The 55,075-nt window shown below is 68.2% G+C and carries 55 protein-coding genes (2 of these 55 cut by a window edge); 19 read left to right on the top strand and 36 right to left on the bottom strand.

Annotated elements, in window-relative coordinates; all coding sequences use genetic code 11:
- Positions 1–1,214: the 5' portion of a DNA primase gene (gene dnaG / locus ACP7AZ_RS04260; protein ID WP_426036394.1), read on the bottom strand. It extends 658 nt beyond the left edge of the window; only the first 1,214 of its 1,872 coding nucleotides appear in the window; it begins with the start codon at positions 1,212–1,214; the stop codon falls past the left edge of the window.
- A 199-nt stretch (positions 1,215–1,413) separates the two neighbouring features.
- Between dnaG and ACP7AZ_RS04255 the strand changes: the two genes are divergently transcribed.
- The gene (locus ACP7AZ_RS04255; RefSeq protein ID WP_426036392.1) at positions 1,414–1,680 is read left to right on the top strand and encodes a hypothetical protein; all 267 of its coding nucleotides are present in this window, start codon (positions 1,414–1,416) and stop codon (positions 1,678–1,680) included.
- 3 nt (positions 1,681–1,683) lie between these two features.
- Here the strand turns inward: ACP7AZ_RS04255 and ACP7AZ_RS04250 are convergent, their stop codons facing one another.
- The 6 genes from ACP7AZ_RS04250 to ACP7AZ_RS04225 all read right to left on the bottom strand — a co-directional run bounded on the left by ACP7AZ_RS04250 (position 1,684) and on the right by ACP7AZ_RS04225 (position 8,125).
- The gene (locus ACP7AZ_RS04250) at positions 1,684–2,817 is read right to left on the bottom strand and encodes a patatin-like phospholipase family protein (protein ID WP_426036390.1); all 1,134 of its coding nucleotides are present in this window, start codon (positions 2,815–2,817) and stop codon (positions 1,684–1,686) included.
- Between the two features lie 17 nt (positions 2,818–2,834).
- Positions 2,835–3,791, bottom strand: coding sequence for a hypothetical protein (locus tag ACP7AZ_RS04245; protein WP_426036388.1), 957 nt, complete (start codon positions 3,789–3,791; stop codon positions 2,835–2,837).
- 1 nt (position 3,792) lies between these two features.
- Positions 3,793–4,950 (bottom strand): glutamine-hydrolyzing carbamoyl-phosphate synthase small subunit, encoded by a 1,158-nt coding sequence (gene carA / locus ACP7AZ_RS04240; RefSeq protein ID WP_426036386.1) that lies wholly within the window; start codon positions 4,948–4,950, stop codon positions 3,793–3,795.
- 89 nt (positions 4,951–5,039) lie between these two features.
- On the bottom strand, positions 5,040–6,341 hold the full coding sequence (locus tag ACP7AZ_RS04235; protein WP_426036384.1) for an amino acid permease: 1,302 nt from the start codon (positions 6,339–6,341) through the stop codon (positions 5,040–5,042).
- A gap of 25 nt (positions 6,342–6,366) precedes the next feature.
- Positions 6,367–7,365, bottom strand: coding sequence for an aromatic ring-hydroxylating oxygenase subunit alpha (locus tag ACP7AZ_RS04230; RefSeq protein ID WP_426036382.1), 999 nt, complete (start codon positions 7,363–7,365; stop codon positions 6,367–6,369).
- Between the two features lie 55 nt (positions 7,366–7,420).
- Positions 7,421–8,125, bottom strand: a complete 705-nt coding sequence (locus ACP7AZ_RS04225; protein ID WP_426036380.1) for an SDR family NAD(P)-dependent oxidoreductase — start codon at positions 8,123–8,125, stop codon at positions 7,421–7,423.
- 178 nt (positions 8,126–8,303) lie between these two features.
- On the opposite strand from ACP7AZ_RS04225, the gene ACP7AZ_RS04220 reads away from it, so the two are divergent.
- Positions 8,304–9,194, top strand: coding sequence for an acyl-CoA thioester hydrolase/BAAT C-terminal domain-containing protein (locus ACP7AZ_RS04220; RefSeq protein ID WP_426036378.1), 891 nt, complete (start codon positions 8,304–8,306; stop codon positions 9,192–9,194).
- Positions 9,195–9,248: 54 nt separating this feature from the next.
- Entirely contained in the window at positions 9,249–9,947 is a 699-nt protein-coding gene (locus tag ACP7AZ_RS04215; protein ID WP_426036376.1) for an HAD family hydrolase, read from the top strand.
- On the opposite strand, the gene ACP7AZ_RS04210 is transcribed toward ACP7AZ_RS04215, so the two are convergent.
- On the bottom strand, positions 9,938–10,732 hold the full coding sequence (locus tag ACP7AZ_RS04210; protein ID WP_426036374.1) for a hypothetical protein: 795 nt from the start codon (positions 10,730–10,732) through the stop codon (positions 9,938–9,940). The two genes, ACP7AZ_RS04215 and ACP7AZ_RS04210, sit on opposite strands and share 10 nt — an antisense overlap.
- Before the next feature lie 77 nt (positions 10,733–10,809).
- Complete coding sequence (locus ACP7AZ_RS04205) at positions 10,810–13,815, bottom strand: TonB-dependent receptor domain-containing protein (RefSeq protein ID WP_426036372.1); 3,006 nt, start codon at positions 13,813–13,815, stop codon at positions 10,810–10,812.
- A gap of 328 nt (positions 13,816–14,143) precedes the next feature.
- Here ACP7AZ_RS04205 and ACP7AZ_RS04200 point away from each other — a divergent pair, with 328 nt between their 5' ends.
- From ACP7AZ_RS04200 to ACP7AZ_RS04190, 3 genes are read left to right on the top strand one after another with little or no spacing between them, the layout of a single operon-like run.
- Positions 14,144–14,419 (top strand): hypothetical protein, encoded by a 276-nt coding sequence (locus tag ACP7AZ_RS04200; protein WP_426036370.1) that lies wholly within the window; start codon positions 14,144–14,146, stop codon positions 14,417–14,419.
- Positions 14,420–14,431: 12 nt separating this feature from the next.
- Positions 14,432–17,746: a carbamoyl-phosphate synthase large subunit gene (carB, locus tag ACP7AZ_RS04195; protein ID WP_426036368.1), complete on the top strand. Its 3,315-nt coding sequence runs from the start codon at positions 14,432–14,434 to the stop codon at positions 17,744–17,746.
- Positions 17,746–18,066 (top strand): DUF1294 domain-containing protein, encoded by a 321-nt coding sequence (locus tag ACP7AZ_RS04190; protein ID WP_426036366.1) that lies wholly within the window; start codon positions 17,746–17,748, stop codon positions 18,064–18,066. Before carB ends, ACP7AZ_RS04190 begins: the two co-directional genes overlap by 1 nt.
- Positions 18,067–18,190: 124 nt before the next feature.
- Here the strand turns inward: ACP7AZ_RS04190 and ACP7AZ_RS04185 are convergent, their stop codons facing one another.
- Positions 18,191–18,526 (bottom strand): GIY-YIG nuclease family protein, encoded by a 336-nt coding sequence (locus tag ACP7AZ_RS04185; protein WP_426036365.1) that lies wholly within the window; start codon positions 18,524–18,526, stop codon positions 18,191–18,193.
- A gap of 152 nt (positions 18,527–18,678) precedes the next feature.
- Between ACP7AZ_RS04185 and ACP7AZ_RS04180 the strand changes: the two genes are divergently transcribed.
- Entirely contained in the window at positions 18,679–19,104 is a 426-nt protein-coding gene (locus tag ACP7AZ_RS04180) for a hypothetical protein (protein ID WP_426036363.1), read from the top strand.
- Here the strand turns inward: ACP7AZ_RS04180 and ACP7AZ_RS04175 are convergent.
- Positions 19,101–20,402, bottom strand: a complete 1,302-nt coding sequence (locus ACP7AZ_RS04175; RefSeq protein ID WP_426036361.1) for a dicarboxylate/amino acid:cation symporter — start codon at positions 20,400–20,402, stop codon at positions 19,101–19,103. The two genes, ACP7AZ_RS04180 and ACP7AZ_RS04175, sit on opposite strands and share 4 nt — an antisense overlap.
- 70 nt (positions 20,403–20,472) lie before the next feature.
- Here ACP7AZ_RS04175 and ACP7AZ_RS04170 point away from each other — a divergent pair, with 70 nt between their 5' ends.
- Positions 20,473–21,753 carry a glycosyltransferase gene (locus tag ACP7AZ_RS04170; protein ID WP_426036359.1) on the top strand — a complete coding sequence of 427 codons (1,281 nt, stop codon included), beginning with the start codon at positions 20,473–20,475 and terminating at the stop codon, positions 21,751–21,753.
- A 68-nt stretch (positions 21,754–21,821) separates the two neighbouring features.
- Here ACP7AZ_RS04170 and mnmH read toward each other — a convergent pair whose 3' ends face one another.
- Together mnmH and selD are read right to left on the bottom strand one after the other, a co-directional pair.
- Entirely contained in the window at positions 21,822–22,877 is a 1,056-nt protein-coding gene (gene mnmH, locus ACP7AZ_RS04165) for a tRNA 2-selenouridine(34) synthase MnmH (RefSeq protein ID WP_426036357.1), read from the bottom strand.
- Entirely contained in the window at positions 22,874–23,917 is a 1,044-nt protein-coding gene (gene selD / locus ACP7AZ_RS04160; protein ID WP_426036355.1) for a selenide, water dikinase SelD, read from the bottom strand. The genes mnmH and selD overlap by 4 nt, the downstream gene beginning before the upstream one ends.
- A gap of 93 nt (positions 23,918–24,010) precedes the next feature.
- Here selD and ACP7AZ_RS04155 point away from each other — a divergent pair, with 93 nt between their 5' ends.
- The 5 genes from ACP7AZ_RS04155 to ACP7AZ_RS04135 all read left to right on the top strand — a co-directional run bounded on the left by ACP7AZ_RS04155 (position 24,011) and on the right by ACP7AZ_RS04135 (position 26,830).
- Positions 24,011–24,232, top strand: coding sequence for a cysteine protease (locus ACP7AZ_RS04155; protein WP_426036353.1), 222 nt, complete (start codon positions 24,011–24,013; stop codon positions 24,230–24,232).
- Between the two features lie 61 nt (positions 24,233–24,293).
- The gene (locus tag ACP7AZ_RS04150; protein WP_426036351.1) at positions 24,294–24,959 is read left to right on the top strand and encodes a glutathione S-transferase family protein; all 666 of its coding nucleotides are present in this window, start codon (positions 24,294–24,296) and stop codon (positions 24,957–24,959) included.
- A 49-nt stretch (positions 24,960–25,008) separates the two neighbouring features.
- A complete protein-coding gene (locus ACP7AZ_RS04145) occupies positions 25,009–25,224 on the top strand; it encodes a hypothetical protein (RefSeq protein ID WP_426036349.1) in 216 nt (71 codons plus the stop codon).
- A 158-nt stretch (positions 25,225–25,382) separates the two neighbouring features.
- The gene (greA, locus tag ACP7AZ_RS04140) at positions 25,383–25,856 is read left to right on the top strand and encodes a transcription elongation factor GreA (protein ID WP_303696479.1); all 474 of its coding nucleotides are present in this window, start codon (positions 25,383–25,385) and stop codon (positions 25,854–25,856) included.
- Positions 25,847–26,830 carry a mitochondrial fission ELM1 family protein gene (locus ACP7AZ_RS04135; RefSeq protein ID WP_426036347.1) on the top strand — a complete coding sequence of 328 codons (984 nt, stop codon included), beginning with the start codon at positions 25,847–25,849 and terminating at the stop codon, positions 26,828–26,830. The genes greA and ACP7AZ_RS04135 overlap by 10 nt, the downstream gene beginning before the upstream one ends.
- 3 nt (positions 26,831–26,833) lie before the next feature.
- Here the strand turns inward: ACP7AZ_RS04135 and ACP7AZ_RS04130 are convergent, their stop codons facing one another.
- Positions 26,834–27,127 carry a hypothetical protein gene (locus tag ACP7AZ_RS04130; RefSeq protein ID WP_426036345.1) on the bottom strand — a complete coding sequence of 98 codons (294 nt, stop codon included), beginning with the start codon at positions 27,125–27,127 and terminating at the stop codon, positions 26,834–26,836.
- A gap of 71 nt (positions 27,128–27,198) precedes the next feature.
- Here ACP7AZ_RS04130 and trxB point away from each other — a divergent pair, with 71 nt between their 5' ends.
- Positions 27,199–28,206 (top strand): thioredoxin-disulfide reductase, encoded by a 1,008-nt coding sequence (gene trxB, locus ACP7AZ_RS04125; protein ID WP_426036343.1) that lies wholly within the window; start codon positions 27,199–27,201, stop codon positions 28,204–28,206.
- A 15-nt stretch (positions 28,207–28,221) separates the two neighbouring features.
- Here the strand turns inward: trxB and ACP7AZ_RS04120 are convergent, their stop codons facing one another.
- The 5 genes from ACP7AZ_RS04120 to ACP7AZ_RS04100 all read right to left on the bottom strand — a co-directional run bounded on the left by ACP7AZ_RS04120 (position 28,222) and on the right by ACP7AZ_RS04100 (position 33,132).
- Positions 28,222–29,196, bottom strand: a complete 975-nt coding sequence (locus ACP7AZ_RS04120) for an aldo/keto reductase (RefSeq protein WP_426036341.1) — start codon at positions 29,194–29,196, stop codon at positions 28,222–28,224.
- Positions 29,197–29,260: 64 nt separating this feature from the next.
- A complete protein-coding gene (locus tag ACP7AZ_RS04115) occupies positions 29,261–29,668 on the bottom strand; it encodes a response regulator (RefSeq protein WP_426036339.1) in 408 nt (135 codons plus the stop codon).
- Positions 29,669–29,721: 53 nt separating this feature from the next.
- Positions 29,722–31,257, bottom strand: a complete 1,536-nt coding sequence (locus ACP7AZ_RS04110) for a sensor histidine kinase (RefSeq protein ID WP_426036337.1) — start codon at positions 31,255–31,257, stop codon at positions 29,722–29,724.
- An 86-nt stretch (positions 31,258–31,343) separates the two neighbouring features.
- A complete protein-coding gene (locus ACP7AZ_RS04105) occupies positions 31,344–32,552 on the bottom strand; it encodes a cell wall hydrolase (RefSeq protein ID WP_426036335.1) in 1,209 nt (402 codons plus the stop codon).
- Between the two features lie 100 nt (positions 32,553–32,652).
- On the bottom strand, positions 32,653–33,132 hold the full coding sequence (locus ACP7AZ_RS04100; RefSeq protein WP_426036333.1) for a Dps family protein: 480 nt from the start codon (positions 33,130–33,132) through the stop codon (positions 32,653–32,655).
- 163 nt (positions 33,133–33,295) lie between these two features.
- Here ACP7AZ_RS04100 and ACP7AZ_RS04095 point away from each other — a divergent pair, with 163 nt between their 5' ends.
- Entirely contained in the window at positions 33,296–36,616 is a 3,321-nt protein-coding gene (locus tag ACP7AZ_RS04095; protein WP_426036331.1) for a PAS domain S-box protein, read from the top strand.
- A gap of 77 nt (positions 36,617–36,693) precedes the next feature.
- On the opposite strand, the gene ACP7AZ_RS04090 is transcribed toward ACP7AZ_RS04095, so the two are convergent.
- Complete coding sequence (locus ACP7AZ_RS04090) at positions 36,694–37,053, bottom strand: DUF6481 family protein (protein WP_426036329.1); 360 nt, start codon at positions 37,051–37,053, stop codon at positions 36,694–36,696.
- A gap of 228 nt (positions 37,054–37,281) precedes the next feature.
- Positions 37,282–37,464, bottom strand: coding sequence for a hypothetical protein (locus tag ACP7AZ_RS04085; RefSeq protein WP_426036327.1), 183 nt, complete (start codon positions 37,462–37,464; stop codon positions 37,282–37,284).
- A gap of 534 nt (positions 37,465–37,998) precedes the next feature.
- Between ACP7AZ_RS04085 and ACP7AZ_RS04080 the strand changes: the two genes are divergently transcribed.
- Positions 37,999–39,057 (top strand): cell wall hydrolase, encoded by a 1,059-nt coding sequence (locus ACP7AZ_RS04080; protein WP_426036325.1) that lies wholly within the window; start codon positions 37,999–38,001, stop codon positions 39,055–39,057.
- Here the strand turns inward: ACP7AZ_RS04080 and ACP7AZ_RS04075 are convergent.
- The 5 genes from ACP7AZ_RS04075 to nadA form a co-directional block, all read right to left on the bottom strand.
- The gene (locus ACP7AZ_RS04075; protein ID WP_426036323.1) at positions 39,048–39,203 is read right to left on the bottom strand and encodes a hypothetical protein; all 156 of its coding nucleotides are present in this window, start codon (positions 39,201–39,203) and stop codon (positions 39,048–39,050) included. The two genes, ACP7AZ_RS04080 and ACP7AZ_RS04075, sit on opposite strands and share 10 nt — an antisense overlap.
- A 131-nt stretch (positions 39,204–39,334) precedes the next feature.
- On the bottom strand, positions 39,335–40,201 hold the full coding sequence (gene nadC, locus ACP7AZ_RS04070) for a carboxylating nicotinate-nucleotide diphosphorylase (protein ID WP_426036321.1): 867 nt from the start codon (positions 40,199–40,201) through the stop codon (positions 39,335–39,337).
- Positions 40,198–41,706: an L-aspartate oxidase gene (locus ACP7AZ_RS04065; protein ID WP_426036319.1), complete on the bottom strand. Its 1,509-nt coding sequence runs from the start codon at positions 41,704–41,706 to the stop codon at positions 40,198–40,200. The genes nadC and ACP7AZ_RS04065 overlap by 4 nt, the downstream gene beginning before the upstream one ends.
- Positions 41,703–42,545: a metalloprotease gene (locus tag ACP7AZ_RS04060; protein ID WP_426036317.1), complete on the bottom strand. Its 843-nt coding sequence runs from the start codon at positions 42,543–42,545 to the stop codon at positions 41,703–41,705. The genes ACP7AZ_RS04065 and ACP7AZ_RS04060 overlap by 4 nt, the downstream gene beginning before the upstream one ends.
- On the bottom strand, positions 42,542–43,642 hold the full coding sequence (nadA, locus tag ACP7AZ_RS04055; protein WP_426036315.1) for a quinolinate synthase NadA: 1,101 nt from the start codon (positions 43,640–43,642) through the stop codon (positions 42,542–42,544). The genes ACP7AZ_RS04060 and nadA overlap by 4 nt, the downstream gene beginning before the upstream one ends.
- Positions 43,643–43,914: 272 nt before the next feature.
- Here nadA and ilvA point away from each other — a divergent pair, with 272 nt between their 5' ends.
- The gene (ilvA, locus tag ACP7AZ_RS04050) at positions 43,915–45,438 is read left to right on the top strand and encodes a threonine ammonia-lyase, biosynthetic (RefSeq protein WP_426036313.1); all 1,524 of its coding nucleotides are present in this window, start codon (positions 43,915–43,917) and stop codon (positions 45,436–45,438) included.
- A 76-nt stretch (positions 45,439–45,514) separates the two neighbouring features.
- Positions 45,515–48,025: an ATP-binding protein gene (locus ACP7AZ_RS04045; RefSeq protein ID WP_426036311.1), complete on the top strand. Its 2,511-nt coding sequence runs from the start codon at positions 45,515–45,517 to the stop codon at positions 48,023–48,025.
- Here ACP7AZ_RS04045 and ACP7AZ_RS04040 read toward each other — a convergent pair.
- From ACP7AZ_RS04040 to ACP7AZ_RS04000, 9 genes are all read right to left on the bottom strand, one after another.
- Positions 48,012–48,563 carry a methylated-DNA--[protein]-cysteine S-methyltransferase gene (locus tag ACP7AZ_RS04040; protein WP_426036309.1) on the bottom strand — a complete coding sequence of 184 codons (552 nt, stop codon included), beginning with the start codon at positions 48,561–48,563 and terminating at the stop codon, positions 48,012–48,014. The genes ACP7AZ_RS04045 and ACP7AZ_RS04040 overlap by 14 nt on opposite strands.
- On the bottom strand, positions 48,532–49,650 hold the full coding sequence (locus ACP7AZ_RS04035; protein ID WP_426036307.1) for a bifunctional transcriptional activator/DNA repair enzyme AdaA: 1,119 nt from the start codon (positions 49,648–49,650) through the stop codon (positions 48,532–48,534). The genes ACP7AZ_RS04040 and ACP7AZ_RS04035 overlap by 32 nt, the downstream gene beginning before the upstream one ends.
- A gap of 54 nt (positions 49,651–49,704) precedes the next feature.
- A complete protein-coding gene (locus ACP7AZ_RS04030) occupies positions 49,705–50,835 on the bottom strand; it encodes a hypothetical protein (protein ID WP_426036305.1) in 1,131 nt (376 codons plus the stop codon).
- Between the two features lie 25 nt (positions 50,836–50,860).
- Complete coding sequence (locus ACP7AZ_RS04025; RefSeq protein WP_426036303.1) at positions 50,861–51,190, bottom strand: PadR family transcriptional regulator; 330 nt, start codon at positions 51,188–51,190, stop codon at positions 50,861–50,863.
- A 141-nt stretch (positions 51,191–51,331) separates the two neighbouring features.
- Positions 51,332–51,541 (bottom strand): helix-turn-helix transcriptional regulator, encoded by a 210-nt coding sequence (locus ACP7AZ_RS04020; protein WP_426036301.1) that lies wholly within the window; start codon positions 51,539–51,541, stop codon positions 51,332–51,334.
- Positions 51,534–52,217, bottom strand: coding sequence for a hypothetical protein (locus ACP7AZ_RS04015; protein ID WP_426036299.1), 684 nt, complete (start codon positions 52,215–52,217; stop codon positions 51,534–51,536). Before ACP7AZ_RS04015 ends, ACP7AZ_RS04020 begins: the two co-directional genes overlap by 8 nt.
- Before the next feature lie 74 nt (positions 52,218–52,291).
- A complete protein-coding gene (locus tag ACP7AZ_RS04010) occupies positions 52,292–52,801 on the bottom strand; it encodes a methylated-DNA--[protein]-cysteine S-methyltransferase (RefSeq protein ID WP_426036297.1) in 510 nt (169 codons plus the stop codon).
- Positions 52,798–53,586 carry an isocitrate lyase/PEP mutase family protein gene (locus ACP7AZ_RS04005; protein ID WP_426036295.1) on the bottom strand — a complete coding sequence of 263 codons (789 nt, stop codon included), beginning with the start codon at positions 53,584–53,586 and terminating at the stop codon, positions 52,798–52,800. The genes ACP7AZ_RS04010 and ACP7AZ_RS04005 overlap by 4 nt, the downstream gene beginning before the upstream one ends.
- Before the next feature lie 89 nt (positions 53,587–53,675).
- Complete coding sequence (locus tag ACP7AZ_RS04000) at positions 53,676–53,870, bottom strand: hypothetical protein (RefSeq protein ID WP_426036293.1); 195 nt, start codon at positions 53,868–53,870, stop codon at positions 53,676–53,678.
- A 129-nt stretch (positions 53,871–53,999) separates the two neighbouring features.
- On the opposite strand from ACP7AZ_RS04000, the gene ACP7AZ_RS03995 reads away from it, so the two are divergent.
- Positions 54,000–54,893 (top strand): hypothetical protein, encoded by an 894-nt coding sequence (locus ACP7AZ_RS03995; RefSeq protein ID WP_426036291.1) that lies wholly within the window; start codon positions 54,000–54,002, stop codon positions 54,891–54,893.
- A 179-nt stretch (positions 54,894–55,072) separates the two neighbouring features.
- On the opposite strand, the gene ACP7AZ_RS03990 is transcribed toward ACP7AZ_RS03995, so the two are convergent.
- Positions 55,073–55,075, bottom strand: partial view of an extensin family protein gene (locus ACP7AZ_RS03990; RefSeq protein WP_426036289.1) — the 3' end only. The gene runs 756 nt beyond the window's last position; the window shows 3 of its 759 coding nt (coding positions 757–759); its start codon lies beyond the right edge, outside the window — the gene reads right to left on this strand; the stop codon is at positions 55,073–55,075.

Genomic DNA, 55,075 nt, shown 5'->3' with positions numbered 1-55,075 from the left:
TCCTGAATCGCCGCCGCCGCCGTGCGCAGCCGCCCTTTCAGCCCGGCCCGGCGCTCGGGCGTATCCAGCGGTTCAGCCTCGGCCTCGCGGCGAAACAAGACCTCGGCGAAGGTCCGCGTCTCGGTCATGGCCTGACGCAGGGCCGGCGCGCCCTTGTCTCTCAGGATGTCATCCGGATCCTGCCCGCCCTCCAGCAGGGCGAAACGGAACGATCGACCCGGCTTCAGCAGCGGCAGAGCGCGTTCGATGGCGCGATACGCGGCCCTCTGCCCCGCCCCGTCTCCGTCGAAACACAGCACCGGCTCCGACGACACCCGCCACAGCAGAGCCATCTGATCCTCGGTCAGGGCCGTGCCCATCGGCGCCACGGCCGGCAGGCCCGCGCGCTGGCAGGCGATGACGTCCATATAGCCCTCGACCACGATCACGGCCTGGGTCGATTTCGACTCCGCGCCGAGGATGCGCCGCGCCTCGGGCAGGCCGTACAGCGTCGCTCCCTTGTGGAAGAGCGGGCTCTCCGGCCCGTTCAGATATTTGGCCCGGTCGTCAGGGTTCATCGCCCGGCCGCCGAAGCTGACCAGACGTCCGCGCGCGTCGAGGATCGGGAACATCAGCCGGTCGCGGAACCGGTCATAGGGATTACCGCCGCCCTCCGGCGAGATCAGCATCCCCATCTCGACCAGATCGCCCGGCCTGGCCCCGCGCTGGACCAGCGCCGCCTTAAGCCCCTCGCGGTCGTTCGGCGCATAGCCGAGGCCGAACCGCTCCCACTGATCCTCCGGCAAGCCGCGCTTCTCGAGATAGTCGCGCGCCGCCTTGCCGGTCGACCGACGCAGGTTCGCCGCGAACCATTTCTGGGCCAGGTCCATCCAGTCCGACAGGCCCTGCTTCCTGGCCTGGCGCTCGGCGGCCTGCGGGTCCTCGGCCGGCATCTGCATCCCGGCCTCGGCAGCCAGCCGCTCGACCGCTTCGGGGAAGCTCAGCCGTTCGGTCTCCTGCAGGAAGGAGATCACGTCGCCATGCTTGCCCGACGAGAAGTCGTGGAAGAATCCCTTGTCGTCGTTGACGAAGAACGACGGCGACTTCTCCTTGGAGAAGGGCGACAGCCCCACCCACTCGCGTCCCTGACGCTTGAGCTTCACCGACCGGCCGATCACGTCGGACGGGCGAAGGCGGGCCTTCAGTTCCTCAAGGAAGCGGTCATCGAAACGCACCGCTCCGTATACCGCGCTCTGCGCCGCAGCGGAGCCATTAACCAGTCGTTAACCAAGAAGGCTAAACCGAGACGATAGCCTGCTGTTTTTTCAGGACATTTTTTGGTCCGAATGCGGAACTATCCACAGAAGGCAGGGTTAATCCACTGTTCCCTCCGGCGCAGAAGCACCGACCTACTCTTCAAGCCAGAGCCGCCCCATGTTCATCGCCATCACCCAACCGGCAGTCGAGCCCACCGGACCCGATCCCGTCGCCGTTCCCTATGCCCCTAAGGTTCACGACCTGAAACCGCGTGCACTCCACGCCCTCCTGCTGGCCAATGCCGCCCAGCGACGCCTGAGGGGTCTGGAGCGGAAGCGGGCCGATCGGCCGGAAGACGCCGCCTACTGGCTGCACGCCGCCCCGGTTGCGGTGAAGAAGGCTTGCGCGCTCCGCGAAGAACGCAGCTTCGCGCCGCTTCCCTAGGGTCTATCTCCAGGCAGCGCCCGAGATCGCGCCCTGCCGCCCGAGCTCATAGACCGCGCTCATGGACTCGAGGCTGAAGTCCAGGGCCGAGGCCTCGGAGTCGTCCGGCAGGGCGGCGTAGCGGAAGAACAGGTCGTTCCGGTCCGCGAAAGCGTGGTTGCCCGCCAGGGTCGTCACCAGCGAAGCGCGCAGCAGGACGTCGATGCTGCGGCCCAGCACGCCCTGTGGTGTGTCCTTCGTGATCCCGAAGCTGGGATTGGTTCGCCCGTCCACCACCACATAGAAGCGCGCGCCGCGCAGGGTGTCGGACGGCTCCTCGAACGACCACAGGGTCTCCGGCACGGCCAGGAAGGGCGCTGCCACTCCGCCGTCCACATGCATCTCCTCAAAACGAAGACCGGCGTTGTCTGACTGGATCAGAACGGGCGGAAAGGCGCCGGGAATGCTGGCTGAGGCCACCAGCACGCTGCGAAAAAGCTCCAGCGCCTGGGGCGTGCCTTGCGTCGCAATGGCGCCCAGGTCCCAGCTGACGCCGCGTTGAGAGTCGAGGTCCGTGGTCGCAACCAGCAAGACCCGCCCCTTGGCGTATTCCGCCGCGACTGCGCGCAGGACATCCTCGGTCACGAACCGCTCGACCAGGGATCGAAGAGGCGCCGATTTGTAGATGCCGGACCCGATCAGAGCGCCCAGTCCCTGGGATTGCAGCAGACCCGCCGCCGCTCCGCCGGTATAGGCTTCGGCCAGTTCGTCATCGTAGTCAGGGCCCAGGAAGACGAAGGGCGCGGCCAGCGCCCCGGTCGAGACTCCGGTCACAACCTCAAAGTCCGGCCGCTCGCCGGTTTCGCTCCAGCCCTTCATCAGGCCTGCGGTGAATGCGCCGTTAGATCCGCCGCCCGACAGCGCGATGAAGTCCAGCCGCCCGTCCGCTCCGACCGGCACACCCTCGCGGAACGCCTGCTGGAAGATCGCGGCGCGGTCTTCGGCGTCGAGGTAGACGCGGATCGGATGATTCGGGGCCGAGATCAGCCCCATCGGCCGCGCGCCTGCGCGGTCCTGGAGGTCAAACGACGACCGGGCCCCGCTGGCGCAAGCGCCGAGCATGAAGATGACAGCGAGGAGGATCAGGCGAGCTGGCATGAACTCAACCTACCACGTCAGCGCAGTTCGGGCAGGCGACGCATCAGGGAATCCCGCAGGCGACGGCCTCGCTCGGCCACGCCCTTGGGGCGGACCCGCTCGCGCACCTCCAGCCCCCCGCCCCAGCGGCCGCGGGTTGCCTCGGCGAGATGGGGGTGGCGGTCGTGCTGATGGACGATGGCGCTGACCGAACCATCGGGGTTGACCACCTCGCCGTTCGCAAACGTCAGGGTCTCGCCGGGCGTCAGGCCGATCGTGGCGACCCGGCCGAAATTCTCGCGGACCTCGGCCTCCACCAGCCCCATATGCACCGCGATATTGCAGGCGGCCTGGTCCGTGCCGAACGCCCCGCCGATCTCCGAGCGCGGGATGGCCGCCAGCATCAGCACCATACGGCAGAACCGGGCGACCTCCCGGCGCGGCCCCATGACCGTGCCGACACAGATCGCGGGAGCCGACGCCAGATCCTGGGCCATCCGGTCTCCGGCCAAGGCTCGCAGATATTTCATGTTGAAGGCGTGATCGCCCAGCACGTCACCCTCGACGAAGACCTCAAGCCCCGTCGGCGCCGGCGCAAATGGCGGTCGCTGGAACAGGACGTCGCGCACGTCGGTCAGCAGGACATTCCGCACCTCGGGCCTATCCGCCAGATAGCGATCGAAAGCCGCGAACCGGGCGATGACCGCGTGGGGCTCCCAGCCCTCGACCATGTCCGCCGGCAGGGCATGGACCCCGTGCTCTTCCAGCATGGCGATCACATCGGGCCGGTCGTCGACGACCAGGGCGACCTCGCCATCAAACACCGCGCGCAGCGAGCGCAGAAACGGGGCGATGTCATGGGAATCGTAGCCGGTCGCGTAGCCCAACACGAGATCAACCGGCGCCGCCGAGACGGTTCGGGATCCTCCCCCATCCTTGCCCCGCGCGACGGCGAGCCAGCCCAAATAGGCTGAGGTCGCCGCGTGAATGGCCATTCTAGGCCTTCATCAGGTCGTTGAACCGGTCGAACAGATACAGGCTGTCCGTCGGTCCCGGAGAGGCTTCCGGGTGGTGCTGGACGCTGAATACGGGACGGTCCTTCAGCTGGATGCCGCAATTGGTGCCGTCGAACAGGCTGACGTGGGTCTCCTCGACGACGTCTGGCAGGCTGTCACGGTCGACGGTGAAGCCATGGTTCATCGACACGATCTCGACCTTGCCTGTCGTCAGATCCTTCACCGGATGATTCGCGCCGTGGTGGCCCTGGTCCATCTTCACGGTCCTGGCGCCGAGCGCGAGGGCCAGCATCTGGTGACCGAGGCAAATGCCGAAGACGGGCTTGCCGCTCTCGACCAGCTTCCTGATCTCGGGCACGGCGTACTCGCCGGTCGCCGCTGGATCGCCCGGGCCGTTCGACAGGACGACGCCGTCCGGCGAGCGGGCCAGAATCTCCTCGGCCGTCGTCGTGGCGGGGACCACGGTGATTTTCGCGCCGGTCGAGGCCAGCGCCCGCAGGATGTTTCGCTTCACACCATAATCGACGACGACGACGGTCTTGCGCCCCTCGGTCTTCGGGTGCCCCTCCGGCCATTCCCACAGGCCCTCGTCCCATTCGAACGCCTGAAGGGTCGAGGCGGGCCTGGCGAGGTCGAGGCCGACGAGGCCGGTCCAGGCTTTTGCCTGCGCCACGAGGGCGTCCAGATCGAATTTCCCGTCCGGATCGTGGGCGATCACCGCGTGGGGCGCACCGTGGTCGCGGATGCGCTGGGTCAGGGCGCGGGTGTCGATACCCGCAAGGCCCACGACGCCGCGCCGCTTCATCCAGACGTCGAAGCTCGAGTCCGAGCGCCAGTTGGCCGGATCGGTCGGCAGGTCGCGGAAGATCGCGCCTCGTGCCGAGGTTTCCGAACCGCCGCCCATCTGTTCGATGTCCTCCAGGTTCGTGCCGGTGTTGCCGACGTGCGGGAAGGTGAAGGCCAGGATCTGGCTCATGTAGGACGGGTCGGTCAGGATCTCCTGATACCCGGTCATCGCCGTGTTGAAGACCACCTCGCCGAGCGCCGAGCCGGTCGCGCCGACCCCCACGCCCTGGAAGATCGTGCCGTCTGCGAGAGCGAGGACGCCAGTGGCGCCGGGGAGAAGCTTGTCGGTCATGCGCGCCTCATAGCACCGAATCCCGGCGCTCAAACGGCGGCGTGACTACCGGGGCGAATGTCGGCGGTCAACGCCGTCGGTGGCGGTCGTCATGGCTTTGTTAGCGCGAGGTGCCGCCTCCGCAGCCTGAGACCGACCCAGACGACAGTCGTCACCGCGAAAAAGGCCACCGCGATCCCCAGAAAGACCCAGCCAGACATCACAACGGCCCAGCCGCAGAATGCCAGGCCGCCCAGCGCCGCGATCCGCTCCGGCCAGCGGTCGGTGAACCGCATCAGGGCCACGCAGCAGAACCCGTAGACGACCAGGAACAGCACGGTCGTCGCGCCGATCAGCAGACCGAACTGCCCGGCGAGCCGGGGCTGGGCGCTGGCCAGGACGATGACGGTCATCAGCACGCCGTGGATCAGGGGATTGGCGGGCGGCGTCACCGCCCCGTGGCCAAAGACCCGAGGCAGGAAGCCCTGGCGGGCGCCGGCGCGGGCGGTCTCTCCGGTCAGCATCATCCAGCCGCCCAGCGTTCCCAGTGTCTTGGCCACGGCGCAGACCGCGACGAAGCCTGCCGCCCCGCTTCCGATCACCCGCACGGCCACATCGGCGAACGGGCTGCTGGACTGCGCCAGTTCCGCCGCCGGGATGACGCCGAACACCGCAGCACTGACCGCGATATAGATGATGGCCGCCAGCGTGACGCCAACGAAAGTGGCGCGACCGACGTTCCGCTCGGGGTCCTTCAGCCTCTGGGCCACCACTCCAGCGCTTTCGAAGCCCAGGAAGGCCCAGAAGATCAGCGCCATGGAGGCCGGTACGCTCGACGTCAGACCGACGCCGGCCGGCGACCATGACGCCGCGAAGACCGCCGGGTCGAAGGCGATCGCGCCAGCGAACACTGCAATCACCAGGGGAACCAGACCGACAGCCAGGGTCAGCCCGCCGAAACGCGCTACGGCCCGGGGCCCGGCCATGTAGAGAAGGGTGGTCAGCCATACGAGGGCGACATTGCACACGGCGCCGGGCCAACGCTCCGCCAGCATCGGGACGAAGAACGCCATGTATCCGGTGGCGGCCACCGCGATGGCGACATTGCCGACCCAGTTGCCGACCCAGTAGGCCACGGAAGCCTGATAGCCGAAGAAACGGCCGAGCCCCTGCCCCGCGTAGCCGGACAGGCTGTCGGCCGCGGGAAGCGTTCGGCCGAGGCCCGCGAAAACGGCGGCCAGCAGCAAGGCGCCCAATGCGGCGACGACCCAGCCCACCAGACTGGAGCTGCCGATCGACGCCAGCGAGGCCGGCAGGAGATACACACCCGAGCCGATCATGTTGCCGGTGACGAGGAGGGCGGCGAGACCCCAGCCGAGTTTGCGGTCGCCCGCCGGTCGCGCGTCGGTCATGCGGTTCCCCCTTGCCTGCCATCACTCAAGCATGGACGGCGCCGATCCGCATCTGGAACCAAGCCACGGCGGTCTCGTGGCGAGAACTCAGCACACCCGTCTCATAGGCGCCCGCCGTCAGGTTCCTCTGCACGGCCTCGCAGATGGCCGCGTCCTCGGCGGTCAGCCGGTCCGATGCTACCAGCGCCTCGCCCAGCGCCCCCTCCCCGCCGTCGTTGAGGAACAGATAGTCCAGCCGCGTGCGACCCGGCCCGACCGGCGTCATCCGCTCGATCATCGCTCCGTTGCGATAGACGTTGATCCCTAGGTTGGGCCACAGCCAGCCCCAGACCCCTGCCTGGGGTCCGTCGTTCACCCCGACCGCCTCCTGGATCACCAGATCGCCCTCGACCCGGACGCGGTATTCCGCCGGGCCCAGTTCGTCGGCGAGGACGGGATGGACCGAACCGATGTGGTAGCCCTCCAGATAGTTCTCGGCATAGACCTTCCAGTCGCAGTCCAGGACATGGGTGCGGCGCGCGGCCGGGCGGGCGATGTCGAAACCCCGTTCTGCCAGCAACGTCTCGAGCGGCGCGACGGTCTGACCGAGGGGCGCAGCGTCGGGGTCCAGCGTCACGAACACCAGCCCGCGCCAGGTCTCCAGCCTCAGGCCCAACAGGCCGAATTCGCGGGGATCGAACCCCTCGGCGGCGCCGAACCCCGTCGCCGCCCTCAGCCGACCCTCAAGCGAGTAGCGCCAGCCGTGGTAGCCGCACACCAGTTCGCGCCCGCAATTCCCTGCGACCCCACTGACCAGCGGCCCGGCCCGGTGGCGGCAGACATTGTGGAAGGCCCGCAGCGCGCCGTCTGCTCCTCGCACCATCAACAACTGATGCCCTGCGACGTCGGTGGCGACCCAGTCGCCGGCATCCGACGCCTCGGCCTCATGAGCGAGGAACAACCACGTGTGCCCGAACAGGCCTTTGCGCTCGCGCAGCCACGCGTCGGGACATCCGTAAAGCCGGGCCGGAAGAGTGACCTGCATGACCCAACAAGGCCCCGGCGGCCCGGCCTCGTCAAGCGGCTCGACTTTCCGCAGGCTAGGCCGGGATTCGTGCACCGTCCCACGCGAAGACGCCGCCGCTGTCCGCAGGAGTCAGGCCGTCAAGGACACCCAACAGATTTCCTGCAGAGACAGCGGGCGTGAACAATGCTTCCGGCGACACCCCTTTTTGGAACGGTTCGCTCAGCCCCGTACTCACCGTCCCCGGATGCAGCCCCGCCACAATCGCATGGGGATGAGAGCGCGCCATCTCGATCGCGAGGTTGCGAACGATCATGTTCAGCGCCGCCTTGGACGCGCGATAGCTGTGCCAGCCGCCCAGACGGTTGTCGCCGATCGATCCGACTCGTGCGGACAGGGCCGCGAACACAGCGCGCCGGTCGCGGGGGAGCAACGGCAGGAAATGCTTGGCGACGAGCGCCGGGCCGACGGTGTTGACGCGGTAGTCTCGCAGCAGGTGCTCCGCCGTCATCGCCCTGAAGGATCGTTCGGGCGCCTCGCCGTGGTGCAGGATGCCGGTGGCTACGAAAATCAGAGCCGGAGCCGGTCCGTCCGCGATTCGCCCGGCGGCGGCGGCGATGCTGGCCTCATCTTCCAGATCCAGTCCCGTCACCGAGCGGGACAGGCGGTGAATCGTGGCGAAACGTCCCGACGCCGCCAACCCATCGGCCACGGCTGCCCCGATGCCCCCCGATGCACCGACGACAACAGCGGAAGCGACGTCTGGACCGAGAGCCTGCATGCGTCCGATCAACGCCCTCCAGGGGAGAAGAACAAGCTGGCATCGCGTCGCGCCCTTGCGCTCCCATATACTTTGTTATACAAAGTTCTTTAACTACGGAGGTCCAATGATGTCGCGCTCGACCCCATCCGCCTTGCTCGCCGCGCTGTTACTCACATGTGGCAGCGCAGCCTCCGCCGTGGCCCAAACCCCGGCCACTGCCGCTGTCGCCACTGTTCCGCCGACCCAGGAGGTGCGCAGCGCAGATCTGGTCGCCGACTATTTCGCCGCCGATCCGGCCACAGCCTCGCGCGGCGCCGTCATCGTGCTGGGCGGCTCAGAAGGCGGGCTGGGCGGCTCGCGCAACCTCGCCCGACGCCTCGCAGCCGACGGGTTCAACGCCATCGCAGTCTCCTACTTCGGCGAGACCGGCCAGTCGCCGCGCCTCAACGAGATCCCCATCGAGCCCGTGGGCGCCGCTCTGGTCTGGCTTCAGTCGAGGCCTGAGGTCGCCGGCCCCGTCGCCGTCATGGGCGTGTCCAAGGGCGCCGAGCTGGCCCTGTTGACCGCCAGCCGCGACCCGCGGATCAAGGCGGTCGCGGTCGGCGTGCCGTCGAGTCTTGTCTGGCAGGGGATTGATCAGACGGGCAGCCCCACAGGATCGTCCTGGACTGCAGGCGGCCAGCCACTGGTCTATACGCCCTATGACTTCAGCCAGGGTTTCATCAGCATCTTCGCCCTGTACGCGGGCGCCATGGACTCTGCCCCGGCCGAGGCGGAAATCCCGGTTGAGCGGATCGCCGGGCCGATCCTGATGATCTCGGGCCAGGCCGATACGCTGTGGCCGTCTGCTGACATGGCCGCCCGGATCGAGCGTCGCCTGCAGGCGCACGACTTCGCCTTCCCGGTCGTCAGCATCGAATATGAGGACGCTGGCCACGCTGTATTCGGCCCGCCGATCCGCGATCCGAACGCACCAGCGCTGCAGGGCGTGCTGAGTGTCGGCGGCACGATCCCGGCCCTGGTGTCCGCCCGCGCCGACGGCTGGCCCCGCGTCCTGGCCTTCCTGCGCGAGGCCCTGTCGCACTGAGGTAAGGCGCATCGGAGGCTTGCGTCCCCCGATGCCTTGGGCGAGACGGCGGGTATGACGATCACCACGGTCGGCCTCGATGCCGACGACACCCTCTGGCACAATGAGACCATCTTCCGCCTGACCCAGGCGCGGTTCCTCGATCTGCTGGGCGACCACGACAACGCGCTCATCGAGGCGCGCCTGGCCGAGGTAGAGGGCCGGAACCTGAGGCTCTACGGCTACGGCATCAAGGGCTTCACCCTCTCCATGATCGAGACGGCAATGGAGCTGTGCGAGGGCGAGCCTCCGCCGGGCGTCCTGCGCGAAATCCTCGCCGCCGGCCGCGAGATGATCGCCCATCCGGTCGAGACCCTGCCGGGCGTCGACGAGGCCCTGCAGCGGCTGTCCGAACAGTATCGCCTCGTGCTGGTCACCAAGGGCGACCTGCTGGACCAGGAGCGCAAGCTGGCGGCGTCCGGCCTCGGCGATCTGTTCGCGGCCGTGGAGATCGTCTCGGAGAAGGATAGGGGCACCTATTACCGCGTCTTTGCCCGCCACGGCACGGGCGCCCACGAGGCGGTCATGGCCGGCAATTCGGTCAAGTCGGACGTCATCCCGGCCATCGAGGCCGGGGCCTTCGCCGTCCACATCCCCTATCACGTCACCTGGGCGCACGAGATCGCCGAGCCGCCGGTCGACCACCCGCGCTTCGGCCTGCTCGACCGTATCGACGACCTGCCCGCATGGATCGCCGAGCGGGCTCAGGCGTAGCCGAGCAATTTCCGCAAGCCGGGCGCGTGGAACTCGACCAGCGCTTTCTGCGCGTCCGGCAGAACATCAGGGAATACCAGGCCGTCGGGCAATTTCAGGTTTTCGCGGGCAGTCCGGCTCTTCTTCCGGTCGGCGCCGGTGACCACGCGTTCACGCCAGTCGTCGGGGCGGACGATGCCCGCTGCTTCCAGCAACTCGGCAATCAGTCGCTCGCTCCCGGGCGCCTCTATGTCGCGGACGGCCGCGGCGAGATCCTCATAGCGAACGAGATGAACCCCCGTCCCCAACCAGGCGGCGGCATTGTGGGTGTAGATGTCGATCAGGGCGGGCGACTTTTGGTGCACGCCAAAGATCATCATGTTCATCAGGGCCTCGGCCGAGAAGAGGCCGGGGGTCTTGAGGTGCTGGATGTTCTCCTGCTCGAACTCGTCCGAGACGAAGAAGCGGGCGCGGGCGAGCACCCAGTCCCAGGGATCCCGCACCAGCAGGATGTGCCGGGCGAACCGGATATTGGCCAGCGACTGATCGCTGAACAAAAGATGCGCCGCCGCCAGTTTGGGCGCGTTCGGATCGAAGGCGTCCAGGTGCTGGTGCATATTCGGGATCTGCACGAAATCCCGGTCGTGATGCTGCTCGATCGGGACGAACATCCGCAAGACATTGCGCAGCAAGTGCGTCCCGCCCTTGGGGATGCTGTTGACGAGCAGAGGCTGTTTCAGCGGCGTCTGGACGAAACGCGCGACCTCGGCGTCCAGCGTGTCCTGCATGCCCTTGATGATGGCCATGGGGTTCCTTGAGGGCGAAACGGAAAAGGGTGGCGGATCTCTCCTCCGCCCTTCGTCCTAGCGTGGATCGTTCCGGATCAGAACGACTTGGACAGACGCATGAAGGCGCGCCGGCCGTAGTAGGCCTCGGTGTATTGAGACTGCAGGACCGAGTTGCCGGTGGTGCCCACCGAGACCGACGAGGCGGCCGGCGGCAGTTCGTCGAACAGGTTGGCTAGGCCGCCCGAGATTTCCCAGCCGTCGCCCTCGTAGCTCAGGGACACGCTGTGGAAGCCGGTGAACTCGGCATAGGCCTTGGTCTCGGTCGTGCGGCCGTCGATCACCTGGTTCAGATTGCCGCCGTTCCGGATGATGTCCGGGCGGGCGTCCTGGTTGCCGATCCAGTCCCAGCCCCAGAAGGCCGTCCAGGGGCCGCGTTCCAGGGTCAGGTTGACGTTGCCGACCAGTTCCGGATTGCCGATGTCGCCCAGGAAGTCCGTGCCGAAGTTGGCGAAGGTCGACTGATTGGTCTCGAAGGTCCAGGTGGTCTGTGTATCAATGGTCACGGTGCCGAAGTCGAAGTCACGGAACCATCGCGCCGTGAAGTCAATGCCGCGGTTGTTCTGTTCCGCGATGTTCAGATAGCTGTCGCGAACCCGATCGATCGACTTGGTGGTGCCGTTGCGATCGAACTGGTTGCAGATCGGATCGTTGGGAAAGCTTTCCGACAGATAGCAGGCCTGCAGGATCCCGGCGGCGCCGAGCACATCGACCTGGTCCTTGATGGCGATGTCGAAATAGTCGACGGCCAGGCTCAGGTCGCTGCCGGCCGGCGTCAGGATGACGCCGATGACAGTAGCCTTCGAGGTCTCGGGCACCAGCACGCCCAGGCCGCCGCCGGTGACGACCGTGGCGCTCACCACGCCGCCGGTGAAGGTCGGCAGAACCCCGCCGCCCGGTCCGGACGTGCTGGTGCAGTTCCGATAGATCGGGCTGGTCGTCTGGATGCTGCCGTCGGCGACGCGTTGACCGAGGTTCAGGCAGGGATCGATGTTGCGCTGACCGATGAAGCTGGTCTGGTCGGCCAGATACAGTTCAAACAGGGCCGGTGCGCGGAACGAGGTCCCGTGGGTGGCGCGGAAACGGATGGAGTCCGTGATCTCCCAGTTCAGGCCCACCTTGTAGGTCGAGGCGTCGCCCGAAGTCTTGGTGTCGGTGTAGCGACCCGAGAGAGACATCGTCAGGCGCTGGGCGAACGGCACGTCAGCCAGCAGCGGGACCGAGAGCTCGCCGTAGACTTCGTTAGTGTCTTCCGTACCCGCCGTAATGCCGCCGCCGGACAGGCCCCAGCTGTTGTCGGCCAGGGTGATCGGGCCGGGCGTGTCCTCGATTTCGTCGCGACGCACGTGGAAGCCAAAGGCGGCGCCCAGCGGACCGGCCGGCAACTCGTACAGGGTGCCCCCGATCGTGCCTTCCAGATACATCTGCTCGTAGATCGTCTTGCCGGTGTCGGTGTCGAACAGGAAGGCCCGCTCCGCAGGCGTCAGACGACCGGCCAGGAAGTCAGGCCGGGTGAAGTCGACGTCGATACAGGGCCGGCCGCTGACCGGCAGGTTGGTGCCGACGCAGGAGCGCGTCTTGAAGCTGGTCGAGTCCACCGCATCCTGCAGGATGACATCGGTTGTGTATTCGCCGTCCGAGCGGCTGTACTGGGCGAAGACGTCCCACTTCCAGCCGCCCAGGTCGCCTCGAACGCCGGCAACGGCCCGGGCGTAGTCGACAGTCTGCGACTGGTCGAAGTGGTCGGTGATGGGCGTGGCGCTGAGGATGTTCAGCCCGCGGAAGCCGGTGACCGGGTCGCCGCCGGAGCCGGGGCCGTAATAGAAGTCCAGGAAGTCGGCCGTGTAGGTGTAGTTCCAGAACTGACGATAGCTGTCCGTGCGGCTCTCGCGACGGTTCAGCAGGATCTCGGCATAGGCCTCGACGGCGCCGCTGATCTCGTAGGCGCCTTCGGCGAAGACCGTATAGCGGGTCGTTTCGGGGATGATCGATTCCTCCAGCGCGTATTCGCTGAGGTTGTTCGTCACCGCCCGCGACGGGATGTCGTAGTTGACCAGATAGAAGCCGGTCGGCGCAGTGGGATACTGCGCCGAGACAACCGGGTTTGTCGGCCGGCGCGGGATGTGCTGGCCGAGGTTGCCGTCATAGTCGAACTGGAACCGGCCCGCGCGGCCCGAGAAGTCCGGGCCGTAGACGTAGATCTGACCCCAGGTCAGGTCCGTGCACTGCGGCTGGCCGGTGCGAGGATCGATGCGGTCGGCGCGGGTGCGGGTGCCGGGCTGGAACACATACTGGTTGCGGCAGACCAGGTAGTCCCGCTCGCCGGCGGCCAGCTTCTCCTGGCGGTAGTAGTCGGCCGACAGGTTCAGGTAGCCGCGATCAAAATTCGCGCCCCAGGCGGCCGAGACATTGTATTGCTCGCCGCCGCCCTCGATCGGAACCGTGCCGAACACATTCATCACGCCGCCGTCGCGGCCGCGCTCGGTGATCAGGTTCACGACCCCCGCCACGGCGTCCGAGCCGTAGATGGACGAAGCGCCGTCCTTCAGGATGTCGACGCGGTCGATCGCCGATTGCGGGATGACGTTCAGGTCGAAGGCCGAGACTGCGCCGCGCGTACCCGCCGGACCGGCGCGACGGCCGTTCAGCAGCACCAGGGTGCGATTGGCGCCCAGGCCGCGCAGCGAGATGGTCGCCGAGCCCGGCCCGCCGTCCGTGACGAAGGCGCTGGAGATTGTAGAGTTCACCTGAGCCGAGCCGGCCGCGAGCGTCGAGGACTGCAGCAACTGCGTCGTGTCGCTGAGACCGCGCTGGCGGGCCCGGTCGGTAGTCAAAATCTGGACCGGAGATGCGCTGGTGAATTCGTTGGTCGGAATGCGCGACCCGGTGACGACGACCTCTTCGACCGTCGTGGCGTCTTCGTCGTCGGGATCCTGAGGCGGAGGTGGCGCGTTCTGGGCGAAGACAGGCCCGGCCATGACCAGCGCGGCGAACAGACCGGACGCAATGGCCGAGGATTGCCGCAGTCGATTGCGGAAGAGCATGACATTCACTCCGTAAAAATCAGGATCCGTCAGTATGATCGGCGGAGGCCCCTGATCTTGCATCGGGAGGACGCAATTTGGCAACTCCATTGCCATATTTTCGTCGCGGCTTCCCTGCGGCCTGTTAGAATGAGGCGGGGACCTGTTGCATCAACGGCACGTCAGAGCCCGCTTGCCCCGCGCGGCCACCGTCTCTAAACGGGCCGCTTAACCGACAACACGAACGAAACCGGCCCGCCGAACAGCGCCGCCGGCCGTTCGCACGCCAGCGAGCGAGCGAGAGACGACCCTGCACTACGATATGATCAGCCATGACGAACGGGACGCGATGATCCGCGCGTCCTTGATGACTCATGGCGATACCGGGATCACCCCTCGCCACACTTTGTTCTACTTCAACGGCGAAGGCGACCACGACGACCTGAACGAGGTCGCCCGTCGTGCCGGCTTCCTGACCCGGGGGCAGGGCGACTCGACCGTTCTCGAAACGACCACGGCGGTGGACGAAGCCAGCTTCGCCCCCGTCTCGTCGATGATGCAATCCTGGGCCGCAGCCTTCCAGCTCGACTACGACGGCTGGGAATGCGCGGTCGTGACGAACTAAGACCAGAGCGCCATGCCAAAACGTACAGACTTGAAATCCATATTGATTATTGGAGCAGGCCCGATTGTAATCGGGCAGGCGTGCGAGTTTGACTACTCGGGGGTGCAGGCGTGCAAGGCGCTGAAGGCCGAGGGGTACAGGGTCATCCTGGTCAACTCGAACCCGGCGACGATCATGACCGATCCGGACATGGCGGACGCGACCTATATCGAGCCGATCACGCCGGAGTTCGTCGAGCGGATCATCGCCAGGGAACGGCCCGACGCCCTGTTGCCGACGATGGGGGGGCAGACGGCCCTGAACACGGCGCTGGCGCTGGACGCAAACGGGGTGCTGGAGAAGTACGGCGTCGAGATGATCGGGGCGAAGGCCGATGTCATCGACAAGGCCGAGGACCGCCAGAAATTCCGCAACGCCATGGACAAGCTGGGCCTGGAATCGCCGAAGTCCAAGGCCGCCCACAACATGGAAGAGGCGCTGGAGGGGCTGGAATTCGTCGGCCTGCCCGCCGTCATCCGCCCGTCCTTCACCCTCGCCGGCACCGGCGGCGGCATCGCCTTCAACCGCGAGGAGTTCGAGGAGATCGTCCTGCGCGGCCTCGACCTGTCGCCCACCACCGAGGTTCTGATCGAGGAGTCGGTGCTGGGCTGGAAGGAGTATGAGATGGAGGTCGTCCGCGACAAGGCGGACAACTGCATCATCATCTGCTCGATCGAGAACATCGACCCGATGGGCGTGCACACGGGCGACTCCATCACCGTCGCCCCTGCCCTGACCCTGACGGACAAGGAGTACCAGCGCATGCGCACGGGCTCGATCAATGTCCTGCGCGAGATCGGCGTCGAGACCGGCGGATCGAACGTGCAGTGGGCGATCAATCCGGCCGACGGCCGGATGCTGGTGATCGAGATGAACCCGCGCGTGTCGCGGTCATCCGCTCTGGCCTCCAAGGCCACCGGCTTCCCGATCGCCAAGGTCGCGGCGCGTCTGGCCGTGGGGTACACGCTGGACGAACTGACCAACGACATCACCATGGTGACGCCGGCCTCGTTCGAGCCGTCGATCGACTATGTCGTGACCAAGATCCCGCGCTTCGCCTTCGAGAAATATCCGGGGTCGGAGCCCCTGCTGGGCACGTCGATGAAGTCGGTCGGCGAGGTCATGGCCATCGGCCGGACCTTCCAGGAATCGATGCAGAAGGCCCTGCGCGGCCTCGAGACCGGCCTCAGCGGCTTCGACGAGATCGAGATCGAAGGCGTCACTCCGACTCTTGGCGGCCCCGCCGACGACGCCTCCATCCGGGCTGCCGTGGTGCGGGCGCTGGGCATGCCCACGCCCGACCGCATCCGCGTCATCGCGCAAGCCTTCCGCCACGGCCTTTCGGTCGAGGAGGTCAACGCCGCCTGTTCGTATGAGCCGTGGTTCCTGCGCCAGATCGCCGATATCGTGCGCACCGAGGGCCACGTCCGCGTCCAGGGCCTGCCGACCGACCCGACCGAGTTCCGCAAGCTGAAGTCCAAGGGCTTCTCCGACGCCCGTCTGGCGCAGCTGACCGGCGCCACCGAGAAGGCCGTTCGTCACGCCCGTCGCGGCCTGAACGTGCGTCCCGTGTTCAAGCGGATCGACACCTGCGCGGCCGAGTTCGCCTCGGCCACAGCCTATATGTATTCGACCTATGAGACCGGTGCGCTGGGCCAGATTCCGAAGTGTGAATCCGAGCCAACCGACAGAAAAAAGGCGATAATTCTAGGCGGCGGGCCGAACCGGATCGGGCAGGGCATTGAGTTCGATTACTGCTGCTGCCACGCGGCCTTCGCCTTCGCGGACCTCGGCGTCGAGAGCATCATGGTCAACTGCAACCCGGAGACGGTGTCGACCGACTATGACACCTCCGATCGGCTCTACTTCGAGCCGCTGACGGCCGAGGACGTGCTGGAGCTGATCGAGGTCGAGCGCTCCAACGGAAACCTGATCGGCGTCGTCGTCCAGTTCGGCGGCCAGACGCCGCTGAAGCTGGCCCACGCCCTGCACGAGGACGGCATCCCGATCCTGGGCACGTCGCTGGACTCCATCGACCTGGCCGAGGACCGCGAGCGGTTCCAGGTCATGCTGAACGACATCGGCCTGATGCAGCCGCCCAACGGCCTGGCCCGCAGCGCCGAAGAGGCCGCGCAGAAGGCGGACGAGGTCGGCTATCCGGTCGTCCTGCGCCCCTCCTATGTGCTGGGCGGACGCGGGATGATGATCGTCCACGACCGCGAGCAGCTGGACCGTTATGTCGGCGAGGCCATGCGGGTGTCGGGCAACGACCCGGTCCTGATCGATCACTATCTGAACCGCGCCACCGAGGTGGACGTCGACGCCCTGTGCGACGACGAGACGGTCTTCGTGGCCGGGGTGCTGGAACACATCGAGGAAGCGGGCGTCCACTCGGGCGACAGCGCCTGTTCGATGCCGCCGTGGTCGCTGAAGCCCGAGACGGTCGCCGAGCTGAAGCGCCAGACCGAGGCCATGGCGCGTGCCCTCAAGGTGCGCGGCCTGATGAATGTGCAGTTCGCCATCGAGGAGCCGCACAGCGACAACCCGCGCATCTTCGTGCTGGAAGTGAACCCGCGCGCGTCACGCACGGCGCCCTTCGTGGCCAAGACCATCGGCCTGCCCGTCGCCGCCATCGCCGCCAAGGTGATGGCCGGCGTGCCGCTGAAATCCTTCGGGCTGAAGGACGTCCCCTACGACCATATCGCGGTCAAGGAGGCGGTCTTCCCGTTCGCCCGCTTCGCCGGGGTCGACACCATCCTGGGCCCCGAAATGCGGTCGACCGGCGAGGTCATGGGCCTGGACTTCAAGCGTCCGGGCGAGACCGACATGGCCCCGGCGTTCGCGCGCGCCTTCGCCAAGTCCCAGATCGGCGGCGGCACCATCCTGCCGACGGCCGGCTGCGCCTTCGTCTCGGTCAAGGACGACGACAAGCCGTTCATCGTCGAGGCGGTGAAACTGCTGCTGAGCCAGGGGTTCGAGGTCATCGCCACGGGCGGCACCCACACCTACCTGGAGGCCCAGGGCCTGAAGGTCGGCCATGTGAAGAAGGTGCTGGAAGGCCGTCCGAACATCGTTGACGCGATCAAGAACGGCGACGTCCAGCTGGTCATCAACACCACCGAGGGCAAGCAGTCGCTGCAGGACAGCTTCAGCCTGCGTCGGTCGGCCCTGATGACCAAGGTGCCCTACTATACGACCTCGGCGGGGGCCCTGGCGGCGGCCCAGGCGATCGGCGCGATCCAGGCGGACACGCTGGATGTGCGGCCGATCCAGGATTACGCGCACTGATGTCGTTGAGCCGGATCGACCTGTTTCTGGTCCTTCTGGCGCTCGGCAATCTGCATGCGTTCGCACGGTTCTGGCTGGACAAGCGGGCGGCCGGGGCGGGAGCCCGGCGGACGCCCGAACGCGTCCTGTTGGGCGCCGCCTTGTTTGGCGGTTTTGGCGCATGGCTCGGCCAGCATGTGCTGCGTCACAAGACCCGCAAGGAACCGTTCAGAACGCAGCTCGGCCTGACAATTCTCCTGCATCTGGCGGGGGTTGCCAGCGTGGTCTTGTGGTTGCTCGGCGCGGGGACGCCCGGCTGGCCGACAGGCGGATTGCCGTGACTGCGGCCCGCGACCAGTCCCCGACGATTTCGACCAGTCATTGACCGCAGAAACCGGCCAGTTCGACCAGACCGGCTATGCCATTTTCCTGCACATTGCGCCGACTGCGCAATCGAAGCACGGGCTACAGGGCGCGGGCCTGGAGCCGGGCCTTCCAAAGCGCGGCGCGCCGTTTCAGCTCCCCGTCGCGCTCCAGACTGGAGAGGTCGGTCGAAAGCCGATCGAGCTCCTCGAACCTGAAGCCGTCCTCGCCATGCACGCGCCACGCCGACTGAAGCCCGGGGTTGGGATAGCCGCCGACCCTGAGCGAGAACCACAGCCCGTTCCGGTGCGTCTCGACATGAAGACTGCGCCCCACCCAGACTTCGCCTGTGGCGCTGCATATGACGGCAAACACGCCGGCAACGGTCTTGCGCTCCTTGTATGCCGCGATCAGGGCGTTGCGATCCGATTGGGTCATGACGACCTCCTTTTCTACCCGGGTACATATGCCTATTATTTTACCCGGGTAAATAAGAATTGGCGCCGGGCTTGCCTGCGATCCGCCCGGTGGGCTCCGTCTCAGTTCCGCCTGCGACCGTTTTCGACGCAGGCACATGCCAAGCTGTGCGGATGGAACACCATCGTCTGCGCAAATATCGCGGGCCAGAGACCTGGGCGCGGGTCCGGCAGGCCTATATCGCCGGGGAGTCGGCGCCGTCGGTGGCGCGTCGGTTCGACGTCGGCCTGGCCAACCTGCGGCGTCGCGCGATCATCGAGGGTTGGACCCGCAAGACCTATGCCCGTCAGATCGACCTGCAGCCGATCCGGGGCGGGGCGGATGAGCCGGATGGAGGTCTGGAGAGGCTGGTCGAGGCCGGGGAGATCCCACCCGTCAATGCCCACGTCGCCCTTGCCGAGGCGGTGCGCCGCGCGGCCTGGCTGCTGAGCCGGGGCAAGACCGCAGAAGCGACCGCCCAACTCCGCGCGGCGACCGTCCTCGACAAGCTGCGCTGGCGGGCGGACTACGGCAAGACGGGCAGTGGTACGCGCGACTAGATTCCCGCCGCCGCCTCCGGATCCGCTGCGGCGTCACGGCCCTCGACGATCCGCGCGGCCGCCAGATCGGCGGTTACATTGCCGACGGTGCGGAAGATGTCGGGCACGACCTCGACCGCCAGCAGCAGGGGCAGGACCTCCAGAGGCACGCCCATGGCCAGGCAGATCGGGGCGATGGAGGCGAAGAAGCTGACCTGTCCCGGAAGCCCCACGGTGCCGATGCTGACGGCCAGGGCGGCGAGGCCTCCGGCCAGCATGGTGGCGGTGGTGATCTCCGTCCCCGTCAGCTTCGCGACATAGATGACGACGGCCAGGTTCGCGACCGGGCTCGTGATGCGGAAAACGGCTACCGCCAGCGGCAGGACCAGACCCGCAGTCGCCGTCGAGACGCCGAGACGGTCGATCGCGCGCTCGACCATGATCGGCAGGCAGGCGAGTGACGACTGGGTCGAGAAGGCCACCACCTGGGCCGGCGCGGCGCCTTGCGCAAAGCGGCCGAGACCGATCCGGCCGACGACCACGGCCACGACATAGGTCAGAAGGATCAGGCCGATCAGGCTGAGACAGACCAGGGCAATATAGTGGCCCAGCACCCCGGCGGCGCCGAGGCCGGCGCGCAGGCCCACGCCGAGGGCCAGGGCGAAGACGCCCAGCGGAGCCACGGCCAGCACCCACTGGACAATGACGATCATGGTCTGGGCGACCGCCTCGAAGAACAGGGCGACGGGCTGGCGCAGACGGGCGTCGAGCCGGGTGGTGGCGAAGCCGAAGGCGATGGCGAAGACGACGATGGCGAGGATGGCGTCGTCGGCCGCGGCCCGGATCGGGTTGGCGGGGGCGAGACTGGTCAGGAAGGCGCCGAAGCCGCCGCCGCCGACGTTCTCGGCGACCTCGCGCGCGGCCTCGGGCGGGGCACCGGCGAGGAGGGCGGCGGCCCCGTCCGCGCCGATGGGCCACAGGGCATGCAGTCCCAGCGACGAGGCGAAGGCATAGACCGTGGCCCCGAGCAGCAGCAGGGCGAAGACGATCATCGCCTTGAGCGCGAGCCGGCCGGTCGCCGCCGCATCGGCGATGGAGGATATGCCGGTCACCAGCAGGCTGAAGACCAGGGGGATGATCGTCATCCTCAGGGCGTTGAGCCACAGCTGGCCCAGGGCGTCGATCACCGCCACCGTCCCGGTCCCGCCGGGGATGCCCCAGGCCTGGGCCGCGGCGCCCGCCGCCAGGCCTCCGACCAGGGCGACCATCACCCAGAGGCTGAGGGAGGTGAAGATGGCAGCCGTGCGAGATCGGGTCATGACGACGAGGCTAGCACCGGCGTCACGGGACGCCAGCGCGAACCTTCACCGGGGCGTGCTAGGGTTCGTCATGCCTCCCCGCATCGTCCTCGCTACCGCCGGATCGCTCGGCGACCTGCATCCGTTCATCGCCCTGGCGCTGGCGTTGAAGGCGCGGGGGTTCGAGGCGGAGATCGCTTCCTCGCCACAGCATGGCGACAAGATCCGGGCCGAGGGCCTGACCTTCCACGCCATCGGCCCGAGCATCGCCGAGCTCGAGGTCATGATGGGGATGACGGAGGTGGAGATCACCGAGGCGGTGACGCGTTCGAGCAGCTTCCTGTTCGAGAAGATGCTGCTGCCGCATCTGGAGCGCGGGGCCCGGCAGTTGCTGGCGGTGGCTCAAGGCGCGGTCGCGATTGTCGGATCGACCTTCGCCGCCGGGGCGGCCATGGCGGCGGATGGTCTCGGCCTGCCCTTCGTTCCGGTCGCGTTGCAGCCGGCCATCGTCTTCTCGGCCTTTGACCCGCCCGCCCTGCCGAACGCGCCGTGGCTGGCGCCGGCGTCGGGCGGGTGGCGACTGGCGCTGAACCGGCTGACCCTCGCGGGCGCGCGGGCCAGGGGCGCGGCCTGGACCGGGCCGGCGGATCGGGTTCGGCAGAGGATGGGTCTGGAGCCGCAGCTGGCCAGTCTGTTGCTCGACGGGCTGAAGAACCGGCCGCTGGCGCTGGGGCTTTATTCACCGCTGCTGGGCCTGCCGCAGGCCGACGCGCCACCTGGGTTCACCGTGACCGGCCATGCCGCCTACGACATTGAGACCGGCGGGCCGACGCCCTTGTCGCCGGCGCTGCAGGCCTTCCTCGCCGCCGGGCCGGAGCCACTTGTCTTCACCCTGGGGAGCGCGGCGGTGATCGTCCCCGGACGCTTCTATGTCGAGAGCCTGGAGGCGGCCCGGATTCTGGGGCGGCGGGCTGTGCTGCTGGTGGGGCCGAAAGGCGATGTCGGGGTCGCGGACGGGCCGGACGCCCTCGCCGTGGCCTATGCGCCCTATTCGAAGCTGTTCCCACGCGCCGCCGCCGTCGTGCACCAGGGCGGGGTCGGGACGACGCAGCAGGCCCTGCGCGCAGGGCGAACGCAGCTGGTCGTGCCGTTCCTCGGCGACCAGTTCGACAATGCCGCGCGGGTGGTGCGGCTGGGGTGCGGGGCGACACTGGGGCGCAAGCGCTATACGGCGGAGCGGGTGGCTGAAGTACTGGGCGGGGTGCTGGCGAATCCGACGGTGGTCGAGACGGCGAGGCGGATCGGGGTCGTGGCGTCGCGCGAGGATGGGGCGGCGGTGGCGGCGGAGCGGATCATTGCCCTGATCGGTTAGCGATCCGCATTCCCTTTCGTCATCCTCCTGGAAGCGAAGCGAAGACCGGGGATGACGAAAGGAAGGGATCAGGTCCTGGCGGTGGAGATCAGCGCCGCCACCGCATCCGCCGCGCGGTCGAGGTCGGCGTCCAGCACCTCGGTCATCTCCACCCGCCCGATCACCGGCCGGTCGCGCCGCGCGGACATGCGGCGGTAGGCGGGGTCGTAGTGTTCCTCGACCAGGGCGGCGGCGAGTTCGACCGTGCGGCCCTCCCGCGCCATCGCCTTCCAGCCCGCGATCGTCTCCTTCGAATGATGGGGCGGGAGGCGGCCGAGGGCCGTGTCCAGCGCCGCAACGTCGGCGGCGATATCGGCATAGAGCCGGGCGGAGAATCGGGCACGCGCCTCGACGGGCGCGCTCAGCTCGATCACCGGGGCGCGGCCCATAGCCGACCACAGGGTGGGCGGGATTGTGCGGGCGCCGATGCGGCTGGACTCGGCCTCGACGACCACCGGGCGCGTCGGGTCGAGGGTCCCAAGCGCCTCGAACAGACGGCTCTCGAACAGTTTCTGCGACGGCTGGGGACGGCCGGTCGCGCCGAACAGGGAGCCGCGATGCCCGGCCAGACCCTCCAGGTCGATCGCCTGCATGCCGCGTTCGGCGAGGCGTGGCAGCAGCGCGGTCTTGCCGGAGCCGGTGCCGCCGTCGAGCAGGATGACGGACCATGCGGCCTCGCCATACAGGACCGCCTGGACAGTGCGCCGCCAGGTCATGTAGCCGCCGTCAAGCACGGTCACCGGCCAGCCGATCTGATCCATCACGGCGACCATGGCCCCCGACCTCTGGCCCCCGCGCCAGCAGTGGACCAGGGGGCGGAAGCTCCCGTCGCGATCCTTCAGCGCCCCGTCGAGATGGGCGGCGATGTTGCGGGCGACCTTCGCCGCGCCGATCCGGCGGGCGAGAAATTTGGACTGCTGCACATAGATGGTCCCGACCTCGGCCCGTTCGGCGTCGTCGAGGACCGGAAGGTTGATGGCGCCGGGGATGTGGTCCTCGGCGAACTCGGCGGGGCTGCGCACGTCAATGATGGCGTCGAAGCCGGCCCGGGCCTCGGGAGACAGATCGGTGGTGCGGCGGATCAAACGACCCGCACCCCGGTGCCCTCGACGACGCGGCCGACGACGGCGGCCTGGTCGAAGCCGGCCGCGTGGATCGTCGCCAGCGTGGTCCCGGCTGCCTCGGTCGCGACGGCGACGAGAAGCCCGCCCGAGGTCTGGGGGTCGGTGAGCAGGTCGCGGCGCCAGTCGTCGAACCCGGTCGGCAGAGCGATCTCCTCGGCGCAGGACGCCCAGTTGCGGCCCGAGGCGCCGGTGCGGACGCCGTCCCGGGCAAGCGCCTCGACACCCTCCAGCAGGGGCGCGGCCCCCGCATCCAGCTCGATGCCCAGCCCCGAGCCGCGCGCCATCTCCAGCGCATGGCCCAGCAAGCCGAAGCCGGTCACGTCGGTCATGGCGTGGACGCCGTCGGTCCCGGCCAGATCGGCGCCGACGGCGTTCAGCCTCGTGGTCGAAGCGATGAGCGCTGCATACCCGGCCGCGTCCAGCCGCTCCTGCTTGAGCGCGGCCGACAGCACGCCAACGCCGAGACCCTTGGTCAGGATCAGGACGTCCCCTGCCCGCGCCCCGCGATTGGTCAGGACCCGGTCGGGATGGACGAGACCCAGCGCCACCAGTCCATAGATCGGCTCCACGCTGTCGATCGAATGGCCGCCGGCGACGGGGATGCCCGCCTCGGCGCAGACGCTGGCGCCGCCCGCGAGGATCCGGCCGATGGTGTCGGTCGACAGGACATTCACCGGCATCCCGACCAGGGCCAGGGCGAAGATGGGCCGCCCGCCCATCGCATAGACATCCGACAGGGCGTTGGTCGCCGCGATCCGCCCGAAATCGAACGGGTCGTCGACCACCGGCATGAAGAAGTCGGTCGTCGCCACCAGCGCCTGCTGATCGTTCAGACGCCAGACGGCCGCGTCGTCGGAGGTCTCGGTCCCGACCATCAGGTTGGCGAAGGCGGCGGCCTGCGGGGTCTTCGACAGGATGTCGCGCAGCACGCCGGGCGAGAGCTTGCAGCCGCAGCCTCCGCCATGGGCCAGGGAGGTCAGGCGGGGTTCGGGCGTAGTCATGGGTCCGGTGTGGGCGAAAGCACGCAGGGTTTCAATCGCGGTGAACCTGGGCCGTGCGCAGCCGTTGTGTTCGCGTATCAAAGGAGACGTCCCATGGCCCTGTCCCGTATCGCCACCGTCATCGGCGGCCTTCTGTTGTCGAAGGGCGCGCGCGGCTTCGCCGGTCGGCATGCCGGCAAGCTGGCGCTGGCCACCCTGGCCTATGAGCTGTGGCAGAGCCGGCGCACGGGCGTGGCGCCGAACCCAAAACGGGGCGCCGGTCAGGCTCAGGCGCAGGGACGTCCGCGTCGGCGGTGGAGTGGGCGCACGCGCTGACGGCCCTTGCCCTCCCCGGCGTCAACATCGCTAAGGTGATCCGAACTCGCGGAGCCGCGCCATGATCGTCGTCCACCACCTGAACAACTCCCGTTCCCAGCGCGTGCTGTGGGTGCTGGAGGAGATGGGGCTGGACTATGAGGTGAAGCGCTACGAGCGGAACGCCGACACCATGCTGGCCCCGCCCGAGCTGCGCGCCATCCATCCGCTGGGCAAGTCGCCGGTGATCCAGGACGGGGATGTCGTCGTCGCCGAGACCGGGGCAATCATGGAATATCTGCTGGCGACCTATCCGGGGCACGGGCTGCGGCCGACGGCAGGGACGGCGAACGGGCGGCGGTTCACCTACTGGCTGCACTACGCCGAGGGGTCGGCGATGACGCCGCTGCTGCTCAAACTGGTGTTCGGGGCCCTGCCGGCCCGGTCGCCGGGCCTCGTCCGGCCGCTGGTCAAGGCAATCTCGAACAAGGCGCAGTCCAGCTTCATCGACCCGCAGATCGCGGCCCATACCGCCTATTGGGAGGGCGAGTTGTCGAAATCGCCCTGGTTCGCCGGCGAGGCCTTCTCGGCCGCCGACATCATGATGAGCTTCCCGCTGGAAGCCGGGGCCAGCCGCGCGCCCTACGGTCCGGACAAGCCGAAGCTGAAGGCCTTCCTGCAGACCATCCATGCCCGGCCGGCCTATCAGAGGGCGCTGGAGCGCGGCGGGCCCTACGCCTACGCCTGAACCCGTTGCGGGACTCGCAACCCGCAACAGACGGGCGCGTTATGCGGACATGCGTTTGAAAACCCTACAGATCGCGGCCGGCCTCGGCGCGGCCATCGCCTTTCTTCTCGCCTTCATGGCCGCGGGTGCCCTGCTGGCCTCGCTTCTGTTCGCGATCATCGGCGCCGCCCTGGTCGCCTGGATCGCCTACGGGGTGGCGAAAACCCTGCTGGATCGGCGTCTGTCGCAGGATCGTCACCGCGCCCTGCCACCATCGGCGAGCTGATCCAGCCGACCGCTTCCCGGCTGGACCTTGAGTTTCCGCCCTAGGCGCCCTAGCTTCTTCGGCCGGTCGCGCGCGCCCAGCGACCAGCGTATTCGCCAGAGTTTCTCTTAAGTCCCCTCTCCGGTTTACCGGGCGACAAGTCAGAAAATCACGACCACATGGAAAAAGTGCCGATGACGGCCGAGGGTTACCGCTCCCTCGACGATCAGCTTAAGCAATTGAAGTCGGTGGAACGTCCCAGCGTTATCGCGGCGATTTCGGAGGCCCGCGAACACGGCGACCTATCGGAAAACGCCGAGTATCACGCGGCCAAGGAACGCCAAGGCTGGATCGAAGGCTCGATCGCGGACATCGAGGACAAGATCAGCCGCGCCCAGGTCATCGACGTGACCAAGCTCAGCGGCGACCAGGTCAAGTTCGGAGCCACGGTCACCGTGGTCGACGAGGACACCGAGGAAGAAGGCCGCTACCAGATCGTCGGCGAGCACGAGGCCGACGTGAAGGCGGGCAAGATCTCCATCTCCTCGCCCATCGCCCGTGCCATGATCTCCAAGGCCGTCGGCGACACCGTCGAGGTGAACACCCCCGGCGGCGTGAAGGCCTACGAAATCCTCAAGGTCGAGTGGAAGTAGGGCCAAAGCCCCTTCGTATCGCGGTCGTCTCGGACGGCCGCGCCGGCATGGAAAATCAGGCGCTCGGCCTCGCCGAGGCGGTCGCGCGTCTGACTCCTGCACACATCGACGTGAAACGGGTGCGCTGGCGGTCGGCCCTCGACTGGCTGCCGGTCGCGCTGAAGGCGCCGTGGATGCTGGCGTCCGCCGCGCCCTTCCCAGCCGAAGGCGAGCCCTGGCCGGACCTGTGGATCGCGACGGGCCGGGCGACCCTGCCCCTGTCGCTGGCCGTGCGGCGGTTAAGCGGCGGCAAGACCTTCGTCGTCCAGACCCAGGATCCGCGCCTCAACCCGGCTCTTTTCGATCTGGTCGTGGCGCCGGCGCACGACAGCCTGACCGGGACCAGGGTCGTTTCGATCACCGGCTCACCCCACCGCATCACGCCCGAGACCCTGGCCGAGGCCGCCCCGGCCTTCGCCGGGCGCCTGGACGTCCTGCCCCGCCCTCGGGTCGCCATCCTGATCGGGGGCAGGTCCAAGGCCTTCGACCTGACGCCGGACCATGCCGCGACGCTGGCCGACCGGATCGCGGCGGCCGTAAGGGCATCGGGCGGATCGCTGATGCTGACCTTCTCCCGCAGAACGCCCGAGGCGGCGAAGGCGGTCATGACCGGGCGGCTGAGCGACCTGCCTGGCTGGATCTGGGATGGTGAGGGCGCGAACCCGCTGTTCGCCTTCCTGAACGCCGCCGACCATATCCTGGTCACCGAGGACAGCGCCAACATGGCCGCCGAGGCCGCCTCGACGGGCAAGCCGGTTCACGTCCTGGCAATGGTGGCGCTCAAGGCCCCGGGCAAGTTCGCGCGTCTGCATGCCGACCTGGAAGCCAGGGGCGCAGCGCGACCGTTCGACGGATCGCTGGAGACATGGACCTATGCGCCGCTGGCCGAGACGGATCGGGCCGCGCGGGAATTACTGAGGGCGATGGGGCGCTAGACGTCAGTCACCCCCACCGCCGCCGTCCCCGCCGTCGTCCGCCCCATCGGCCTTCGACCGGCCGCCGCTGCCGCCGCTGCCGCTGCCGCCGTCGGCGTAGCTCCCCCCGCCGTCCCCGTCGCCCTTGCGCTTCGCCTTGTCCCGCGCGTCCAGCGCGCCTCCGAGGATGAGGCCCAGGGCCACCCCGACGCCGATGCCGATCACCAGATTGCCCATCGCGACCCCGATGGCGGCGCCGACGCCCACACCGATGGCGAGCCCGACCCCGATGAAGCTTCGTTGCGGCTGAACGTCCATCTGTCATCTCTCCACGGTTTTCCGTCGCCCGGGACATCGCATGGGGCGGAATCAGAGACTAGATAGCACTCATGAGCACTCCGAGAACGATCCGCGTCGCCGTCATCGGCTCCGGCCCCGCCGGTTGGACAGCCGCCATCTATGCGGCCCGCGCCAACCTGAACCCGGTCGTCATCGCCGGCATCCAGCCGGGCGGCCAGCTGACCATCACCACCGACGTCGAAAACTATCCCGGTTTCGCCGAGGCCATCCAGGGTCCCTGGCTGATGGAGCAGATGAAGGCCCAGGCCCTGCACGTCGGCACAGAGGTCATCGAGGACATCGTCGTCTCCTGCGACCTGTCGCAGCGGCCGTTCCGGCTGAAGTTGGACTCAGGGACCGAGCTGCTGGCCGAGACAGTCATCATCTCCACCGGCGCCCAGGCGAAATGGCTGGGGCTGGAGAGCGAGCAGAAATACCAGGGCTTCGGCGTCTCGGCCTGCGCGACCTGCGACGGCTTCTTCTATCGCGGCAAGAACGTCATCGTGGTCGGCGGCGGGAATACGGCGGTCGAGGAGGCGCTGTTCCTGACCAACTTCGCCGCCAAGGTGACCGTCGTGCACCGCAAGGACGAGTTCCGGGCCGAGAAGATCCTGCAGGACCGGCTGTTCGCCAATCCCAAGGTCGAGGTGATCTGGAACCATGCGGTCGACGAAATCCTGGGACGGTCGGACGGAATCGCCTCGAACGTCACGGGGGTGCGACTGAAGCACGCCCTGACTGGCGCGACGCAGGAGGTCCAGGCCGACGGCGTCTTCATCGCCATCGGCCACTCGCCGTCGTCGGAGCTGTTCCAGGGCCAGCTGGAGACCAAGCAGGGCGGCTATCTGGTGGTGACGCCCGGCACGACGGCGACCAATGTCGAGGGCTGCTACGCCGCCGGCGACGTCACAGACGACGTCTATCGCCAGGCCGTGACCGCCGCCGGCATGGGATGCATGGCGGCGCTGGAGGCGGTGCGCTTCCTCGCCGAGGAAGACCACGCGAAAGCGCACCACCCGATCAGCCACCACGAGGCGGAGAAGATCGGGGTCTGGTGACCCCGATCCAATGGGTCAGGCGTCGCTCGCTGTCGTCAGATCCGCCAGGTCCGTGTCCGACAGCGTCAGCGTGGCGGCCTTCAGCGTGTCGTTCAGCTGATCCAGCGATGTCGCGCTGACGATGGGAGCGGTGACGCCCGGGCGGCTCAGCAGCCAGGCCAATGCGACCTGGGCGGGCGTCGCCTCGTTGCGCTGGGCGACGGCGTCGAGCACCGCCAGGATGCGGACGCCGCGTTCGTTGAAGTGATCCTTCAACATGCCGCCGCCTCGCTTCGAGGCGTCGGCGTCGGCGACCGTCTTGTATTTCCCGCTGAGGAAGCCGCTCTCGAGGCTGAAATAGGTGATGACGCCAAGACCCTCGGCGACGGCCAGGTCCTGCTGTTCACCCTCGAAGGTCGAGCGGCTGTAGAGGTTGTAGTGTGGCTGCACCGTCTCGTAGCGCGGCAGGCCTTTATCGGCGGCCACATCCAGCGCCTCGCGCATCCTGGCGGCGTCGTGGTTGGAGGCACCGATAGCCCTCACCTTGCCGGCCTGGATCAGCCGCTCATAGGCGCGCAAGGTTTCTTCGGACGGGGTTGTCTTGTCCATCCAGTGCGACTGGTAGAGGTCGATCACATCCGTCTGGAGCCGACGCAAACTGTCCTCGACCGCGCGCTCGATCCAGCGGGGCGAAAGGTCGTTGCGGGTGTCATCGCCGTTCTGGCCCATGGTCGATCCGACCTTGGTCAGGATCAGGACATCGTCGCGACGCCTGCGCGCCTTAAGCCATTCGCCGATGATGGTTTCACTCTCGCCGCCGGAGTTGCCGGGGACCCAGCGCGAATAGGCATCGGCGGTGTCGATGGCGTTGAAGCCGGCGCCGACGAATGCGTCGAGAATCTCGAACGACTTCGCCTTGTCGATGGTCCAGCCGAAGACATTGCCTCCGAACACGAGGGGCGCGGTCTCCAGACCGCTCTTGCCGAGGGCGCGTTTCTTCGGATCGGACATGAAAAAGGGCTCCGTTTCGGGGAGCCCTTCAGGTGGTCAGCCGAGCCTCAGCCCGCAACCGTCGTCAGCCGAACAACTGCAATTCCGGCGGCGCATATTCGACCGGCCGACCGGTGCGACGACCCAGCGCATAGTCGACCGCCGTCTGGACCGCGCGCTCGTCGGTCGGCTTGGACAGGACGCCGATGGTGCCGGCCACGCCCTCGCGAACCATTCCGGGATTGGCGGTCATGAAGAGGACGGTCACCCCCCGCTCCTGACCGAGCTCACGGCCAAGGTCGATGCCGGTCGGACCGTCGGACAGGTGGATATCGACCAGGGCCAGATCGATGTCGTTCTCGGCCGCGACAGACCGTGCGCTGTTCGCATCGGCGACGGTGGCGACGACGTCATGACCCAGGTCCTCCAGCACAAAGCGGAGTTCCATCGCCACAAGGGCTTCGTCTTCAATTATCAGGATACGCGCGGTCATGGCCTTGTTGTGTCGGTTATCAGGCTCTCGTAACGCCGAGATGCCCGTCCGGTTCACTTCTTTGCTAGTGCGGCGCGGCGCCGGGATAGCGCCGTTGCGGGGAGGTCCGCCTCGAGGATCAAACCCCCTGGCTCCCACCTTCGTTCCAACTTTCCGCCCAGCTGCCCTTTGACCGAAAGCGACGCCAGGGCCGAGCCAAACCCTTGCCGGACCGGCTTTTCGAGGATGGGAGGGCCGCCACGCTCCGTCCAGGTCAGGATGAATCGATCTCCGTCGTTGCGCGTACGCAACAGTACAGTTCCCCCCGCCGCGGACAGGGCGCCGTATTTGGCGGCGTTGGTCGCAAGTTCGTGGAACAGCAGGGCGACAGAGGTCGCGGCCTGATCGTCGAAGGTCGCGTCCTCGCCCTCGAGCGCCACGCGGGACCGCCCGCTGGCGTCGACGTAGGGCTTGAACAGGGCGCCCAGGAAGGTGTGGAGCGTCGTGTCGCCGATCAGCGGCTGGGACACCTCGGAGTGCGGGCGGACGAACTCATGGGCGCGGGCCAGGGCATTGACCCGGTCGCGCACCGAGCCGGCGAACGCCCTGGCCTCCGGATGCTCCCGCGCCGACAGGGCGATCAGGGACGAGACCACGGCGAAGATGTTCTTGATCCGGTGGCTCAGTTCCTGGCTCAGCAGGTCCTTGCCCGCTTCCGATCGCTTGAGGTCCTCGATGTCGGTGCAGGTGCCGAACCAACGGGTGATCTCGCCCGCCTCATTGCGGATCGGCGTCGCTCGTCCAAGCGTCCAGCGATAGACGCCGTCGGCGCGCCGCAGCCGGTATTCGATCTCGTAAAGGTCGCCCGTCTCGAGCGAGTGGCCCCAGGCCTCCCAGGCGCGCGTCCGGTCGTCCGGATGGAACATGCCGTTCCAGGCCTCGCCGTCGGTCGAGCCGGCCGGCACGCCGGTGAACTCGTACCAGCGGGCGTTGTAGTAGTCGTGGAAGCCGTCGGGTTGGGCCGACCAGACCATCTGGGGCATGGACTCGGCGATGGCCCGGAATTTGGACTCGCTCTCCGCCAGGGCGATGACGCCCTCCTCCCGCTCGCTGATTGCGCGACGTAATTCCAGTTGGGCCATGACCTGACGGGCCAGAACGTCCAGCGTCTCGGCCTGCAGCGGCGTCAGCCCCTCGGGCCGGGTCTGGACGTCCAGGACGCAGAGGGTGCCGAGTGCGTGGCCGTCGGCGCTCTTCAGGAGTCGCCCGGCGTAGAAGCGCAGGCCAGCCTCCCCCGTCACCAGTGGATTGCCTTCGAACCGGGCATCCCGGGTCGCGTCGGGAATGACCATCCCATCCTCCTGCAGCAGAGCATGGGCGCAGAAGGAGGTGTCGAGCGGTGTTTCGCGCACGCCGAGGCCTGTCTCGGCCTTGAACCATTGACGGCCCTGGTCGATCAGATTGACCACTGCGATGGGCGTGTCGCAGATCCGTGACGCCAGCCTGACGATGTCATCGAACGCCTGCTCGGGCTCCGTGTCGAGAATCCCGTAAGCCTGCAGCGCGATGAGCCTTTCGGCTTCGTTCCAGGGCAGGGCTGCGGCGGTCAAGGCGTCTCCAGGCTCGGCTGTATAATCCTGTGGGAAGTCTGAATGCCTGATGCGCCGCAACGTTGCACGCCCGGTGGGCCGCTGCGTCAGTTGGCGGGTCGACCAACCTCTTCGACGTCCATGGTGATCACCCCGGGCGGAGGGGGCGCGGCGGCCGGCGCCGCGATCGGGGGAGCCTCGAAGGCCTGAAGGCGGGCGTTGATGGCCGCGATGTCGGCCGCGGTCGCCTGGCGACGTCCGCCCAGGCTGGCCACGCCCACGACGCGTGTCTGGCCGTCGATCTCGACGGTCCGCAGGTTCATTCCGCCTTGAGCCAGGACCGTCGCATCGTCGGGACCGGCCTCGCCCGTGGCTGCGGAAGCGCTGATCAGGCGGGGCCGCGAGAAGCGCGCCTCGTCGATGACGGGCTCATGCCCGGCATAGGTCTGTTTGAACGAGACGGTCTCTCCGGCCAGTCCCTTCCAGCGATAGAAGATGTGCGCGCCGATCTGGGTGATCTTGGCCAACGTCGGAGACCACCAGGGGTGGACGTAGTCGGCGTGGTAGTGGGTCGCGGTGCCGACCTTGATCGCCACATAGCCGGACAGGGCGCGCTCGGCGACGGTCCGCGCGCGGTTCCAGGCCCAGCCGACCGGCGCTTGCGACAGGGCGCCGTCGCAGGTGAAGCTGAACTGGCAGCCCGTAGTCCGCTCGGCGCCCTCGAAGACGACGCCGCAGACGGTGTTCGGGTAGTTGGGATCGCGCACCCGGTTCAGGATGACCTGGGCCACGGCCTCCTGGCCCTCGGTGCTTTCCAGCGCCGCCTCGTAATAGACGCCCTGGGTCAAGCAGCGCAGGGCGCGCGCCCGGTCGGCGGAGGTGGCCGTCTGCAGCGCGAAAGGACGCGCCGAACGCAGGGCGTCGATTGCGGCGGGCATGGCGGCGTTGCGCTTCTGGGCGTCAAGACCGTTGACGCCCAGCTCCAGCGTCGGCCGCCCGGCGAGCGTCAGGCTTTCCCAGCCCGGCGTCAGCCCCAGCAAGGCCGGGCGCTGTTCATTGGGATCGAATCGGATCGCCAGGGCCAGCTGGGCCGGATCCATCCGCGCGCTTAGGGCCGCAAGGCCGCGCGCTGACAGATCGCCTTCGGTGACCCGCGCCACGGCCTCTGCCGTGCGATCGCCGATGGGACGCGCCGTCGAGCTCGCCGCCATCGCCACGCCAAGCGCCGCCAGCGCCGCGGGGGCCGCGGCGGCATAGCGACGTCCCAAGGTCTTCACCCTGTGCCAGTCGAGGGACTTGATGGCGGAAAGCGACATGGGTTTCTGAAGCTGCGGCGCCTGGACGCCGTGAGGCGGGCTCTATGGTCCCCCAACACGGCGCTTTTCAGGCCACGGATTGCGGTTCTGTGAGCCGGGCCTAGCGCCCTCCCAAGGTCGAACGCAGCATCCAGGCGAACTTCTCGTGCGCGGCCAGCCGCTGGGTCAGCAGGTCCACCGAGACATCGTCGCTGTCGTCGTCGGCGGCCGTCAGGGCTGCGCGGCAGGTGGCGATCAGGGTCTCATGGTCCTTCATCAGCTCCTTCAGCATGGCCGGAGCGTCCTTGTCGGGGTCGCCGTCCTTGATTGAGGTCAGGTTGGCGAAGGTCGACTGGGCCTGGGGCGCGAACTCGCCCAACGCCCGGATCCGTTCAGCGATCTCGTCCAGCGCGGCCCAGATCTCGCGGTACTGCTGCTCCAGCAGGGTGTGCAGGGTGAAAAACTCGGGACCCCGCACGTTCCAGTGGTAGCCGTGGGTCTTCAGATAGACGGCGAAGCTGTCGGCCAGCACCTTGCTCAGCTCCTGCGCCACATCAGTGCGCTCGGCCTTCGTCAGGCCCGTGTCGATCGTTGCAGTCATGCTTGCTCCTTTGGCGACAGTCGCTAATCGTGTGGCAGGTAAGCGTTCCAGCGGCCTGCACCAAGATCTGAAGCCCCATATGGATGCGGCTTCTTCGCGGAGCGGAACGCAAAGAATCGGAAAGCGTTGCCGTTTTTCGCGCGAGCGCGAACCGGGGGTCGGATTGGGTTTCAGCGCTTTGTTCGGTCGGATGCTGGAGCCGGACATCGTCCTGGCGCGGCTGGCGCGCGAGCCCAGGCGACCGTGGTGGCGAAACGTCTTGACTGGTCTGGCGTTCGCCGCGGTCGGACTGCTCGTACGCTGGGCGGGTCAGGCCTTTTTCGGTGAGGTTTCCGGGTTCATCATCCTGTTGCCGGCGGTGACCCTGGCGGCCCTCACCGGCGGACGGGTCGCCGGCCTTGTCGCGACGGCGGCGTGCCTTCTCGGCGGCTGGGCGATCGCCGGTCCTGGAGCGGCGGGGTTCGGCATCGCAACCCCCGCAGGCCGGGGCGCCACTACCAATTTTATTATCGTCGGCCTCTTCTCCACCCTCGTGGCCGCCTCCCTACGCAAGAGCCTGGCCCGGCTCGGCGAGACGGTCTCGGCGCTCGAGAATTCCCGGGACGCGCTGAGACGCAGCGAGGCGGAATTGACCGCCATGGTCGATCAGGCGGCAGCCGGTATCGCCCGCGTCGGCATGGATGGTCGCGTGGTCAGCGCGAACGCCCGGTTCGCCGCGCTTCTGGGCCATACCCAGGAGTCGATTATCGGCATGACGACGGCTCAGGCCAGCCATCCGGACGACGTGCAGCCGACGCTCGATCTGCTGTCCAGCGTCCTCGCAGGCGGCGAGGGCGGCCAGCTTGAGAAGCGATATGTTCAGCCCGACGGCACGGTAGTCTGGGCCCTGACCAGCCTGCGGGCCCTGTGCGACCAGGATGGCGCCCAGTCAGGCTATATCGCCGTGACGGTCGACATTTCCGACGCCAAGGCGGCGGAGGCCGCGTTGCGCGAGAGCGAGACCCGGTTCCGCCTGATGGCCGACACCGCGCCCTCCCCCGTCTGGCTGACCAATGCCGCGGGCGAGGTGGAGTTCGTCAACGCGGCCCTGGTCGAGTTCTACGGCAAACCCGGCGAGACCTTTATGGGCCACGCCTGGAAGGCCTCGATCCACCCCGACGACGTGGCCGAGGTCAACGCCACCCAGGCCGAAGCCCGCGCCCGCTTCCTGCCCTACGCTTTCGAGTGCCGCTTCCTGCGTCACGACGGCGCATGGCGGTGGATGCGAGTGTCGGTGAACCCCCGTTTCGACGGCGAGGAGGTGTTCCAGGGTTATGTCGGCCTGTCGTTCGACGTCACGACGACGCGGGAGGCCCTGGACGCCCTTGCCCAGCAGGAACGCCGCCAACGCTTCCTGCTGGAGTTGTCCGACGGCGTGCGCGACCTGAACGATCCCGAGGCCATCATGGATCATGTGCAGAGCGTGCTGGGGCGCATGCTGGGCGTGAACCGGGTTGGCCATGGGGAGTTGCGTCGCGACCACGAGGTCTTCGAGATGGCCCGCGACTGGACGGAGGGCGTGGGCAGCCTGCAGGGCGTGCACCGCACCCGGAACTTCGGCGGCGAGGTGGATCGCCAGCTGGCCGAGGGCAAGACGATTGTGGTCGATGACGTCTTGCTCGATCCCCGCACCTCCGGCGCCGCGGACGCCTTCGCCGAGGTCCAGGTGGCCGCCTTCGTGACGGTGCCCATTGTCCGATCCGGCGTGCTGAGAGCCTTCCTCCACGTGAACAGCATCCGATCCCGGGCTTGGACAGGCGCCGAGATCACCCTGATGGAGGACGTCGCCGACCGGGCCTGGTCCGAGGTCGAACGCACCCGCGCCCAGGCGGAGGTTCTGGAAAGCGAAGCCCGTTTCCGCGACATCGCCGACACCGCCCCGGTCCTGATCTGGGTGACGCAGCAGGATAGGAGCCGCGCTTTCGTCAACCAGGCCTATGTCGAATACATGGGGGGCGATTACGAGAGCGTCCGCACCGCCGACTGGCGCACCTACATCCACCCCGACGACCAGGACATGCTGGTCCGCGAGTCCCTTGCCGGAGAGGCCACGGAACTGCCCTTCGCGCTTGAAGCGCGCTACCGCCACAGCTCGGGGGAGTACCGCTGGCTGAAGTCCTTCTCGCGTCCGCGCTTCGGTCCGGGCGGCGAGGTCATCGGCTTCGTCGGCGTGGCTTTCGACGTGACCGACGCGCGCCGGGTCGAGCACGACCTCAAGCGGATCAACGAACTGCTTGAAGAGCGCGTCGGCCACGCCCTGGCCGAGAAAGCGAAGGCCGAGGCGGATCTGATGCACGCCCAGCGCATGGAGGCGATCGGCCGGCTGACAGGCGGCGTGGCTCACGACTTCAACAACCTGCTGACCGTCGTCATCGGCGCCCTGGACCTGATCCTGAAGTCCCCCGACGACTCCGCGCGCCGCCAGAAGCTGGGCGAGGCCGCCCTGTCGGCCGCACGCCGCGGCGAGCGGCTGACGCATCAGTTGCTGGCCTTCTCGCGTCGCCAGGCCCTTCGGCCCGAGGCGATCGACATCAACGCCCTGATCCGCGAAAGCGACCCCCTGCTGCGCCGCGCGGTCGGGGAGGCGGTTGGCTACAAGCTGAAGCTCCGTCGCGGGGGCGCCCGCGTGATCGTCGATCCGGCCCAGTTCGAGGCTGCGCTGCTGAACCTCATCGTCAACGCCCGCGATGCCGTGGCCGAGCGGGGCCAGCCGGACGGTGCGACGATCACCGTCCAGACCCAGGCTTGTCAGATCGACGCGGGCGAGGTGATCGAGCTCGCCCCCGGCGACTACGTCTGCGTCACAGTCTCCGACACAGGCGCGGGCATGAGCCCGGAGACGATGCTTCGGGTGTTCGAGCCCTTCTTCACCACCAAGGCGGTCGGCAAGGGCACGGGCCTCGGCCTCAGCCAGGTGTATGGCTTCGCGCGCCAGAGCGGGGGCGGGGTGAAGATCACCTCCGCGGTCGGCGAAGCGACGGAAATCCGCGTCTACCTGCCGCCAGCGCCGGTCGAGGAGGCGACGCCGGAGGCTCCCCGCCGCGTGCTGGGCGCGGTGAAGCCGGGCCAGACCCTTCTACTGGTCGAGGATGACGTGGGCGTCGCCGCGATCGCCATGGACCTGCTGCGCGGCATGGGGTTGGAGGTTGAGACGGCGGAAACGGGGGCCGAGGCCATTGCCGTTCTGGATCACCGCCGCTTCGACGTCATGCTGACCGACATCGTCATGCCGGGCGGCATGACCGGCGTGGAGCTGGCCCGGACCTGCGCAGAGCGCTGGCCGGCTATGTCGATCATGCTGACCTCGGGCTATGCTGGAGACGACGTCGACCTGGCCCTGACCGACGCGCCCTGGCCGTTCCTGAGGAAGCCCTACTCCGGCGAACAGCTGCGCGAGGCGCTGGGCGACCTGCTGGTCGCCACCGAGGCGCCACGCCAGACCTGAGGCTCCACAACGACTTCGGCCCGCCGCGAGATCGCGACGGGCCGAACAGTCTCAATGAGAGCGCGAGCGCCTGGCGGCTACTTCCGCGCCTTGCGGGCGGCGTATTTGGCGTCGCGGGCGGCCTTCTGCTCTTCCTTGGTGAGTTGCTTGCGCTCCTTGCGATTTGCGCGCTTCTCGGCCTCGACGGCCTCCTCGGATTCACGTTCGGCAGCCATACGCTCGGCGTCACGGTCGGCCTTAAGGCGACGCTCTTCGGCTTTTGCAGCCTCGTGCTGGAGACGCAGGGCCTCCTTCTCGGCCGCGCGCTTCTCAGCTAGCTTGTCGAACTCGGGGTCGGGCGCGGCGGCCTTGGGCTTGAACTTGGCCAGCAGAGCCTTCTTGGCCTCCTGCTGGGTGCTGATGCGGTCGTTGAAGCCGGTCTGTTTCAGATCTCTCATGCGGTCGGTCGGTCGTCCTTCGAGGGGTGGGCCCGTCGCCGGAGGGGCGCGGGCGGGGATCGCCACGGCGTCCGGGCGTCGGCAAAGCCGAAATGGAGCCGTAAATCAAGCGCGCGCGTCTCTTAATCGACGAACGGGGCCGTTCTTCGGCCGACCGTCATCGCCGGGACGCACCCGTGGGCGATCCCCCAGATAGGCGTCGGGGGCCCCGACGCCAAGTCCAGTCGCTCAATCCGGGCGAGCGGCGCCGGCCGCGCCGCCGACGGCCGCGCCGACCGGCCCGGCCACAACTGCCCCCGCGATGGCTCCGGTGGCGGCGCGCTGTTCAGTGGTGTGGCCACAGGCCGAAAGGGCGGTCACGCCGAGGGCGAGGAAGGCCAGGGTTGCGGCGGTCACAAGGGAAGAGCGCATGGGACGGGTCCTGCATCTTGGTTAAGGTCACGCTTGAACGCCCCCCCGCCGACGCCGTTCCCTGAACAACCATAGCGACAGGTCAGCGCCCATTTCCCGAGATCGCGAATACAATAGAAATGAGCCTCGAAAGCATGCCCGGCCACATTATCCCCGCCAGCAAGTCTGACCGCTGCAAACCGATACGGTATTCATGACGAAACCCCCTTCTCTGTGCCGGCCAAGGATTACGCCAGTCTTGAGGAAACCTGCAGACCCGTCACAATTGCTGCACTGCAGCGACAACTTGCGAATCAAACACATTGAGGCCATAAACGGGTGGCTTAAGGCCCATCCTTCGGCGGTCACCTGTTCATCGACCGTCGATTCGCAAACCGGAACGCGATTCACCATATCGCCCGGTTCTGCAGACGACCCGGGGGCGACTTTTCCGCCCTGTTGAATAGGACGACGCCTTTGTTCCATCCCTCGCAGCAGCGTGCGACTTCGCGCGCCGACCGTACGGCCAGGATTCGGCCCGTACAGGCGGCAGCGGTGTTCGGCGCCCTTGTGGGTCTTGGAATCGGCTGCGCCTATCTGGGAGGGACCGTCGCGCGTGCGACGACCGTCCGCGCCCAGGCTGAACGTCTGGAAGGCGCCACCGCCGCCGGCTTCACCGAGGAAGCGCTCGCCGCCGCCGCCGGGGGCCTGGACGCCAGCGCTTTGACCATCGCCCGCCGCCACGATCCCTATACCGTCGCCGGCGGCGCCCAGCGCGACCGCCAGGCCGAACTGCTGACCGCGCGTCTGGAGCAGCTTCGTCCCGACAGCACCCGCAGCGACCTGCGCCGCGCCAGCCTGACCGACATTTCCGCCGCCGCTCGTCAGTTCCGTATCGACAATGCGCTGGACGCCTCGCGCGATCTCGAATGCCTGACCCAGGCCGCCTACTACGAGGCGCGCGGCGAGGGCTCCGACGGCATGCGCGCCGTGGTCCAGGTCGTCCTGAACCGCGCCCGCCACCCCTCCTTCCCGCGCAGCGTCTGCGGTGTGGTGTTCCAGGGTTCCGGCCGTCGCGTCGGTTGCCAGTTCAGCTTCACCTGCGACGGGTCGATGCGCGCGCCGGTCAACCGCGCCGCCTGGAACCGGGCCCGCACCGTCGCCTCCGCCGCCCTCTCGGGCGCCGTCTATGCCGGCGTCGGCAACGCCACCTTCTTCCATACCACGGGCGTCTGGCCGTCATGGCGCAACAGCTTCCTGCGCGTCGGCCAGGTCGGCAGCCACATCTTCTATCGTTTCGGCGGCCGCGCCGGCTCGTCCAACGCCTTCAGCTACGCCGCTCGCGGCTCGACCGGCGCGGACGTCCAGCGCGCCGTCTATGCTGGCATCGATCCGGGCGAGACGGTCCGTCAGGCGGGCCAGGCGATCGCCTACACCGCCTTGCTGGCCCAGGAAAACATGACGTCCAGCAACGAGACGGCGGCGGGTGTGACCGAGGCTCCCACGCCCGCGCCGACGCCGGCCCTCAAGCCCGCGCCCCTGACGACGCCCGTCTCCGGTTCGGCCCAGCCGACCGCCGTGGACTCCGCCGTCGGCAGCGCACCTCAGGTCTGATCGACCGCTGGCCGTTCCTGAACCTGCCAGTGAATGGTCAGGTTCTGCTTCAGGTTTCCGTAGCGGCCCTGCTGACCCGGATTGACGTCGGCGTCACTCAGGTCGGCCAACGGCACGCTGGTCTCGCAGTCGCGACGATCCGACAACCCGGCGTGCTCGACAGAGGCCGCGACGTGGTCGGCGAAGTTGCGATGTTCGTTGGGACTCTTCGGGGCCGGGGCGATGAGACTCTCCTTCTGATCTGAAGCAGAAAACCCTTCGGCGTCCCGCCCGTTCCTCAGAAAGCGTCCAGACCGATGTCGAGAACCGGCGCTGAATGCGTCAGAGCCCCCACGGAAATCACGTCGACGCCGGTCTCGGCGATGCCGCGCACGGTGGTCAGATTGACCCCGCCGGACGCCTCGAGCACCACCTTATGACCACCGTCACGCCGACGCTTCACCGCCTCGACAAGCTCAGCGTTGTCGAAGTTATCGAGCATGATCACGTCCGGTCCCTGCCCTTGCGCGACCAGCGATAGGGCCTGATCGAACTGGGCGAGGCCATCGACCTCCAGCTCGATCTTCATCAGATGACCGGCGTGCGCGCGGGCGGCCTTCACCGCCTCGACCACCCCGCCGCAGACGACGACGTGATTGTCCTTGATCAGGATGGCGTCATCCAGTCCGAAGCGATGGTTGACCCCTCCGCCGCAACGCACCGCGTGCTTCTCCAGGCCGCGCAGACCCGGGGTGGTCTTCCGTGTATCCGCGATCCGGGCGCCCGTTCCGGCGACCGCCTCTACATAGGTCCGGGTCAGGGTCGCGACACCGCACATCCGCCCGAGGAGGTTCAGCGCCGTCCGTTCGGCCGACAGGAAGGCGCGCGCGTCCGCCTCGACCTCGGCCAGGACCGCGCCCGCTTCGAAGACCTCCCCGTCCCTGATCCGCAGATCGACCGAGGCCTTCGGATCCATCTCCAGCACCGTCAGCCGCACGCAGGCGATTCCGGCCAGCACGCCCGGCTTTCGGGCCGCGAACCGCGCCCGCATCCGGGCGCCTTCGGGAATGCAGGCCGCCGCCGTCACATCGCCCGCCCGCCCCAGATCCTCGGCCAGGGCCATGCGGATGACAGGCAGAATCACTGTGTCCGGAAGCCCGCTCATGCCGCCACCGTCTGCAGGACGTCGCGCCGGAGGCGGGTATGCACCGGGGTCGTCGCCGTCTCGGGATAGTCCGAACGATAGTGGCCGCCCCGGCTCTCGCGCCGGGCCAGGGCCGCCTCGGCGATCAAACGCGCCGCGACCAGCGCCGGCGGCGCGCCATGGGTCGCCTCCAGCCGGTCGATCAGGGCGACAAGCCGCGTCAGGCCCGCCGCGTCGCGCACCACGCCCGCATCGGCGCTCATCGCCGCGCGCAGCCCGGCATGGGCCGCCTCGGGCAGGTCCTCGACCACCGCGCCCACGACCACGGGCCCCCGGGTCGCGATGGCCTTTGCCGCCTCGCGCCCCGTCCGCCGCCCGAAAGCCGCGGCCTCGAGCAATGAGTTGGACGCCAGCCGGTTGGCGCCGTGCACCCCTGTCGCCGCGCATTCGCCGACGGCGTAGAGGCCTTCCAGCGACGTCCGCCCGTCGGGGTCAGCGGCGATCCCGCCCATATGATAGTGGGCCGCCGCCGCCACAGGAATCGGGGTCTCGCGGGGGTCCAGACCCGCCTGCATACAGGCCGCGAAAACGGCCGGGAACTCGGTGGGGAAATGGTCGCCGACGGCTGTTCGCGCATCGAGGAAGGCTCCGCGCCCGGCCGCCCGCGCGGCATGCACCGCCCGCGCCACCACGTCCCTCGCCTTCAGATCCGCGCCGTCGGCGTCGCCCAGAAGGAACCGCCCGTCCCGGTCGATCAGCCGCGCCCCCTCGCCCCGCAGGGCCTCGGTCGCCAGCGGCATGGGATCGACGCCGACGTCGATGGCGGTGGGATGGAACTGCACGAACTCGGGATCGAGGATTTCCGCGCCCGCCGCCCAGGCCAGGGCCATGCCTTCGCCCTTCAGCGCCACCGGCGTGGTCGTCGCACCATAGAGGCCGCCCGCCCCGCCGGTCGCAAGCACTACAGCCGGGGCGAGGACCTCGACCATGCGACCGCCCGGATGCTCGATCACCGCGCCGCGCACGCGACCGGTCCCGTCCTGGATCAGGGCGCGCAGTCGTGCGTCCTCCCAGACGGTGATGTGAGAGGCGGCCCGCACCGAGGCCACCAGCGCCGACAGGATCGCCCGCCCCGCGCCGTCGCCCCCGACGCGGGCGACACGGGCCATCGAATGGGCCGCTTCCAGGCTGACGGAGAACTCGCCGGCCGCATCCCGGTCGAACGGCGCGCCGAGAGAGGCCAGCCATTCGACGGTCGCCCTGCCTTCATTGGTCAGGACCTCGGCCGCATGGTGGTCGACAAGGCCGGCGCCCGCCGCCTCCGTGTCCTTCAGATGCAGGGCCGGAGCGTCGTCTTTCGACAGGGCCGCAGCCACGCCGCCCTGGGCCCAGGCGCTGGACGCCGCCTGAAGCAGGGGCGCGGGGCTGATGACGATGACAGGCGCGGGGGCTGCCGAAAGCGCGGCCGACAATCCGGCCAGGCCTCCGCCGATGATCAGCGGGCCGTCGTGATGAATGCGGCTCACCGGTCGAAGCCGATGAAGCGGGCGGCAATCTCGAATGCGCCCTGAGGTGAGCCCTCGGATAACGGCAACAGGACGCCAATCGCGGCGGCCCCGCACAGGGCGCCGGTCAGCAGGAACAGGGCCAGAGACTTGCCGGCCTCGGGCCAGGTCAGCTTCTTCTCGCCCGGCCGCCATGCGCCGCGACGCAGGGATCCCAGGATCGCGATGGCCAGGAAGACCGCGAGGATGTAGCGCCCTGTCGAGACGCCCCACCAGACCGCCAGCGCCCCGATGGCGATCAGGGCGGCCTTCTCGACCATCGGATCGATGCGGGCCAGCACAGGCCCCAGCGCCTTGGAGCCGTCCAGCGGCGGCGCGGGCGCCAGGTTCACCAGATTAATCATGGCGATGAAGAAGGCGCCCAGCATCCACTCCTGATCGCCGGTCGCAAACCAAAGGCCGACGGCGGGCAGGACGGCGAGCAGGCCGAATGCCGGTCCTGCCAGAGACACCAGCACCCCGTGCCATTCGCTCTCGGGATTGCGCTGACCTCGCGCCAGCCCGCCGAGGAAGGGAATGATGTAGATCTTTGCTGGTCCCATCCCGAGCCGGTTCATCGCCAGCACATGGCCGTATTCGTGCACGAACAGGCCGAAGATCGCCGCCACCGCGACGACCCAGCTGCCGCTCATCAACCATATGAACCCGCCGAGCAGCAGGGTCGAACCGATCGCCCACGGCAGGCTCTGGCCCTTGTCGATGACCGGCGCGCCGGGGCTGGACTGCGGGACTGCGGTCGTTGGTTGCGCGACCGGCTTCGGCGTGGAACCGTCGCGCGATCCCCAGGGGCCATCTGTCATATCAGCTCCACCGCGACATGGTGCTTGGCCTTGACCATGTCGTAGCGCGCCGGGATCGCGGGCGGCGGCAGGTCGATCATTCGCTGCACGGCGAGCGCGGCTTTCGCGATCATCTCTTCCGGCACCGTGACCTCGAACTTCATGTCGCGCAGGCAGTCGCGGATGTTCTCCAGCGTGATCCGCTTCATGTAGGGGCACATGTTGCACGGGCCGATGAAGTTCACTTCCGGCACGTCGCCCTTGATGTTGGCGGCCATCGAGCATTCGGTGATCAGCACCACCTGCTTCGGCTTTCTGGACATCACATAGTCGGTCATCGCCGCCGTCGATCCGGCGAAGTCGGCGGCGGCCAGCACGTCCTCAGGACACTCCGGGTGGGCGAGAATCTGGGCGCCCGGATAGGCCTCGCGCATCTCGGCGATGTCGACGGCGGTGAACCGCTCATGCACGATACAGCGGCCCTTCCAGGCGATGATGCCGATGTTGGTCTGGGCCGCCACGTTGCGGGCCAGGAACTCGTCGGGGATCAGGATGACGCGATCGACGCCCCATTCCCTGGCCGCCCATTCCACCACCTGGACGGCGTTGGCCGAGGTGCAGCAGATGTCGGTCTCGGCCTTCACGTCGGCCGTGGTGTTCACATAGGTGACGACCGGCAGCCCGGGATATTTCTGCTTGATCAGACGCACGTCGGCGCCGGTGATCGCTTCGGCAAGAGAACAGCCAGCCTTCAGATCGGGGATCAGGACGGTCTTCTCGGGGCTCAGGATCTTCGAGGTCTCAGCCATGAAGTGCACGCCCGCCTGGACGATCACCTTCGCGTTCGACCGCGCGGCCTCCTTGGCCAGCCCCAGGCTGTCGCCGACATAGTCGCCGACGCCGTGGAAGATGTCGGGCGTCATATAGTTGTGGGCCAGGATGACGGCGTCCCGCTCCTTTTTCAGCAGGTTGATCTCGTGGATCAGCTGGGCCTGGACCGGCCACTCCATCGGGGTGACGAACTCCTTGACCTTCTCCCAGACAGGGGCGGTCTCGGCGGCCAGTTCCGGCGACATTCCCAAGGTCTGGGCTGCGTGCGCCATCGACGTCATCTCCATGGGCGACACCGCCCGAATGACTTATGCTCAACATTAGCATAAGTGCGGTTAAGATAGGCCTGTCGGCCCGGGATGCAAGAGGCTGACACGATCTCCGTCATCGCGACCCGAGCCGTGCGGCGTGACGGAATCGCGCAGGCTTCCAGTCTGTGCCGCGCGCGCCATCGTTCGCTGATGCGAAGTGGGTTGCGACGGTTTTGGGGCGACATCTGCCGCGATCAGGCTATGACGGAGAAATATCCTCCGCAAAGTCGCCTCCAAGCCCATCCCTCATGCAAGAAACTCTCCGCCGCATCCTCACCGCCAGAGTCTATGACGTGGCGATCGAGACGCCGCTCGACCCGCTGCCGCGCCTGGCCGTGCGCCTCGGTCGGCCGGTGCTGCAGAAGCGCGAGGACCTTCAGCCGATCTTCTCGTTCAAGATCCGCGGCGCCTACAACAAGATCGCCACCCTGGGCCCGGAACAGCTGGCGCGGGGCGTCATCTGCGCATCGGCCGGCAACCATGCCCAGGGCGTCGCCTTCGCGGCCCGTCGGCGCGGCGCGGTCTCGACCATCGTCATGCCGGTCACCACCCCGCCCATCAAGGTCGCCGCGGTGCGCGCGCTGGGCGGCAATGTCATTCTCCACGGCGAGGCCTTCGACGAGGCCTTCGCCGAGGCGAGCCGCCGCGCGGCCGAGACCGGCGCCGTCTTCATCCACCCCTTCGACGACCCCGACGTCATCGCCGGCCAGGGTACGGTCGGACTGGAGATCACTCGCCAGCACTCCGAGCCCATCGCCGCCATCTTCGTCCCCATCGGCGGCGGAGGCCTGGCCGCCGGCGTCGCGGCCATCGTGAAGTTCCTGCGACCGGAGACGAAGGTCATCGGCGTCGAGCCGGTCGACGCCGCCTCCATGAAGGCCGCCATCGAGGCGGGCGAGGTCGTGACCCTGGATCAGGTCGGCCTGTTCTGCGACGGCGTCGCCGTGCGCCGCGCGGGAACCGAGACGTTCCGGCTGTGCCGTGACCTGCTGGACGAGATCGTCACCGTCAACAACGACGCCATCTGCGCCGCCATCAAGGACATCTTCGACGACAGCCGTGCCGTCGCCGAACCCTCCGGGGCGCTCGCCCTCGCGGGCCTCAAGGCCTGGGCCGCCGCCCATCCGGAGACGGCCGAAGATGGCGCCCTGATCGCCATCAACTCGGGCTCGAACGTCAACTTCGACCGCTTGCGCCACATCGCAGAGCGGGCCGAGATCGGCGAGGGAACCGAGGCGCTTCTGGCCGTCGCCATGGACGACGACCGCGCCGTCTACAGCCGCTTCCTGTCGGCGCTCGATGGCCGTTCGGTGACCGAGTTCAACTACCGCTGGTCCGGTGAGGGCCGCGCCCACATCTTTGTCGGCGTCGCGATCAAACAGGGGCCGCACGAGAAGGATGACCTGATCGCCGCCTTGCGCGTCGACGGCTATGCGGTCGAGGACATGAGCGACAACGAGACGGCCAAGCTGCACGTCCGCCACATGGTCGGCGGCCGCGCCACCGGCCTGCCGTACGAGCGCATCCTGAGGTTCGAATTCCCCGAACGGCCCGGCGCCTTCCTGCGCTTCCTCAACAGCCTTAGGCCGGCCTGGGCCCTGACCCTGTTCCACTATCGCAACCATGGCGACGATGTCGGCCGGGTGCTGGCCGGTATCTCGGTGCCGCCCGCCGAACAGCCGGCTTTGAACGTCGCGCTCGCCACGCTCGGTTATCCCTATGTCGACGAGACCGACAATCCGGCCAGCCGGCTGTTCCTCGACGGTACGTGAAGGCCCGATCCGGCGCTAAAGCTTGCGAAACACCTTTGGGCCACGTTGAGGCGTGCTCCTCCGTTGCGTACCCTTGTTGTTCAAAGCCCTGCTGCTCGGTCTCGCCGTGCTGGTGGCCGCGCCGACTCTGGTCCTCGCCAAAAACCCGGCCCCTCGCGATCCATTGGCCCTGGCTGCGGCTGTCGAGCGCCGGGCCGGCGCCACGACCTTCGCCCAGCTCGAAGCCTTCGGTCAGAGGGCCCTGCACACGCCCGGTCGCGAGGGGCTGAACCGGCTCTACCACGTCGTCTGGACCAGCCTGAACCAGGGTGATTTCGAGAGCGCCACGCGGTGGAACCTGCAGCTCGCCGCCGCCGCGGGGCGGCAGGGCGACGCGCGCTATACGAAGATCGCCCATCTTAACGCCCTGACGATCCGCTACGATGCGGGCGACGACGCCGCCGCCATCGAGATGGAAAAAATCTCCAGGGCGGAATCAGACTGGTTCGTCCGCGCCCACGCCACCCGCATCCACGCCCTGGCCCTGATGGACCAGGACCGCCTCGGCGAAGGGCTGAACCTGCTCAACGAGGCCATGAGCCTGACCCCCGAAAACGACGCCTTCGCCGACACGGCGCGCGCGGGTCTGTGGGAGGTGACCGGCATCGGCCTGATGAAGCTGAACGACATCCGCGGGGCCACCGACGCCTTCGGTCGTTTCGAACTCGACTACAGCAATCCTGCCTATCCCCGGCCCGACTTCGACGCCGTCTACAACCTGGCCCGCATGGCCGTCCAGGTCGGCGACCAGCCCCTGGCCGAGCGGTTGTTCGCGGTCCACCACCGCCTGGCGACGCGCGCCAGGGTAGAGAGTCTGACCGTCTATGACGCCAACCTGTGCGCCATGGTGGCGCAGGGCGCCGACGATCCGTCCCGACTGCTGCGCTGCCTCGCGCCCTATGGCGAAAGCCTGGGCGCGGCCGAGTTCCTGGCCCACCACATCCTGCCGATCCGCGCCATGGCTCGCGCCCGCACCGGCGACGTGGACGGGGCGCGGCGCGACGTCGCCGAGATCCATCGTCGCCAGGCCGCGGGCGAGTTTCGCGACGAAGGCCTCTCACAGGTTCTGCATGCCGAGGCCGAAGTGCTCCAGGCCCAGGGCCGCTCGCGCGAAGCCTTCGACCTGCTTCGCCGCCATTCGGAAGAAGAATCCCTTCAGCAGACGCGCCGCTTCAGCGAGGGTATCGGCCAGGTCACTTCGGAGATGCGGAATCAGTTGCGGGAGCGCCGCCATCAGCTGGAGACCGCCCGGGCCAACACCGCGCTCCAGGCCGACGTCATTCATAGCCAGCGCTGGGTCGTCGGCATCGGCGTGGTCTTCCTCCTCAGCGCCACCGCCCTGCTGCTCCGCCAGTGGAGCCTGACCCGCCACCTCCGCTTCGCCCGCCGCCGCGCCGAGGATGCCAACCGGGCCAAGTCCGAGTTCCTGGCCAATATGAGCCACGAGATCCGCACGCCTCTGAACGGCGTTGTGGCCATGGCCGATGCCCTGTCACGTCGCCCGCTCGACCACGCCGAGCACGAAATGGTCGAGATCATCCGCTCGTCCGGCGTGACCCTGGAACGGCTGCTCTCCGACATCCTCGACAGCGCCAAGATCGAAGCCGGTCAGGTGACGATCGAGACCGCGCCCTTCGCCCTCGGCCATGCGGTCAAGGACATCGCCGCCCTGTGGAGCTCCACGGTCGAGGGCAGCCCGGTCGCCCTGGTCGTCGAGCTCGACCCGACCCTGGAGCGGATGGTTGTCGGCGACGTCGTCCGCGTGCGCCAGATCCTGGCCAACCTCGTCTCCAACGCGCTGAAGTTCACCAGCGCCGGCGCGGTCACCCTTCGCGTAGAAGCGGCAGCCGACGGCCGTGTGCGCTTCACCGTGGCCGACACCGGCCTCGGCTTCGACGCGGACCAGAAGGCGCGCATCTTCGACCGCTTCCAGCAGGCGGACGGCTCGATCACCCGGCGCTTCGGCGGCACCGGCCTGGGCCTCGCCATTTCCCGCGACCTGGCCGAACTGATGGGCGGCGAACTGGATTGCGAGTCCACGCCGGGAGAGGGCTCGCGCTTCTGGTTCGAACTGCCCCTGCCGGCCGCTGCGCCTGTCGTCGAAACGGCGACCGCCGACATCGAGGTCGCGCCTGAGGATCTGCACATCCTGCTGGCCGACGACCATCCCGCCAATCGTAAAGTCGTTGAGGTGCTGCTGGCATCGACGGGAGCCACCCTGATCGCCGTCGAGGACGGCCAGCAGGCGCTCGACGCCTTCGCCGGAGGCGGCTTCGACCTGATCCTGATGGACATGCAGATGCCGGTCATGGACGGTCTGACCGCGACTGCCGCCATCCGCGCCCTCGAGGCCGAGCGCGGCCTCGCCCGCACCCCGCTCCTGATGCTGACCGCCAACGCCATGGCCGAGCATGTCGAAGCCGGCCGTCTCGCCGGCGCCGACGGTCACCTCGCCAAACCCGTCACCACCCAGACCTTGTTCGCCGCCATCGCCGCCGCGCTCGACGCCGTCGAACCGGACGAGGCGGAAGAGGTCAGCGCGGCCTGACTTCTGAGAGGGTCGCGCCTTCGTGGGCCAGCAACCAGCGCTTGCGCTCCAGACCTCCGGCATAGCCCGTCAGGGTCCCGTTCGCGCCGATCACCCGGTGGCAGGGAACGATGACCGCGATGGGGTTCTGGCCGTTCGCCAGCCCCGCCGCCCGCACCGCCTTCGGCGATCCGATCGCCGCCGCCAGCTGACCGTAACTGCGCGTCTCGCCGGCCGGGATGGCCCGCAGCGCCGCCCAGACAGACCGCTGGAAATCGGTGCCGCCGGTCTTGACCTTGAGGCCATCCAGCGCCCGCCCGTCCCCGGCGAAATAGGCCTCGACCGCGCCGCGCACCGCCTCGGGCGCCCGGCCGGGGACGAGGACCGCATCCGGCGCATGCCGGCCGAGCAGCCGCATCATGCGCGGCTCATAGTCGGCAAAGTCCAGCGCCCGGACAGCGCCGTCCGTATCTGTGACCAGCAGCACCTCGCCGACCGGCGTCGCGATCCGGTCGAGGGTCAGGGTCTCAGGCTGCACGCCAGAGTCGTGAGTTGTCATCGTCGTTCTCCATCAGATCGGTTGCCGTCAGCCCTGCCATCCGCAGATGCAGCGCCCCATAGGCCCGCCAGGGTCGCCACCGCTCCGCCCGGTCCGCCAGCGTCGCTTCGTTTAATCGATCACTGGGTGCGTCCTCGCTCGCGTCGATCCAGTCGCCCGGCAGCCGCAGGCCGGGCCGCGCCTCAACCAGTGGCTTCAGCACCCGGTCTGCCGACAGGTCGAGCCCGATGGCCTCGGGATCGGCCGACAGGTCGAACACCCGTCGCACCCGCGCCAGCACGCCCGGCAGCGCCTTCAGGTCGCTGGCCTCGACGCAGATCTCCAGCCGTCCCGGCTTGCCCGGCGTGGCCGTGACGAAGCCGTCGGCGCCGTCGACATCCCTGACCAGATCGCGCGACCAGACCCTCCCCTCGACCCGATCCCCACGCGCGGCCAGCGCCGCGAACATCGCGTCCCAGTCATAGGGCGGCCGGGAAGACAGACTCAGCTTCACGCCCTCGCTCGGCGGCCTCTCGGCCCGACGACGCAGTTCCGACGGTGCGCGCCGATACAGGGCCTGGAAGGTCTCGTTGAAGCGCCGCACCGAACCGAAGCCCGACGCATGCGCCACCTGCGCCATCGACAGGTCGGTCTCGTGGATCAGGGCCTTGGCCAGCAGCACTCGCCGGGTCTGGGCCACGCTGACAGGCGCCGCGCCCAGATGCTGTTTGAACAGCCGCCGCAGCTGACGCTCGCCGACCCCCAGCCGTCCGGCCAGGGCGTCGACGTCGGCCTCGTCCAGCGCCCCCGCCTCGATCAGGGCCAGGGCCCGGCTGACGGTGTTCGACGTGCCCCGCCACGCCCCCATGTCGGGCGCGGTCTCGGGGCGACAGCGCAGGCAGGCGCGGAAGCCGGCTTCTTCAGCAGCCGCCGCCGTGACCACGAAGACCATGTTCTCGCGCTTCGGCGTCCGGGCGGGACAGACCGGGCGGCAGTAGATGCCCGTCGTCTTCACGCAGCCGAAGAACCGGCCGTCGAACCGGACGTCGCGCGTCAGAACGGCCCGGTAGCAGGCCTCCTGATCCAGGGTCTCGGCGCGCGTTTCCATGCCGCGAAGATGGCCCTTCCCCGATGGGAAGTCTCGCGGTTTTCGGACATGTCCCTAAGCTCGCGCGGCGCGCCAGGCATTGGCGACGATCGTGTAGACGAGGCTGGCCGCGCTGATCGCCAGGGCCCAGGTCAGGATCAGCGACAGGGTCGACGCCACCCCGGTCAGGTCCCGTTCGCCCTCGCGCAGCTCGCGAAGCCGGTCAAAGTCCAGCAGCACCCCGTCCCCCGCGATCCGCGCCTGTTCCGCGCCGACGCTCAGGGTGAACCAGTGACCTGCCTCGAAGATGTTCCAGGTCAGCCAAAGGCCGGCGACCGCGACCAGGATCGCCAGCACTGCCCGCATCCGCGCCGCCTGCGGCCGGATCAGGGTGAACAGGTCAATCCCCATCTGGCCAAGGGCGTAGAGCAGGATCGGAGCGAACAGAACGGCCCAGATCGGCGCCGGCGAGACGGAGACCAGGTCGCCGTCGATGCGTATCGCGCTCAGGCCCGGGAAATGAACCAGCCCGACCCACCACAGGACGAACAGCCCCACCGCCAGGAAGGAGAAGGCCGCCTCGGCCCCGAAATCGCGAGGGCTCCGCATCGCCCGCGTTCGCCACATCGGCCGCAGGCCCGGTCCGGATCCCGCGCCTATCCTGTCACTCGCGCTCTTCACGCTCGCGCCCCACCAGGACGGGTCGGACAGGCCGAAGGCCGACAGGTCCTTGACCCGCCAGTCGGTGAGCCATTTCGGCCGGATAGCGTAGTGCTCCATGATCGCCCCGGCCAGGGTCAGGGCCCCGATCAGGGTCAGACCGGAACCGAAGAAGCCGTGGAAGGCCTGGGCGATGTCCTGCCCCGCGTCCGCCGTGCCGCTGATCAGCCGGATGAGCAGGCCGATGCCCGAGACGACGAGCAGGATCAGAAGACCCGCCTTCACCCCGTAGAGCCAGTAGGGAAACAGCTCCGGTCCGATCAGCGAATCCGGCCCCTTGCGATAGCGCGCGGCGACCACCAGCGGATGGCCGATCTCCTTCAGGATGACCTCACGCTCGTCGTCTGTCAGCGACCGGTCCAACGCCTCTTCCTTCGCCTCGACGCGACTCAGGATCAGGTCGCGCAGCTCGGCGACGATGTCGTCGCGCTCTTCCACCGACAGCTGTGCCGCGACGGCCTCCAGATAGCGTTCCACCATGTCCATGGTCTTGCCCCTCAGTCCTGAAATGTCAGAGAATCTTGTCAAGCGAGGCGTTGATGCCCCGCCATTCGCCGGCGAGCCGTTCCAGCATCGCGGAGCCCATCGGCGACAGGAGGTAGAAGCGCTTCTTGCGCTTCTCTTCCTCGCGCCATTCGCTCAGCAGCAGCCCCTGCGACTCCAGTCGCCGGAGCAGCGGATAGAGGGTCGATTCCTCCATCTCCAGCCCGTCGGCGGCCAGGGCCTGACGCAGGGTGTAGCCGTAGCGCTCGGTCCGCAGGCAGGCGAGCACCGCCAGCACCAGCGACCCGCGCCGCAGCTCCAGTCGCATGCTCTCGAAAAGTTCGACGTCGATCGTCACCCGGGGCGCCCCTCACGTCACATAGTGTGTGACACACAGTGTATGTGACATACTGTGTGAGGGAGTCAAGTACGACCTGGACCTGGAACATGGCCCGCCTGACGACGGGCCCCGTAAAGGTAGACAGCTGATCGACCCCAGCTACTCCTTCAGGAAGAACAGCCCTTCGACCGTCGTTCCGAGCGCCCTCCCCAGTTCCAGCGCGAGCAGGGTCGAGGGGACGAAGACCCCGTTCTCGACCGTGTTGATCGTCTTGCGCGACACCCCCGCCCGCTCGGCCAGTTCAGCCTGGGTCAGGCCGGCGGCAGTGCGGATTTCCTTGAGGCGAGACCCCAGTCGGGCGTCACCCATCCTTGCCGAATTCCCGATCGAGCCAGGCGAAGCGGATGCCGGCCGTGGCTCCGGCGCCGGCCAGCACGACGGGCAGGGCTGCGATCCCCGTCTCAGGCCGCCACAAGCCCAGGCCGAAGGCGACGGTCGCTCCGACCATCAGGACCACAAAGGCCGCGGCGATGGCCCGCGCCCGTAGCACCCCGGTCAGCTCGTCTTCCAGGAAACGCTTGTTGGCGCGGGTCTGATGATCCCAGCCCATGGTGATCGAGGCGATCAGCCACGCATAGACTACCGGCAAGGGCGCACTGACATAGTCCCCAAAACTCCCTTCACCTGCCAGAATGTCCTGCATCGCCAGCGTCGATTGTACGAGGAAGGCCAGGGTCACCAATGGGAAAATCCACAGCTGGCGCACCCGCTGCGCCTGCAGCCGGTCACGCTTCAGGGGCTCGGTCTCGATGCGCCAGCCGTTGGCGCCCGGCCGCAGAATCCAGGCCAGGATCGCTCCGCCCAAGGCCAGGCCGACGCCGACCCCGGCCAGCACGCCCCATTCTGTGGCCGCGTCGCCCGTGCGTTGCGACCCCATGACGAACCCGAACCCCGACATCATCGCGCCCAGGATGATCGTCGCCAGGGCGGTGGCGAACTTCTTGCGCCGCGCCCGCGCTTCCTTCCGCATCTCCCTGTCGTCCATGGCCGTCACCTCCGCCTCCGGTTAATGTCACCTTGGGGTTACATATCACCTATAGGTTACACGGCGTCAAGCGGTCAGATCAGCAGCGCCCCCTCGTGCCGCAAAAGCCAGGTCTTGCGCTCCAGCCCGCCGCCGAACCCGACCATCGATCCATCGGCGCCCACGACCCGGTGGCAAGCCAGCACCAGCGGGATCGGGTTCCGGTTCAGGGCCGCGCCCGCCGCCTGGGCCGCGCCCGGCTCCCCGGCCCGCCGCGCCATCTCGCCGTAGGACATCGTCTGGCCGACCGGAGCCTCCCACAGGGCGCGCCAGACCCGGGCCTGAAATCCGTCCCGCGCGGCCGCTCCTTCCAGCGACCAGTCGATCCGCATCAAGGCCTGCAGGTCACCGTCAAAGTAGTCGGCCAGCGGGCGCGCTATTGCTTGCGGCACCTCGCCCGCGTCTATCGCGACGCCCGGATACTCCCGCCCCATCGCCCGCCTGAGCCCGTCACCGAACGACACGCCCCTCAACCGGCCGGCCTCGTCAACCGCGAGCGCCAGCACGCCGATCGGCGAGGCGATCCCGGACGCGATCAGCCTCACGGCTGCATAAGTGCGTTCAGCGCACCATAGTCCATCGCTTCCGCCGCCTGCGGCTTCGAATCCCCGTCCGCCAGGAAACCGCGCGTCAGCCGGTCCGCCGTCGCATAGGCCGCTGCGGAGAGGTTCGACCCCGCGCTCAGCCGCCGCACGCCCAGCGCCTCCAGTCCCTTCGCATCCGGGAGCGCCGGCCGCGCCAGCAGGTTCAGCGGCAGGCCCAGATCCACCAGGACCGTGACCGTGTCCGCATCGGTCACGCCCGGCATGAACAGGCCGTCGGCGCCGGCCGCGCGGTACAGCACCGCCCGCCTGACCGCTTCCTGCAGCCGCCCCTCGCCCAGCCCGATCCCTCTCAGCCAAAGGTCGCAGCGGGCGTTGATGAAGAGCTCAGGGCCTACCGCCGCGCGCACCGCCGCGATCTTGTCCGCCAGCGCCTCCGCCGGCCCGTCCGCGTCCTCGATGTTGATCCCGACAGCGCCCGTCTCCCAGGTCCGCCGCACGAAGGCTGCGGCCGCCTTCGGATCGGCGGAGAAGCCGCCCTCGACGTCCGCGCTGACCGGAACCTCGCCCGCCACCCGGATCATCCGCGCCAGGGCGCCCAGCAACTCAGCTTCCGGCGGCGTCGCTCCGTCCGGCCAGCCCAGCGCCCAGGCCACGCCCGCGCTGGTCGTCGCCAGCGCCTTCGCCCCTGCCGCGATCGACAGGGCGGACGAGGCTGCGTCCCAGGCGTTGGGCAGGATCAGCAGTCCGGAACGATGGAGGGCGCGGAAGGTCTCGCAAGCCGACATCGATGATCTCCTTTTGTTCCTCCGAGCATGGCGCGCTTCGCCACGGGAGTCTCGCGGGAATCGGACAGCATTGAGAACCGGAGGGCCGCCTATTTATGCGTCCAGGGGCGGTTGGCGCCCGGCGTGACCCCGGCCGCCTGTTCGCGCTGGAACCGCCCGCCGCGCGGCGGCTTCGGCCGGGCGTCCAGCTTCGCGTTCTTCAGCCGCAAGGCCTTCTGCGCCGGCGTCTCTCCCACCGGACCGTCGGTCGAGGGCGTTGAGGTCTGGTCGGGCTGATCGGTCATGCCCGGACCCGTAGCACGCGGGCGGCCATGGCGCCTGTCGTATCGCGGCAGGTGAGCCGCACGGCAACCTTAACCGCCGCACGCCGTTCTACTGACCGTAGACAGGCGAAACCGCCGGAGAGCACCCCCATGACTTCGATCAAGACCTTCACGGCTCTGGCGGCAGGCGCCGTCGTTCTCTCGATGGCCCCTCTCGCCCAGGCCCAGACGCCCTATGGCCAGTCCGGCTCACAGCAGCCGACCGGCCAGGAAGTCTTCGGCCAGATCCTGCAGAACCTGTTTGGCGGTCAGACGTCCGGTTCGATCGACGCCGAATGGAGTCGTGGGCGTCGCGCACTCGGCGCCCAGCAGACCACTTTCAACAGCCGCCTCGACGCCCAGGTCCGCTCAGGCTCGCTGTCTTCCTGGTCCGGCGATCGAATTCGCACGGACTATGACGCCCTGGTTCAGCTGGAGGCCCGCTACGGCCAGGACGGACGCTTCACGACCCAGGAGCGTCAGGACCTGACCACCCGCTACAACGCCCTGACCTCGGCGCTCGAGGACGGCGGCTACGGCGACGACATCGGCGGCTACCAGTCGGCTGCCGACGGCCGCGCTGACTTCGACGCCCGCGTCGATGCCGCCGTGCGCGCCCGCACGCTGACCCGCACCGACGCCACGCGCCTGCGCAGCGATTACGCGGCCATCGTTTCGGTCGAGGCCGGCTTCCAGCGCGACGGTCTCAGCGCGCGCGAGCGCCAGGACATCGAGGCCCGCCTCGACGCCATCGACGCGCGTGTACCGGGCGGAAACGCCGGCAATGGCGCCGGCTGGCAGCAGACTCCGCGCGATCGCCTGACCGCCATCGAACGCGCCCTCTACACCCTGCCGCGCGGCCAGCAGGATGCCATCCGGGTCCAGTTCGAGGACCTGACCCGTCTGGAGGCCGCCTACTCCCGCACCCGCCCGTCAAGCGACGACACGGCCTATCTGGACCGCCGTCTGGGCGAGCTGGAAGTTCAGGCGCGGGTTCGCCGCTAGGCCCCTCTCCCGGTGGGAGAGGGCTTGAGGCCCGCAGAGCGTAGCGATGCGTCTCGGCCGAAAGGGTGAGGGTTGTGCCCTCACCGGTCACCCTCCGACCCTCACCCTTTCGCGCAAGTCCGATCGCCTGACGGCTTTCGGGCGCTCAAGCCCTCTCCCATCGGGAGAGGGTTTTGCGTTCA

Source organism: Brevundimonas sp. DC300-4, from assembly GCF_049897365.1.
Taxonomy (GTDB): Bacteria; Pseudomonadota; Alphaproteobacteria; order Caulobacterales; family Caulobacteraceae; genus Brevundimonas.
The sequence above is the reverse complement of the archived record's forward strand: the minus strand, read 5'-3'. Positions and strand labels throughout refer to the sequence as shown.

What these genes read in the sequence shown, in the direction of transcription:
- ACP7AZ_RS04030 (WP_426036305.1), bottom strand. Translation starts at nt 50,835, where the DNA reads ATGGACATGGTGGAACGCTATCTGGAGGCCGTCGCGGCACAGCTGTCG.
- ACP7AZ_RS03995 (WP_426036291.1), top strand. Translation starts at nt 54,000, where the DNA reads ATGACTTCGATCAAGACCTTCACGGCTCTGGCGGCAGGCGCCGTCGTT.
- ACP7AZ_RS04060 (WP_426036317.1), bottom strand. Translation starts at nt 42,545, where the DNA reads ATGACAGATGGCCCCTGGGGATCGCGCGACGGTTCCACGCCGAAGCCG.
- ACP7AZ_RS04185 (WP_426036365.1), bottom strand. Translation starts at nt 18,526, where the DNA reads ATGACCCAATCGGATCGCAACGCCCTGATCGCGGCATACAAGGAGCGC.
- ACP7AZ_RS04040 (WP_426036309.1), bottom strand. Translation starts at nt 48,563, where the DNA reads ATGACAACTCACGACTCTGGCGTGCAGCCTGAGACCCTGACCCTCGAC.
- ACP7AZ_RS04120 (WP_426036341.1), bottom strand. Translation starts at nt 29,196, where the DNA reads ATGTCCGATCCGAAGAAACGCGCCCTCGGCAAGAGCGGTCTGGAGACC.
- ACP7AZ_RS04100 (WP_426036333.1), bottom strand. Translation starts at nt 33,132, where the DNA reads ATGACTGCAACGATCGACACGGGCCTGACGAAGGCCGAGCGCACTGAT.
- ACP7AZ_RS04085 (WP_426036327.1), bottom strand. Translation starts at nt 37,464, where the DNA reads ATGCGCTCTTCCCTTGTGACCGCCGCAACCCTGGCCTTCCTCGCCCTC.
- ACP7AZ_RS04015 (WP_426036299.1), bottom strand. Translation starts at nt 52,217, where the DNA reads ATGGACGACAGGGAGATGCGGAAGGAAGCGCGGGCGCGGCGCAAGAAG.
- ACP7AZ_RS04210 (WP_426036374.1), bottom strand. Translation starts at nt 10,732, where the DNA reads ATGGCCATCATCAAGGGCATGCAGGACACGCTGGACGCCGAGGTCGCG.
- ACP7AZ_RS04215 (WP_426036376.1), top strand. Translation starts at nt 9,249, where the DNA reads ATGACGATCACCACGGTCGGCCTCGATGCCGACGACACCCTCTGGCAC.
- ACP7AZ_RS04225 (WP_426036380.1), bottom strand. Translation starts at nt 8,125, where the DNA reads ATGCAGGCTCTCGGTCCAGACGTCGCTTCCGCTGTTGTCGTCGGTGCA.
- ACP7AZ_RS04155 (WP_426036353.1), top strand. Translation starts at nt 24,011, where the DNA reads ATGGCCCTGTCCCGTATCGCCACCGTCATCGGCGGCCTTCTGTTGTCG.
- ACP7AZ_RS04200 (WP_426036370.1), top strand. Translation starts at nt 14,144, where the DNA reads ATGATCCGCGCGTCCTTGATGACTCATGGCGATACCGGGATCACCCCT.
- ACP7AZ_RS04235 (WP_426036384.1), bottom strand. Translation starts at nt 6,341, where the DNA reads ATGACCGACGCGCGACCGGCGGGCGACCGCAAACTCGGCTGGGGTCTC.
- selD (WP_426036355.1), bottom strand. Translation starts at nt 23,917, where the DNA reads ATGACTACGCCCGAACCCCGCCTGACCTCCCTGGCCCATGGCGGAGGC.
- ACP7AZ_RS04145 (WP_426036349.1), top strand. Translation starts at nt 25,009, where the DNA reads ATGCGTTTGAAAACCCTACAGATCGCGGCCGGCCTCGGCGCGGCCATC.
- ACP7AZ_RS04115 (WP_426036339.1), bottom strand. Translation starts at nt 29,668, where the DNA reads ATGACCGCGCGTATCCTGATAATTGAAGACGAAGCCCTTGTGGCGATG.
- ACP7AZ_RS04170 (WP_426036359.1), top strand. Translation starts at nt 20,473, where the DNA reads ATGCCTCCCCGCATCGTCCTCGCTACCGCCGGATCGCTCGGCGACCTG.
- ACP7AZ_RS04020 (WP_426036301.1), bottom strand. Translation starts at nt 51,541, where the DNA reads ATGGGTGACGCCCGACTGGGGTCTCGCCTCAAGGAAATCCGCACTGCC.
- nadA (WP_426036315.1), bottom strand. Translation starts at nt 43,642, where the DNA reads ATGGAGATGACGTCGATGGCGCACGCAGCCCAGACCTTGGGAATGTCG.
- ilvA (WP_426036313.1), top strand. Translation starts at nt 43,915, where the DNA reads ATGCAAGAAACTCTCCGCCGCATCCTCACCGCCAGAGTCTATGACGTG.
- ACP7AZ_RS04105 (WP_426036335.1), bottom strand. Translation starts at nt 32,552, where the DNA reads ATGTCGCTTTCCGCCATCAAGTCCCTCGACTGGCACAGGGTGAAGACC.
- carA (WP_426036386.1), bottom strand. Translation starts at nt 4,950, where the DNA reads ATGACCGACAAGCTTCTCCCCGGCGCCACTGGCGTCCTCGCTCTCGCA.
- carB (WP_426036368.1), top strand. Translation starts at nt 14,432, where the DNA reads ATGCCAAAACGTACAGACTTGAAATCCATATTGATTATTGGAGCAGGC.
- ACP7AZ_RS04000 (WP_426036293.1), bottom strand. Translation starts at nt 53,870, where the DNA reads ATGACCGATCAGCCCGACCAGACCTCAACGCCCTCGACCGACGGTCCG.
- ACP7AZ_RS04090 (WP_426036329.1), bottom strand. Translation starts at nt 37,053, where the DNA reads ATGAGAGATCTGAAACAGACCGGCTTCAACGACCGCATCAGCACCCAG.
- ACP7AZ_RS04175 (WP_426036361.1), bottom strand. Translation starts at nt 20,402, where the DNA reads ATGACCCGATCTCGCACGGCTGCCATCTTCACCTCCCTCAGCCTCTGG.
- greA (WP_303696479.1), top strand. Translation starts at nt 25,383, where the DNA reads ATGGAAAAAGTGCCGATGACGGCCGAGGGTTACCGCTCCCTCGACGAT.
- nadC (WP_426036321.1), bottom strand. Translation starts at nt 40,201, where the DNA reads ATGAGCGGGCTTCCGGACACAGTGATTCTGCCTGTCATCCGCATGGCC.
- ACP7AZ_RS04035 (WP_426036307.1), bottom strand. Translation starts at nt 49,650, where the DNA reads ATGGAAACGCGCGCCGAGACCCTGGATCAGGAGGCCTGCTACCGGGCC.
- trxB (WP_426036343.1), top strand. Translation starts at nt 27,199, where the DNA reads ATGAGCACTCCGAGAACGATCCGCGTCGCCGTCATCGGCTCCGGCCCC.
- ACP7AZ_RS04130 (WP_426036345.1), bottom strand. Translation starts at nt 27,127, where the DNA reads ATGGACGTTCAGCCGCAACGAAGCTTCATCGGGGTCGGGCTCGCCATC.
- ACP7AZ_RS04190 (WP_426036366.1), top strand. Translation starts at nt 17,746, where the DNA reads ATGTCGTTGAGCCGGATCGACCTGTTTCTGGTCCTTCTGGCGCTCGGC.
- ACP7AZ_RS04255 (WP_426036392.1), top strand. Translation starts at nt 1,414, where the DNA reads ATGTTCATCGCCATCACCCAACCGGCAGTCGAGCCCACCGGACCCGAT.
- ACP7AZ_RS04230 (WP_426036382.1), bottom strand. Translation starts at nt 7,365, where the DNA reads ATGCAGGTCACTCTTCCGGCCCGGCTTTACGGATGTCCCGACGCGTGG.
- ACP7AZ_RS04180 (WP_426036363.1), top strand. Translation starts at nt 18,679, where the DNA reads ATGGAACACCATCGTCTGCGCAAATATCGCGGGCCAGAGACCTGGGCG.
- ACP7AZ_RS04250 (WP_426036390.1), bottom strand. Translation starts at nt 2,817, where the DNA reads ATGCCAGCTCGCCTGATCCTCCTCGCTGTCATCTTCATGCTCGGCGCT.
- ACP7AZ_RS04150 (WP_426036351.1), top strand. Translation starts at nt 24,294, where the DNA reads ATGATCGTCGTCCACCACCTGAACAACTCCCGTTCCCAGCGCGTGCTG.
- ACP7AZ_RS04205 (WP_426036372.1), bottom strand. Translation starts at nt 13,815, where the DNA reads ATGCTCTTCCGCAATCGACTGCGGCAATCCTCGGCCATTGCGTCCGGT.
- ACP7AZ_RS04245 (WP_426036388.1), bottom strand. Translation starts at nt 3,791, where the DNA reads ATGGCCATTCACGCGGCGACCTCAGCCTATTTGGGCTGGCTCGCCGTC.
- ACP7AZ_RS04005 (WP_426036295.1), bottom strand. Translation starts at nt 53,586, where the DNA reads ATGTCGGCTTGCGAGACCTTCCGCGCCCTCCATCGTTCCGGACTGCTG.